Here is a 57,671-nt window from a genome sequence, read left to right as displayed (position 1 = left end):
TTATAAGTACTTTTACTATTAAATTCCTTATACCAATGTTATTTTAGTAAGTAAGTATAAACAGAATAATCATTGGCTTTGTCCTGTTGAAAGTAATAACCAGGCCGTTACTTTACCTCTGTTTAACAACTTAATCCATTAAAGGCGGTTATAAATTTGGAGAAGCGGGATGTCAAAGTTATCAATCAACTCAATGACCTTACAGAAGGTCATGTATTATATTTCTTCGAAGATATAAATGCTTATATAAATAATATTATTGATTTTGTTATCTCTGGATTGGATCATAACCAATATTCCTTAATCATTGAGAATGATCGGATTGTTCCATTGATAGAAAAAAAACTTGCTGTGCTATTGAATGAAAGTCAAATTAGCAAAGTTAAATTCATCAATAATTATGACTTCTACTTTGCAAACGGAGATTTTGCATGCAATTCTATTTTTGATTATCTTCCTAGACTTTATAAGGGTTATAATGAACAAGAATTTCGTGTACGTAGCTGGGCCCATATAGAATGGGGAGATATTAGTTATATACATAACAAATTAACAGAGTCTGAAAAGGAAGCTGAAATAATAGTCAGTAGAAAGGGAATTCTGTCTGTTTGTGCCTATGATTCAGATAGAATGAGCGAGGAGCTTAAAACAAACCTTCAATGTCACCATAACTTTCTTATAAGGAATTAGAAAAATTATACAGTTCCCCACTCTTTTTTCGGAATGAAGCTGTTTTTTTACCTTCTTATAATATCCTGCCAAAAGTAATCCCATAAAAAAGTTGCTGTGAGGCAGCAACTTTGCAGAAATGAAATTACTAACACTTATGGTTATTCTTCTTCATCTTCATCAATATCCATTTCTATATCTATCTCTTTAGAAAATAGCTTAACAAAGTCATTTGTATTTAAATAATGGTTAGAAAAAAAAGAAATTAAACATATATCATACCCTTTTACTCCAAAGGTAGATGTATCATCCATATGAAAAGTAATGCTTTCCTCTTTATAAAAGCAGGGTCCGAATCTTATGTTATCTTGGTTTGAAACAATAAAATGATGGTAAGGGATGAGATATTCATTAACTAGATGTTTAAACTGCTTTGAATCTGTAACCTTAACAGTAAAAAATAATATATCAAAATAAACCTCTGTAAAATCCTTGAGGCCTTCATCATAAGTCATCCTACGAGCACGTTGTTGAGGGATAAATATATGGGAATATTCTAAATCCAAACATAAGGAAATGGAGCTTTCCTAAAGAGAATGGAAATCCCTCAGAGCTTGTAATTTCCTATTGTTTTAAAGGCATAAATGAAGCAGGATTTAAGTTCTCAGATTCAATTACAATAGCTGTTAATCCTTTTTCCACTAAACTGCCATTTTGTGTCAGAACAAAAAAGAAGCATTAATCCTTACTGAAATTAATGCCCCCGTTCGTTGAAAAAGACAAATGAAGTTTATTCAATAATCACACCCGATTGTGGAATTGTTCACCTACTTTTTTGTTCAACTCTTTTTGAACCCTTGCGGAAAAATAAGAAAAACAAGGTACAAGAAGGCTCCTGTTGCAACTGCTGCCCAACTAATAGATTCCCAATAAATTCCATCATTTTTGATTATGCTAGTAATTACAATCCCCATAAGAATACCTAAACCAGTTAAAAGGTATGACTTCCGATTTAAATCCGTCGGCCCTTTACTATCTTGTATTACTTTTTCTTTCAATCCGTCATCACTCCTTAATAAGTCATCGATTGTGATATTAAGTAAGTCACTTAAATTGATAATCACTTCAATACTGGGATAGTTTTTATTATTTTCCCACTTTGAAACTGACTGGCGACTAACATATAATTTTTCAGCCAGATAATCTTGTGACCAACCTCTTTTCTCTCTTTCTCTTTTTAACTTATCTCCAAAGATCATGTTGTTCATCGTCCTTTCTCATTCCATTATTATTGGCATAAACTGCTAAAGTAAAGATAGTTATAGGTGCATTAAGGTGCAACCTGTAGTTGCACCTGTGTTTTTCCACAATCTTTCCCGATTGAGAACACAAGTTAAGGAATATTCTTCAACTATCCTGCCAGGTTTTCTACCATAAGAATTTTAGGATTACTGCCCATTATTTCCTAAAGAGGACGACATGTAATTACTGAATAGCGACATAAAAAACAGCTACATTTTGTAACTGTTGACAAGGAATCTTAGATTTAACCTTAGAAGCTTCATTAGAATTCTGTAAAATGTCCAACAAATAGACTATTTTAAGTTTCCTATATTAATCCAAAGAAATTAGTCTTAAACAAAGTAAAGAGTATTATTAGAATGAGAATTAACTCACTGACCGTTACTTTATATGTATTAGGATTTTCAGCATACTTTCGTTCCATAATTGCTCTAACAATCTCAGCAGAGAAAAGATAAACGATTAAAATGAACCATGGTTGAAGAAACCAATACCAACTTGTTTCGTCTCTGATTATAAATATAGCATGGACTGACAAAAGACAAATGATTGTCAAAGTTCTAATTGTCCAATCAATTCTTTTATGTTTAGCATTAATGTGGTTATAAGAAAAAAATTTCTTCCTATCAACTTTTAACAACTTTGATATCAACATTTCAAATAAAGATAATATTAATGGAATAATAATTAATAAAAATAATAATAGCAATCCAGAAGAAAAATTCAGACCGAACACATTTACCCCCTAAAAATCCTGTTTTTTAAAAACTTTAACAATTTCCCTAACTGATTATATGTCTTAATATAAATACAAGAAGTAAGACTATCACTATTTCGAAAAAAAATCGTTATAGTAATATCCTTAGAAATTACTTACTTTAATAAATTTTGTATCACAAATGAATTATCCTTAAAAATATATTATCGGAGTAACTACTTAGGTCCTTTTTATTAGATGCTAACAAAGACTGATTGCCAATGACAAACACTTAACCCAATCCTTTTTTAGTATGACACTATAGTAATTTTCTAATTAAAGCTCTGAGGCTCTTTAACCCACTTTGCGTTTCTTAACACATCCATTATTTTTTTATTTCATTTTGACCAATAACATTTATAACTAGTCTTTCACTACTTTTACGGCTTTTTTTCATTACTAATATGAAAAATATAAAATACAAATGCTAGTAAAATTTATTGCTTTCTCCATCCCTTTTTATCCATTAATTTACTTAGAAGAGCATTTTTATTAGTAGCGTAAAATATAAAATTTTGTTTTTTCATTTTTATGTAAGTTCGATCAGTTGTCCCGTATGCTGTCCCTATTCTAATGGCATTTGTATCTTCTCCTGCATAAGGTTCATCTTCAATAACTTCTAGTATATCCTCATTAAGTATGGTCTCATCAGTTAGCTGCCACTTCGTATCTGTTTTGTTCATATCTATTCTAATTGTACATTTATCGCAATCCTCCTAAAAATTTATACGTGTGTAAAGGGAAAAGGTTCCATTAATAAAACAAAACCTGAGATTGAAATATATATTATCAAAACTAATATCTTACATCCTCCTTATCTCACAACACTGCCGGGTTTGTGACTTAAGAAAGTAATACAAAAAAAGGAGTAGAAATACACCTACTCCTTTAGCTTGATTATTCGACATTCATTATTATTAAACGTTATATAAACCACCATCAATAGTATAGGAAGATGAAGTAACGTAAGAAGATTCATCTGATAGTAAAAATGCAATTACATTTGCCACTTCTTCAGGTTCACCATATCGTTTCATCGGAACAGCATCATTATATGCATGTTTTGCAGCTTCAGCATCTTCTGAAACATTGGATTCAATATTACGCATCATTTGAGTATTAATGACACCTGGGTTAACAGTATTCACACGGACATTATAGGTTGCTGCTTCTAGGGCTGCTACTTTATTAATACCCACTACAGCATGTTTGGATGAATTATATAATACCATACTTGGTGCTCCAGTAAACCCAGCTACAGATGATGTATTAACAATAGAACCAGCATTCTGTTGTTTCATCACAGGCAAAACATGTTTAAGACCAAATAACACACCTTTAACATTAATACCATAGACAAAATCAAAATCTTTTTCTGTTATTTCTTCAATTAGTTTAGCTGGTCCTTCAACTCCTGCATTATTAACAAAACCATCAATTCGACCAAATTTAGCAATTGTTTGGTCTACATAATTTTTAACATTCTCTTCATTCGATACGTCAGTTTGTACAACTAAACTATTATTTTCCGTTAATTGAAGCTCTGCTTGTACCGATTCAATTGCTTCTTTGTTTAAATCAACTAGTACTACCTTTGCCCCACCATTCGCTACTTTTTTCACTACTTCTTTCCCTATACCGCCTGCTGCTCCTGTTACAATAATAACTTTGTCTTTAAAATTCATGTTTAAATCCCCTTTTTATATATTTTGAATTGCGATATCTCAAATTGATAATAACATAGGTTATTTTAAATAACCAATAATTCAACTCAGATATTTATCATTATCAAAATTCATAATGTTAATTATTGATGTTTGTGTTTTCTTTTTCGAGTTAATGTGTTGAATCTACATAAAGATTTTTTTACCTTTGAATATTAAAAGATCCAAGAAATAAAAAACTAGGATTGTTACATAAGAAAAGGAGCTGCCGCAGCAGCTCCTTTTAAATATCACCAATATTTCCTTTTTTCACAGGTCTTATAAAAACTCCTAATTTGACTATAAGTTTAAACATCCAATAAAAGATAAATAAAAGCCCAAACGAGATAACTGAAAACAGCATTCCACCATGATAAACTGGAATATCTGCAGGAAAACCAAAATAATAATCTCCAAAGCTATTTTCAAATCGATAACCTAGGCTGGGACTACAGCAAAAATTATAGTTGATATAAAACTAACTATTGATAATTTTACTTTTTTAGCATTAAATTTATTTTATTATAGCAAAAATACCCATTATTAACATAATTTTATATTAAACTATATTCCTACCATTTTCTATTTAATACAAGTCTTCCCCCCCCTCTTATTCCAGATAAAATCCCTTGAATTAAACCACTAAATGCAGTCTTATTATATGGTTTCTAATACATATGTACTGGTCCTATTTTATTATTTTTTCAAAAAATTGATTGACAGCATATAGAATTTAACAAAGAATGAAATGGTAGAGTAATCCATATAATAAATATTCATGCATAATGAACAAAGGGTGATTAAGTCATTGAGAAACATATTTACTATTTACAAAAATGATTGGATACGAATTTTCCAAGCTCCTGTTGCTTTATTTTTAATCATTGCATTAATGATATTGCCTTCCCTCTATGCTTGGTTTAACTTGAAGGCTTCTTGGGATCCATATTCCAACACAAGCGGAATTAAGATTGCTATAACCAATGAGGATGAAGGGGCTGTTATTCGTGATAAGGAAGTTCATATTGGGGATGAGATTGTTGCAACCTTAAAAGCGAATGATAAGCTTGGCTGGACATTTGTCAGCAAAAAAGAAGCTGATGAAGGGGTCAAAAAAGGTACTTATTACGCAAGTCTCTATATACCGGAAGACTTTTCTGAGAAAATAGGTACGGTGTTAGAGGATAAACAAATAAAACCTGAAATTGAATATACGGTCAACGAGAAATTGAATGCCATTGCTCCAAAAATGACTTCCAGCGGTGCTTCCACTATTGTACAGTCTGTAAAGGAAAGCTTCGTGGAAACAGTCAGCGAATCTGTTCTGACTATCTTTAATGATGCGGGAATTAAATTAGAAGAAGAGCTACCTACTATTCGTAATATCGAAAGTAAAATCTTCACACTAGAGGGTGATATTCCTCAAATGGATGCTTTATCTGAGAAGATTTTAAATCTAGAGGAAAAAATTCCTGAAATAGATGAACAAGCGCAAAAACTTTTAGCGTTAGAATCAGCTATTCCACAATTAAATGAAGCATCTGAAAATATTTTGTTATTAGAAGAAAAACTACCAGAACTTGAAAAAGTAGGCGAAGGTATTCTTCTGCTTCAGGAAAAAGCTCCTGAAATCGAAAAAGTTGCAGGAAAAGTAACTGAATTAGAAACTCATTTTTCCGAAATTAGTGATACTGTTTCAAAAGCTGTCACTAATGTCGAAAAGATGCAAGAATTTATTACAACTGCAAGTGGCTCTTTAGAAGAAATAGAACAAGGCATTACTAATGGGCAACAAATAGCAGAAGTTCTTCCTGATTTTATGGAAGAAAATCAGGAAGCTTTTAATACAATAGGACCTGTGTATAAACAAAACCTGCTCTTATATCAAAAAACAGCGGATGCTGTACATCAGTATGCATCTTTAGTTAAAAGTGGTTCACTATCTGATCAAGAAATAACAGAAAAAGCGTCCCTATTAAAGGCACAAGTACAAACAAGTATAGACAGCCTAAATCGTTCCATTGTTTTATTTACGACATTAAACACTGCTACTACAAATGGGCAGTCAACACTACAACAAGAAATAACGGACTTGCAATCTTTGCAAACAAATTTTAATAAAGAAAAAGAATTACTTGGTACTATCCAAGAAAATAAAGAAGCAACAGAGTTGTTAACATTATCTCAAGAAGCTATTAATCTGAGCACTACAATGCTTAATCGTTATGATACGCAAACAGCACCTAGCATTAATAATGCCCTAGATGCACTGAAAGAAGCGACACAAAATGCTGGGGAAGATTTAAAAAGTGCTCAAGAGAACTTACCGAAACTTAAAGAAATTTTAGTTACTACAAAAGATTCACTCACTCTTGCACAGGAAAATTTATCAAAACTTCAAAACAATCTACCTGCAATTGAAAAAGAGGTTAAAGAAGTTTCTAGCATCATTCAAGATAATATTGATGATGTTTTAGAAGGAATAGATAAAGCCGCAGACTTCTATACAGACACATTTCCATCCTTAGAAGAGAAAGTGCATGTAGCAGCGGACTTTGTGCGTAATGACCTTCCTGAAGCAGAAAAACAACTTTCTAAGGTTGCGTCCATCATTAGAAATGATTTGCCGGGATTGGAAGATTCTGTTCATAAGGTTGCAAATCTAGTTCGAGATGAATTACCAGGCCTAAAGGACACCCTTACTAATACAGCAGATTCTATTCGGGATTTTGAAGATAATTATGATCTTGGTGAAATTATCTCTCTGTTAAAAAATGATATTAATGAAGAAAGTGATTTTATGGCAAACCCAGTTGTTTTAGATGAACATTCTCTATTTCCAATACCTAACTACGGGTCTGCCAATTCACCATTCTACACAACACTAAGTTTATGGGTTGGAGGATTATTACTGATTTCCTTGCTGCGTGTGGATGTCAGAGATCCAGAAGGAATTTATACTTCTAATCAAATCTATTTTGGTAGAGGTTTAACTTTTCTAACGATTGGATTATTCCAAAGTCTGATTGTTACATTAGGAGATATATTCATCTTAAAAGCCTATGTAGCCAATCCAACCGCTTTTGTATTGTCCAGTATTCTTATCAGCATGGTTTTCATGACTATTGTGTATACATTAGTTTCGGTTTTCGGTAATATCGGAAAAGGAATCGCCATCATCTTCCTTGTATTACAACTATCAGGTGCAGGTGGAACATTCCCGATTCAAGTTGCTCCACCATTCTTCCAAGCCATAAATCCTTTCTTGCCATTTACGTATGCAATTAACTTATTACGTGAAACAGTTGGTGGAATGGTAAATGAAACAGTTTTTCATACTGTAAGCATGTTGCTCCTGTTTGGTGTGGTTGCAATAATAATTGCCGTTTTCCTGAAAAAACCACTTGCTAATGCTACGAAAAAAACGGCAGAAAAAGCTAGATCAAGCGAAATTATTCACTAATGGAAAAGTGATGTGTAGAAAAAGAATGAAGGCTGTATTTTAAACCTGTAGTCGAAACACTTTAAATTTGTGTTTCATCTGCAGGTTTTTTCAGCTTATATAGGATAATATACGCAGTTTTGCGCCCCCTTATGGTATAGTTGGTTCGGGATATCTACCATCTTTGACTTTCCTGCAAATTACAAGTGTGGGAAATAGCCAAAAGTATAGCTCTCTTTTTTAAGTATTATGATTAAATAATTTCACTCTTTTTAGTTTCTATATACACTAATTCCTTAAATACACAGTTACACGCAAATAAATAAATGAGCTTACACTTAAGAAAAGCGTTAATCACTCTTAGAATGAATTTAAATATTATAAAAACAGACTAATCCCTCTTTCAATAAAAATTAAACCCACACCAAGTAACCTGGCATGAGTTTCAATAAACTACTATCATATATATTCAATTTCTTAACAGTCACCCTAGAATCCTCTTTATCCTTATCTCAATAATTACTTGAAGTATTCCATAATAACTTATTCTGAGTATGAATTTACCGGCAGCCCTAATCCTAAATTCCCTCGTAATGTATTACTTTCATACGCCGTTCGATAGATTCCTCTAGCTTGCAGTTCAGGAATGACATAGGTAACAAAGTCTGTTAGTGAATCTGGCAAAAGCGCAGGCATGATATTGAATCCATCAGCAGCACCGTCTCTAACCCATTCTTCCATCTTATCAGCAATTTGAGTTGGGGTTCCAATGGCTATATGATGTCCCCGCGAACCTGCTACCCACTGATAAGTCTGACGTAATGTCCAGTTTTCTTCTTTTGCTTTCTTTAGTATCATTTCATGCTTGCTTTGGATAGCATTAACAGTCTCTGGAAGTTTGATATCTGTAAATTCTGTATCGAGCGGAATGCCTGCAAAGTCTATGTCGCCGAAGTATCTGCCTAAAATAGCAAGTCCAGCTTTAGGTATGATCAACTCTTGCAATGCTTCATATTTTTCTTGGGCTTCTGCTTCCGTCGCTCCTACTATAGGCATTAATCCTGGCATAATACTTACATCGCTTTTCTTTCGGTTGAAAATCTCCATTTGACCTTTTAGGTCATTGTAAAAGGTAATTGCATCCTCTTTATTTGCTTGAGCAGTAAAGACAATCTCCGCATATTTAGCTGCGAATCGCTGACCATCACCTGATGACCCTGCTTGTACAATGACTGGATGACCTTGAGGCGATCTTGATACATTTAGCGGCCCTCTAACAGAGAAGAATTCACCTTGATGGTTGATTTGATGAAACTTGCTTGTCTCAATAAACTGTCCTGATTCTTTATCAATCACTAATGTGTCTTCTTCCCACGAATCCCATAGCTTCTTGGATACTTCCATAAACTCTGTTGCTCTTCTATAGCGGGCACTGTGTTCTAAATGCTCTGTCTTATTGAAGTTTTCTGCAGTGGAAGCTAGTGATGTCGTAACAACATTCCAACCTGCACGTCCTGCGCTTATATGATCCAATGATGCAAACTTTCGAGCAACATGAAAAGGTTCTTCATATGTAGTGGATGCTGTTGCAACTAAGCCTATACGGCTAGTTACGGACGCTAAATAGGCTAACAACGTCATTGGCTCAAATCTAGTTAGAATGTTTGGATGTGAGTTTTCATCAACAGACAAGCTATCTGCTAAAAATAATAGGTCAAATAACCCTTTTTCTGCAGTCTGTGCGATATCTTTAAAATATGTTAGATTCATAGATGCATTCGGTACAGCATGTGGATGTCTCCATGAAGCAACATGGTGACCTGTTCCAGCTAGAAACAAACCTAATTTCACCTTTTTTGGTTGTTCGTTCATGTTGATTTTCCTCCTTTGCTTTTTAACCCTTTTGACAAAAATAAAATCCTTCTTCTATCTGCAGAAGAAAGATCATAACTAGAAGAACAGTACTTCGCAAACATAAATTCGTCGTTTACGCTTGCGAAGCATTTACTTTTATTCAAAAACCGTCCTGTTCAAAACAGTTAGCCGACATCATTATTTCTTATTCAATACATTTACTGCTAGATTAGCAAAATACTCAGACGCAACTTTAATCGCGTCTTCCTTTAAATCAAATTGTGGATGATGCCATTCCTGCGGTCCATCTACACCCATCCAAACAAAAAAGCCTGGAATGTATGTTTGATAAAACGCAAAGTCCTCTCCACCGGCACTAGGCACAGCATCGACAACATTATAGCCAGCTTCGACAGCAGTAGCGCGAACAATTCCCTCCAAGTTGGCATCATTATTAACTACTGGTAAATAATCATCCCAAATAAACTCAACAGAACCGCCATTTCCTTGAGCAATCGATTCTGCTAAGTTTTTCATTAGACCAGGAATCGCTGCTCGTGCTTCAGGCTGGAATGTCCGAACTGTCCCTTCAAGCATTACAACGTCAGGAATGACATTCCATGTGTTTCCTCCATGGATACTTGTAATACTAATGACCGCATTATCAAACAAATTCAGTCTTCTAGCAATAATAGTTTGGACAGAGGTTACATATTGACTAGCAATAACAATAGGATCAATCGCGTTATGAGGAATACCCGCATGCCCGCCTACACCATGGAAATTAATCTTAAATTTATCGACACTTGCCATTAATCCCCCTGATTTTACACCAATAGTACCTACTGGCAAATCCGGTTTATTATGCATTCCAAAAATAGAAGAAACTCCTTCTAATGCTCCTTTTTCGACAGCAAGCTTCGCGCCTTGGGCAACTTCCTCTGCTGCTTGGAAAATAAATCTCACTGTTCCGTGCAGGTTATCCTTCTGCTCATTCAAAAGAATCGCCGCTCCTAATATGGAAACAGTATGGAAATCATGACCACATGCATGCATTTTTCCGTCTGTTTTCGATTTAAACGGTACCTTTGTTTCTTCTTTAATTGGCAAGGCATCAATGTCTGAGCGGATTGCAATAGTCGGTCCAGCAAACGCACCCTTAACTTCCGCCACAACACCTGTTTCTAAATCAAGAGGTAGAATGGATATATTGTGTTCTTGTAACCACTTTTTAATATGAGCAGTTGTATTAAATTCTTCAAAAGCAAGCTCTGGATTTTCATGTAAATATCTTCTTTTTCCAATTAAGTCTTCTAATAGTTCATGAGACATTTTCATGATTATTATTCATCTCTTTCCAGTGTTTTTAAAAATTGTTTCGTTCGTGGATTTTTTGGATTATGGAATAATTCCTTTGGATCATTTTCCTCGACAATATTTCCGTCTGCCATGAAGATGACACGGTTTGCTACTTCTTCAGCAAATTTCATTTCATGTGTAACGATAATCATTGTCGTGTTTTGCTTAGCAATATTTTTAATAACTTGAAGTACTTCAGAAACCCATTCAGGGTCAAGGGCAGATGTTGGTTCATCAAACAGAATGGCATTCGGGTTTACAGCAAGCGCACGGGCAATCCCGACACGCTGCTGCTGACCGCCAGATAATGTAGACGGATATTGATGGAATTTATCCTCAAGCCCTACCTTTATTAACAGCTCTTTACCAATTTTCTCTGCCTCTTGCTTATTCATTTTCTTGGCAACAATTAGTGCTTCCGTTACATTTTGCAAAGCTGTTTTATTTTTAAACAAATTATAGTTTTGGAAAACCATCGCTGTTTCCTGTCGCAAATTATGGACGTCTTTTCGTCCCATTTTAGCTACATCTACATTTGTTTCTCCAATATGGATAGTGCCTTCATCTGGTACTTCTAATAAATTTAAGCAGCGTAGTAATGTTGATTTCCCTGATCCAGACGGTCCAATAATGGCCAATACATCGCCACGATCGACGTGTAAATCAACACCATTTAAAACGGTATTTTTACCGAAACTCTTTTTCAAGTTTTTTACAGATATCATAGTAAGACTCCTTTAACTGATATACGGTTTTTCCATTCGCTTTTCGATTACTTGTTGGATTAAAGTAACTATTATAATTAGAATCCAATAAAGCAATGCCAATGCTAAGTATGTTTCAAAGAATTTTAAGGAGCTTGCTGCTAATATCTTTCCTTGTGCAAATAATTCAACGATACCTAATGTAAAAGCTAGGGAAGTCTCTTTAATTAGACCAATAAAAACGTTGCTGCTCGCTGGAATCGCATTACGAGTTGCTTGTGGTAATACGACCCTGCGCAAAGCTTGTGCCCTCGTCATTCCAACAGATAAACAAGCCTCTACTTGCCCTTTATCGACAGAGTTTAATGCTGCTCGGAAAATTTCCGCTAAAAACGCCGATTGCTTTAAGCTGAGTCCCAAAATAGCTGCTGTAACTGCGGTCATTCCAGTTAGAGCTGGGAAGATTTGCGGCAATCCGTAATAGATTAAAAACAGCTGTACTAATGTTGGAATTGCACGGAAAAATGAAATATAAATGGTTGCAAGCTGCTTTAAAACAGGTATATTCGACCTAGTAATCAAAGCAAGTATTAAGCCGCCAATAACAGAAAAGAACATGGATATGACAGCAAGAAATAAGGTGAATGGTATTAATTTCAATAGCGCCGGAAAAATTTCTATAAAGTAACCAAAATCGAGTTCAAGATTCATTTTGTTCCTCCAAATTATTCCTTAACTGTGATGTCTTCACCGGCAAAGTATTTTTTAGATAGTTCTGCTAATGTTCCATCCTCACGTAATTTCTTAATTTCTGCATTAAATGCTTCTGCTAATTTCTCACCATCTTCTGTTTTTGCGAATGGGAAAGAAACATCTTCGTACACAAATGGGTCACCAACAAACTTCAATGGTAGATCGCCTTTATCAATCTCAGCAATTAAAGATGATTTTGAGTTAACATAGCCATCGACACGATTGTTGATTGCGTCATTCATTGCGCCATCGCGTGTTTCATAAGTTTTTGCGATAATTTCAGGATCAAAATTTTCTAGATTTACAACATTATTAGAGCCTAAAACGCCAGAAACTGTTTTCCCTTTTAAATCATCTAAACTATCAAAATCATTGTCCTTGTTTGTAACAATTGTAGCCCCAGCATAAGCATATGGCTCAGAGAAATTATATTTTGCTTTTCTTTCTTCCGTTACAGCAACGAAGTTTGCAACAGTATCAATTTTCCCTGTTTCTAATTGTCCCATTAAACCTGCGAAGTCCGTTTTAACCCACTCCACATCATAGCCTAAGTTTGCAGCAATCTTTTCAAATACTTCTACGTCAAATCCAATTAATTTACCATCTTCTTCATAGCCGTTCGGATAACTTTGTGCCGTTGATCCTGCACGAAGAACTTTCTTTTTGCTATCCCCTGATTCTTCATTTCCACTTCCGCAAGCTGCTAATAACAACATAACTGCCATAGTAATAACTACAAGTAATTTCTTTTTCATGATGTCTCCTACCTTTTCTTATATGTTTTTGCTAATAATAGTTTTTCTAAATAGATTGTTACATGTCCTTTACCTAAATCGGACTCTCCAACCTTTTCATAGCCACGCTTTAGATACATGTCTGCAAGCCAAGGATGCTCCTTTGCTGTGCCTAATGAAACAGAAGGACAATGAAGCGTGTCTCGCAAGTAATCATTTTCAATGAAATCTAAGAGTTTTGATGCATAACCCTTGCGTTTAAACTCAGGAGCAACAGCAACCCACCAAATATGCGGTATTTCATATGGCCCATGATGGCTGCTCCATGGCATACGGATAGAAGCAGTCGCTACCATCTCGTCGCCATCCTTCATATAAAAACATATATTTTCATTGACATTTTTTTCTACTAGCTGCTCATCAGCAGTGGCTGCTGCAAAATTAATGCCAAGCTCACGGATGGAAGCATAACCGCGTAGTGATAAATCTAGTAATGCTTTGATATCCTTATTAGTAGCTTGATGAAAGGTCAAATTACTCAACTAATAACCCTCCATTCTTAATAGATTGAATAACCTCATCTACCTTTTGGCTTGCAAGACCAGTATACTGACTTGGATCTAGCAGCTGATTAATCTGTTCTTTCGACAGCACCGAGCCTACTTTCTCATTTGCTGACAGAAGTTCTTTAAATGGGACTTTTTGTTCGACTGACTCCATAGAGATTTGATACACAAGGTGATGAGCAGTTTGCTTCCCAACCTTTTCAGATAATGCAAACATGACACGTTCTGACAGGACAAGACCACCTTGCATTTCCAAGTTTCTCATCATATTTTCAGGTTTTACTACTAATCCTTCAAGAACAGTGATTGTGCTTTTCAACTGAGAAGAAAGATATAAGCAAATTTCAGGTAAAGCAATCCATTCACTTCTCCAGCTCATTGCATCTCGCTCATGCTCCATCACTAATGATTCATGGAGCAATGCAACACTATGCAAAATAGGTTTCGTTAAGCTTGCGATACCTTCAAAAATAGCCGGGTTGCGTTTATGAGGCATTGTAGTTGAGCCAACATTTCCTGTTTTAAATGGCTCCTCTACCTCATCAATTTCTGTACGCATTAAATTATAAAATTCATTCCCTAACTTCCCTAGAGATCCACTTATCAAACCAAGTACAGAACCATATTCAGAAACTCTATCACGAGAGGAATGCCAACAAATATCTGGGGTATCCAATTCTAGAATTTCTAATGCTCTTGCTTCTACTTTAGGACCAATACTGCCTAATGCTGCGTAGGTTCCGACCCCTCCTGCTAGCACACCAGTAAAGACTCTCGTTTCAACAGCCTGTAATCTTTCTAAATGACGTTCAAACTCACTTAATACTACTGCCATCTTAAAGCCGAACGTTGTTGGTAATCCTTGCATTCCGTGTGTTCTTCCAGGCATTGGCGTATCTTTATAGGTAGAAGCTAATCCAATTAAAAGCTCCGCTACTTTCTTAATATCTCGTTTAAGTATGTGATTTGCTTCTTTCAACTGAAGAATCATACCTGTGTCCGTTACATCCTGAGTAGTTACTCCATAATGAACAAATTCACCATACTCACCAGAAAGTGATTGCAAGTGATTAACAGTTGCCATTAATGAATGTTTTAGCTTCGCAGCCTCTGCTGCTATTTTGTCAATTTCGAAGTTTTCTATTTTTGCAGCATCTTTTATTACACTTCCCGCTTTTTCGGGAATAACTCGTAGTTCACTTTCCGCCAACGCTAATCCAGCTTCAACATCAAGAATTTTCTGTAATCTATTTTCATCATTCCATACAGCACGCATTTCCTCTGTACTAAAGTTATTTTGCAACATTTTTAAGTCTAAAACATGTGAACCCATTTTTGTTAACACTCCCATGTTGAAATCCAGAATATACTAGTTAGTCCTTTAACTCATAAAATATATAATTCCTATGTTTATAGTGTGAATTATAACATAGTGTTTTTAACTTGCAACAATTTATTTAAAATTGAAAATGTACATATAAATTGGAAACGATTTAAAATGGAAACAGTTTCTAATTAACTACTAGAAACTGCCAATCTGTTAGTTTATAACCTAAAACAAGCAAGTTCCTAAAGCCGTTACCAACCCAAGCATAGTTGCCTATTAGTTAATTCTATAGGTTATAATATCTTGCTTTATCAAATCATCTATTAAAATCTTTTTATATTTTTCCAAGCTTCTATTATAAAAGGAAAAATTCATTATTTATCTTCTACAACTTAGCCTATCATGAAAATAATTATGTTACAATTTAAACATCTGATAATTCAGATACTTTTGATAAAAAAATGTAGGAGGTAGGTATTATGACTAATAAAAAAAATATTTACGTAAAAATCTATCGAGGGATTACGATTAAGTAATCTAACTACTTAGCGTTTTCCCAAATTCTGATAGGGGAAAATAATTTGAACCAAACATTGCTAATCATCGATGCCCAGCAAGAAATAATTGATGGCAATCAAGAAGAAGGAGTAGTTTTTAATAAAGAACAACTGATTAAAAATATAAATTTATTAATCAAAAAGGCGGCAGAAGCAAATGTCTCCGTATTATTTGTAAGAGATTCAGAAGTTGCAGGAGGTGTAGGGAGCGGATTTCAAGTTCACAATGAAATTAATATGCCTTCTGATCCAATCTTCTTTGATAAGACTGCAACGAATCCCTTTCATGGGACAAATCTTTTGAAGCATCTGAAATCACAAAACATAAAACATATCGTTATTGCTGGTTGTAAAACACAGCATTGCATAGATACAGCCGTTAGAACAGCCACTGTCAATGGCTTTGACGTTACATTAGTAGGCGACGCCCATTCAACAACAGACAATGATTTTTTACGTGCAGAACAAATTATAAATCACCATAATGATACTCTTCATGGCCATTACAATGTTGATCACTTTTCAATTGTCAGGAATTCAGTGGAAGACTTGTATACACCATCACATGATTCTTACAGAGAATAGTAAAACGAGTTTAAGTGCAGAAGCATGTTTATCTAAAACAATTGAAAAGCGAGGAATATAATAATGGCTTTGGAAATGAGAAAAGAATGTGAACGCTGTACTTCTTTATTAGCGGAAAGCTCAATTGCTTATATTTGTGTTCACGAATGTACATTTTGCGAACCTTGTACAGAAAATATGAAACAAATTTGCCCAAACTGTGGCGGAGAACTAGTTAGAAGACCTAGAAAACAATTAAATAGATAATCATCTTTCCTGGATAAGCAGAGATTTTTCTCTGCTTATTTTTTGAACATAAACTGATTCTTATTTTTTATTAGTCGTGTATATGGGAGCCTTTCTAGCTTTTGGTACATTGTACTACTCTCCCCTCTTTGAATCATGTTGCACTAATAACATACACGGCTACACCTTTTTAGATTACCCTCGCTTGATTAAGTTCATTTCTATCCTCCTTTTCAATAACTAAAACTTTCAAGTTCTTAAAATTCTAAATTATTCCAGTATGTGGTATCTTTATTTTAAATAATTAGAGAAAGGAAAAAACAATGGAAATCAAATCATTAACTTTACACTCAAATAATTTAGTAGAAACAAAGATGTTCTATACTAAAACGCTTGGTTTTACTTTAGTTGATGAGGATGACAATAATTTTCAAATAATGGTAGGCTCAAGCAAATTAACGTTTACTAATCAGAGTGCTTCGAATAACCCATTTTATCATTTTGCATTTAATATTCCCGCTAATAAATTTAGTGAAGCGAAACAATGGACTAAGGAGAGATTAAATTTATTAACTGAAAATGGAGAAGATGAAGTTGATTTCTCTCATCTACCTGCCCATGCATTTTATTTCTATGATCCTTCTGGTAATATAGTTGAATTTATTGCAAGATATGGGATAAACTCCAATAGTAACCTTCCATTTACTCCAGAAAGTATCCTTAATATTTCTGAAATTGGTCTTGTCGTTGAAGATGTAATGCAAACTGGCCAAAAAATGATTAATAACGGGATTTTTGAACGAGATAATAATTCAATTAGTGATAAATATTTAAACTTTATGGGGAAAAAACATAAAGGGATATTTGTTATATTAGCTCAACCAGATAGAAAATGGCTTTTTTCAGAAAAATATTCGGCTATTTTCCCACTGGAAATAGTATTAGATAATAATAAACTATTAATAGTTAATACAAAGAATGAATTTCTAATAAAAGAATAACGCTTCATATTAATACGATATTAAGGAAGTAGTTTGTTGCATCAAAATGGTCTTCTAAATCTAACTTGAGTTAGCTAAAAACCCCCATAAATATTAGAGATTAAATTATTAATAATACGGGAGGGACAGAATGAAAAAACCACCTCTTTTTATTGCAGCTACTATCGTATTGTTTTTAATTGGCTGCAATAAAACTAATCATTCCAATGCTGATTTTCAAGGAGTCATTCTTGCAGTAGGTGATCAAAGTTTCATTGTAGGAGAAGAAGATGTTAATCCTGAAGCTTCCTATGAATCGTATGAGGTTTTAATCGATGATAGTACAGTATTTAATGGTGATATTTCTAGTATGAAGCAGTTAAAGGATGAATTTGTAGAAGATAAAAAATTTGATGTTTGTTTATGGGTAAAAGAAAAAGTCGAAAATAATCATATCAATAATAAAGTAGTAACCAAATTAAGGATAAATAAATAATGCACAAATAAATTGGAAACAATCAGCGCAAACAGCCTGATTGTCTTCTCTGCTTAAATATATCTTCTTGACGTGCGTTTCTTTTATCCAATTCTTTCATCATGCCTTAGCCATTTTTTTTATTCTCAAAGGATTTTTGGAACAGCGATTTAAGGATAGCAGTTAATAGCCACCCTCTTTTAATTTAAGAAAATGTACTTTCACTAATCATATAGGAACCGATTCCTATATAAAAATTTGTACTAACAAAAACCAAAAAACAGCTCCTTTAACAAGGTAATATATTTCGGAAAAATAAATAATGACAAAATTCGACACCCTTTGTATACTCACATTAAACGGGGCAAACCTAATGAAAATTAGGGGCGCAAAGCTATAGGGACTAAGGTGATGCCAAGCTATGTCAGCCAGCTGCCGTTCACAATAAATAAGGAGTGAATGAGAAATGAAAAAGTTAGCAATTGGTGTTTTGGCAACGTCCTTGATTTTTTCTCAAGGGTTACAAACTGAGGCAAAGAAAAGTACAGTTGTCGATAAAGATAAAAACGGGATAGCAGATGACTGGCAAAAGAAATACAAGCTTGGGAATGGAAAAGCAGCAGCTAAAAAAGATCCTGATAAAGATGGATTATCTAACGTGCTCGAATACCAGCTTAACTCAAATCCAATTAAAAAGGATACTGATGGGGATAAGATTTCTGACAGCAACGAAGATAAGGATAAAGATGGACTTATAAACGGTCTAGAAGTTAAATGGAAGCTCAATCCGTTAAAAGCAGATACAGATAATGATGGAATCATTGATTCACAAGAAGATGAAGATGGTGACAATCTCACAAACAAAGAGGAAATCTACGTGGGTACTAGCTTAACATTAGTAGATACAGACAAAGATGGACTTAATGACGGAAATGAAGATACAGATAAGGATAAATTAACTAATAGCATTGAATTTGACCTTGGATATAATCCTAAAGATAAAGACAGTGACAATGACGGAATCAAAGATGCTGATGAAGACTTAGATAAAGATGGTATACGCAACAGTTATGAATTGGACGAGCTAAAAGTTGTGTTATTGAATGAAAACGACAAAGAGTTTAAGATTCAATTCAAGCTTGGCAAAAAATCTAAGTTAATGGTAAAGGATAATATCGGCATTCCAAATGCAAATACTTTCTTCTCACAATTTACGACTGGTTTGACACATACTGCAACTGATGAAGAACTTATTAATAAAATTAAAGAAATAACAGGATTACAATCCTTTATTAAAATCAGTATTAAAGCAGAATTTGCAAACGGACAAGAGCTGAAGGTAGAGCAAGAATATGCAGCGGTTGACACTAGCGGTGATGCTTCTACAGACAGCTCAATCGATGAGACAGAGGATTTAGATTAATAATAAAAAAGGCATATGCTGATATTCCAGTATATGCCTTTTTGTTTATAGCAAGTGAGTATCCTGTAATACTAGTCTAAGGCTGATAAATTAAATTCAAAAGTTAAGATATTGTTAATTTACTGTATATACTATTGTATAAAATTCCTAAACTGTTACACTTTTGCTTATAAATTCAGATTGAAAAGAGAGAGCAAATGAAGAATAGCAAACATTATAAGGGATTTAAATCTCTTTTAGAAATCCTATTGGTTTCTAGTAAACTTGGATTTACTTCTTTTGGGGGACCTATTGCTCACCTTGGCTACTTTCATAATGAATATATCCGTAAAAGAAAATGGATGGATGAAAAAAGTTATGCTGACTTAGTAGCTTTATGTCAGTTCTTACCCGGACCAGCTAGCAGTCAAGTTGGAATTGGCATTGGTGTTTTACGGGGAGGCATTCTTGGAGGTATTGTTTCGTTTATTGGTTTTACACTTCCCTCTGTTTTAGCATTAATAATTTTTGCTTTATTTCTCCGAGGAAGGTTTGTGGGTGAAGCTGACTGGATACATGGTCTAAAAATTGTCGCAGTCGCAGTTGTTGCTCAAGCTATATTAGGAATGGCAAAAAGTTTAACCCCAGATATAAAGAGAAAAACAATTGCTTTACTTTCATTAGTTGGAACTCTAATCTGGCAATCTGTATTTACTCAAATAGGCGTTATACTCCTATCAGCGATTATCGGCTTTCTTTTATATAGAAGCCAACCAGATAACGACTATAAAACAAAACTACAGTTTTCCATTTCTAAATGGCTCTCTATTTGTTGTTTGATTGTTTTTTTTAGTTTACTGTTTCTTTTACCTTTGTTAAGAGAAATAACCTCATCGAATTGGATAGCCATATTTGATAGTTTTTACCGTTCAGGATCATTAGTCTTTGGTGGTGGACATGTTGTTTTGCCATTACTTCAAAATGAACTTATCCCTGCTGGTTGGTTAAATAAAGGTGAATTTTTAGCAGGATATGGTGCTGCCCAAGCTGTTCCTGGTCCATTATTTACTTTTGCTGCATATCTCGGGACTGTTATATATGGATGGCAAGGTGGTTTATTCGCTACATTTGCAATTTTCCTGCCGGGTTTCTTGCTCATAGTGGGTTTCTTACCATTTTGGGATTTATTACGGCGTAATCCAAAAATAAACGGCGCCCTAATGGGTGTAAATGCCGCAGTTGTGGGGATTTTAATTGCAGCCTTTTATGATCCAATATGGACTAGCTCCATACTTTCTCCCCCTGATTTTGCTTTGGCAGCAATATTGTTTAGTCTGCTAGTATATTGGAAAGTTCCTCCATGGGTAATAGTTATTACTGGAGCAATCGGCGGCTCTCTTATTGTATAACTATTGCTCACTAAGTGCTGCTATAAAAAGCTAATCCTTCACTGTTGTAAGGATTAGCTCTAACATTTATTGAGTTGTTATATTGTCTAGATAAAGCGATGTTTGACCACTACTGTTAGATGAACTTGTAAACTGGACACCCACCTCTTTAATGTCATTGATATTAGAGATAGTAGTTAAATCAAGTGTTAGAGACGTATCAGAAGATATTTTTGTTGCTCCACTATCAAACCATTTCCAGCCTCCACCCGTTTTAACATATAGTTTTGCAGTTATTCCATTGCCGACATTTCCCCAGTTTGCATGTTTAACAGTAGCTTTCAACTTAGATTTCCCACTAAAGTTCAAACTTTGAGATAGGGATAAATAATGGGTGGAATTTGAAGATAGTTGGACATCAGCTTTTAATGACTGTTTGCCTCCTGCTGCCCATTCTGTTGTAGGCCAAGGTCCACCCGCGATATTTGATCCAGTCCAGTTTTGATTACCGCTTTCAAAATCATACAATATATTATTTGTTCCTGCTGAGCTACCGAATACTCCGCTTAGTTTTGAAGTGGCTTTTAACCCATTTGCCCCATTAACAACCGTATTACCCCAATCAGTTAAACTGTTACCCGACCAATCGTTGCTTAAATCCAGATAGCTCCAATCTGTGCTATTTCCTTTCCAAGACCATGCAAGCCAACCGACATTTTTTTGCTTTGAATAACTCATGATGGTTGCTTCATCTACATCTCCATTTGTATGTTTTTGTCCGAACTCTCCTATTATTAAAGCTAATCCTTGGTTTAAGACACCATCAATATTTGACTTAACAGTTGCTGCATCCCCACCAGCGTACTCATACATATGTATGGAGAACATTGTATTTTTCAATGGATCCGCATTAAATACCTCTTTTCCATAATTATGAATGGAAGCTGGGTATTGTCCCCATCCAGCAGAATCAATTATTAGAGTATGATTTAAGCCTGCATTCCGTAACTTTGGAATAGCTTGTTTATAACCAGCTGCCCATGCCGCACCATCCCAAGTACCATACCATTCATTCGCAATGTTTATTATCACTTTATCTTCTTTGCCTATCAATGTGTCTTTTAAGCTGATCCAATAATCGACTGCACGATTTAAAGATTCCACATCGTCTTTTCCTGTTGCGTCATGAACTTCCAGAATTGCAATCAGTTTATTTTTTTCTGCCAATGACAAAAGGCTTTTAACAGTATTAATATCATCTTTGGTGTATTGTCCACCATCAGATAAAACAATTCTTACTGTGTTTGCTCCAGTTGCTGCTATTGCTGGAATAGCAGCTGCTGAATCTTCTTTAAACCAAGAATGAGCATGATTTACACCTCTCATAATAAACGGTTTACCCGTAGCATCATATAAAGTGGTACCGCTTACATAAAATCCCGAAGCAGCACTTGCTTTTGAATCAGTAATAAACAAAGCAGAAGTAACTAACAGTAAAATTAGAATAAAACTTGATAATTTTTTCACAACCAATCCCCCAATATTTTAAAATTTTTATTTTAACTCTTTCTTTTTTTACATATACCTCCTTTCTATAAAAAAGTAAGAGTTAAAAGCATAAGAGTAGAGTAAAGTAATTTAATCTATTTATTAATTTATCGATTAAGTAATTATAAAGTAATAATAACATTAATTCATAATTAAACAATATATTTCCATCATTTTATCCCAAATGAATAATAAGACCTAAAGAGTCTGAAGGCTATCCATTTAGGCGTTTAGATCTGTGTAATATAAAAATTATATGAATCTTATAACTGGTGTTTTTCTTACTATGCAGCTAATCAACTAAATTACTTACTTTGTTAATTAATTTACTTAAACCAGCCTGTCATTTTATCTCATAAAAAAATCATTCCCCATCATTAAAGGAATACTCTACTTTTTTTATCCGATATTACAAGAATGCTGCCATTTTCCTGATAAAAAGAACTGCAAATAAATGCAGCTCTTTTAAAGATTCAGAATGAGGTTAATTTATTTAAGCCGCTTCCCTTCAACAGCTAACATATACATCATTAATGATTCAGCATCCCTAACCATCCATTCTCGATATTCATTTTCTGCCCTTAGGTAATCTTTTTCCGTTATGAAACCGTCTCTTACCATTTGAATTCCTCTGCTTGAAGCAGTATCTGCCCAAATTCCAATGCGAGTTTGGAATTCAGGATGAGGTTTCGTTGTTAGTTCGTGTTGGGGAGTTACGGTAATTTCTCCAATTCCTATTTTCTGAAACATATTGGGGAGATTATCGGCAATCGAATTGTCCATACCTGCTTCCGAACGCCATTTCAAATAGGCAGAGTAGAAGGCAAGCATACTTGAGGGCGGCTGTGGCTGCCAATTAATTTTCTCATGATTGTAATCCACAATGATTAGACGACCTCCTATTTTAGTAGCAGAAGTCAGTTTTTTTAATGCTTTTAATGGTTCCGATAACCAAATTAAAACCCTTGATGCAGTAACGATGTCAAATTCTTGATCATAGGGGAGATTATAGATATCACCTGTTTCAAAGAACAATCCTGGTGTTTCGCCATAAGCTTGACGGGCTTTTTTTATTAGATTCGGATTGCTATCGATCCCTACCACGCGACCATTAGGACCCACTTCTTCTGCAATTCCATATGTTATTGATCCTGTGCCACAGCCCACATCGAGAATTGTCATACCTTCAGTCAGTACTTCCTTAAGCCTTTTGTGAGAGTTTGCTAACGTTCTAGAATCTAGAACATTAGTTAACTTTCCTGATAACACAGCCCTATTTCGCGCCATCTTTGTATCCATATAACTTCCCCTTCCCACCAACTAAATGTTAATTCCACTGCTTTTATTTTATCAATTATTATTAAGTACTCTAATAAATTATAAGTGCCAATTTAATTCCAGAATGGAATGGATGAGGTTTCACAAGAAATTTAAGCTTATTCTTTTAAGTAAAACAGCAGTGCATTTTTTCACAAGTGTCTGTTTTTTACTTTCATCATTAAAAGGAATAATCCCTAATTACATAAAAAACAGCCACATAATAGTAGCTGTCTCCATGTAAAATTCATATTGGTTTTAAATTTACTTTTGATAACAACAATGATAAATGAAAATAAATATTTGATGCAATGATTCCTATTATTGAAAATATAATGGCATCTTTAATAAGGAAAGAGTGAGACCCTATAATTAAAAATAGAACACCAGCAAGAATAACAGCTACTGAATACATTCCCAAAACGAGAAAATATCTTACCTTTTTTGATTCTATTACTATGTTTTCCATGCCAACATTTATAAGTAGTGATACCGGTATTCCTATAAAGTAATAAAATGGACCAAAAGAAACCAAAATCAGGTGCATAGTAAATACAAGAATATAATACTGCAAATAAAACAACAGATAGTGTGGCTGTTAAGAACCTTTTCATTACTACACTCTCCATGAATCAAAACTATTACAATAAAACAGTTGGTAAAATAAGCACAACTATTGTACCAGACTTATCAATCTATTGTAAGTGGTTGTTATGTTCCTTGTTCTACTATTATATACTTCATTTATGACATTAGGATGGCCCTCTTCACTTATTACAGCCAGATAGTTCTATAATAAGGGCAACACCAACACCTTAAGAGATGACAATATGTATATGAATGCACCTTAGCAATACATAAATTACCCCCACCACATTGCACAAACAAATAATGACCACATTGATACAAAGGTTCCTACTGTTCCAAAAACAAAAATGTATAAAAGACTGTATTTTTTTTCAACTTTTTTTAATTTTATCATCCAAAATCCTATTACGGGAGTAACTAAGCATATACTTATGCTAATTACAGTAATTATAGTTAAGTAATAAATGCTATCTGTCGTATTAATTATCCCCTCAAGAAAATAGGCTAGTGATTGTCCATATACTCCTAATGCTGTTGCAGTAATTATTAACAGCCATAAAACTAAGTGACTCTTTTGCATTAAACTTTTCCCCTTGTGTAATTTTTATATAAAAGTATAATATTACACTAATGATAACATAAGTATTAGCGATTAGGGATGTTTTATATATATTTTTTACTCAATCTCATTTATAACATGAAAAAACCACCAAATAAGGTGGTTAGTGAATTTTTTTACTTAACTAAAAAACGAAAATAAAGTGCTAATACGTAATTACCTAAAATAAATATCGCATATATTTTAAACGTAAATGCAAAGAACCCTTTTTTCTTAAAATTTAATAACAGATAAAGAATTGATATTATTAATACAAGTATGTATGTAGGTGCTAAAACTAACTTTGAATATAGATCCGGAGTAGTCATTTTTTTCTCTTCATCCTAATATTTCAGTAAATTCCCTTTTGTTTGTATGTGTGTTTATTATATCTCTAAACTGCTTCGTTTAGATACTTAAATTTATTGACATTCTTATTGCACTAATCTCCCTCAATTATAAACACCTTAACTCTTAAAACTTAGGCCTCATGGGAAATCCTCTTCTTCTTCACAAAAATAAAATAGGTGTACCAGGATCATGGAACACCTTTAAGAAGGTCTGTTAATGAAGGCTTCACCTAATATAGGATATTATCCCTTTTTCATTATGGATACGCCACTTATCCAATTCTTGCTGATTTTTTGTTGTGAAGAATTACGCTTACGCTAACCATTCATTGCAGCTTCAGAAAAGACATAAAAAAACAAGGCATTAATCCTTCTTGGATTAGTGCCCCGCTACCTTAAAAAATCAACTTTTATTTTATAGGCATAGTGTATGTCACAGAAATATCATTGCTTTCTTGTATTTTCATAAATATCTCATGAAGAATTTCTAATGCTCTTTCATTAGATTCATACTTCCCTAAAGCTTTATTCCATTCATTTGAACTGCCTACTATTTTTTTTCCTTCTACAGTAACCTCTTTTACACTTATCAAACTTTGTTTATCTTGAGAAAAAATCCATAACATAGTAAAACCATCCCTTTCATTTACACAGCATTTGCTGTATTTTTAAATACGTATGAGAATTTTTAAAGTTTCACTATTAAACTATCCTACACAGATTGTTTCACAAGGACAGGCCCCTGCCTTTTCAAAAGCATAGTCACTCTTTTATAATCTTCTCTAATCATTATAGGGTTTAGCCATAATCACCTCAGCCTCCTTTTATACCAATTTTTAACATTTAGAATACATCGTTTTAGTTGGTAAAAATTACAATAATTTGATAAAATTACTCATAGGTGATTAAATGACTGTTCTAAGGAAGGAAAAACAAAATAATTTTGTATCCATTATAATTAGTGCATGCATTTATTGCTGTAATTGTAGTGTTGTATATTTCTAGACATCATCCTAATACATTTAGTTTAGATAAAGTGGTAATTTGCTATTTAATAGTTATTGCCGGAAGCATTGTAGCCTTTATTTTATCTTTTAAAAACAGGATAAACTCTGCCCTGTTTGTTGTTAGCATAGTATCAAGTCCTGTTTTAATTGTGATAATGTCAATCATTACATTTCTTTTAGCATTGGCAAATGGAATTTCAGAACCGTAATAGTATTAAAAAGGTGATTAGACTGTACTGTAACCCATTTTTTAGGTATCTAAGGAGGTGTAAAAAAATATGAGTGAACAGACTCAGGAAATTAGAAAAGGTTTTAACCCAATTGCACTTACTGTTATTTTACTTGTTTTAGCATTTATAGTGTTCTCTGTTTTTCGATACTTTCCCAATGTACATATGCTGGTTAGTATAACCCTATATTTTATAATCGACATTGGGTTTATAGTAGCAATGATATTAGGAATAAAAACGAAAGATAAGCCAATCATGGTTTTCAGTATTATTTCTAATTCCATCTTTTTTGTACTGTTATCTTTGTTTACTTTTTTGCTGTTAGTAGCATATGGGATAGGAGGACCATAAAAGTCTCTACTTGGAGGCTTTTTTGTGCTTATTTATGGGTAAATCCTTACAAACAATTTCACTTATAAGTAAGCTCCTTTACCAACAAGAATATAATCCAGCTTATTATAAAAAAATCCAGCTATTCACAGCTGGATTTATTGGAATTGGTATTATTTAAGTACATTTCTTCACAAGGTTCTCTGTATTAATATTAACTTTTATACTTTTTTATAGTAAACTTTCTTCTAATGTTTTCATTTCATAGAAGTATCCTTGTTTGTTCATAAGCTCTTGATAGGAACCGGATTCTATAATATTTCCTTGGTCCATTACAATAATTAGATCCATTCTGTCTAATCCTTGCAGCCTATGACTGATTAGTATTAAAGTATCCTCTTTTGCATATTCGAAAAGTCGCTGATAAATACTTTGTTCTGTCAGTGCATCTAATGATGAAGTGGGCTCATCTAATAACCACAGATGTCCTTTCTTTAGGAAAGCTCTAGCAATGGCTAATCGCTGTTTTTCTCCTCCTGAAAGATTTTCACCGTTTTCTAATACTTGCTGATCTAATGAAAATTGTTCAAGATTTACGTTAGTTAAGGCAGCTTTCAACTGATCATCTGTAAGTTCAGCTCCAGCTAATTTTAGATTTTCTCGGATGGTACCATAAAAGAAATGATTTTCCTGCAACACTACCTTTGCTTGTTCCCAGATTGCTTCGCCTGCAATACTTGCTGTATCTTGTTTATCCCAGAATACTTTACCGTTTTGAACTTGTAGTAACTTTAAGGCAATTTGCAGTAATGTGGATTTTCCAGAACCACTTGCACCTACAATTGCTACTTTCGATTTAGATGGTATCGTTAATGAAAGATTAGGGATTGTTGTCCGCCAATCGCCTTGGTGTGTAAACTGGATTTCTTTAAAGTGTAGTGATGGGGCATTATCCGGTAATTTAAATATAGTCGCCTTAGTCTCATTAACCTGTATGTCTGGGTCTTCTACTACATCATATAAACGCTTGGAAGCATCACTGCTTTCTTGCATATAGATTGGAAAGACGGCCATTGGTGCTGCAGGCTCAAAGACAGTAAGGGAAACCATGACTAGCATTGCCAAAAATATCCCTTCTAATGTACCATTCGTAACTAAATATGCTCCAAAGCCTAAGACAAACCAGCTGACTACAAAGGTAATAAATCCATTAAAAGATTGACTGGATATTTTATTTATATTTTCAGCTTTTTGTTGAGCAATATAGGCTTCTGATTGACTTATTAAATGATTTTGTTTTGTTTGTAATTGTTGAAATAACTTTAAATCACGAAAGCCAAACATCATTTCTGTAATATATGTGGATAATTCACCACGTTCATTTCTAACTTTGCCATTAATCTTCACTTGTCTTAAGGTAAATAGCGCTGGAATAAGGACGGTGGTCAATAAAAATCCAATTAAAAGGATTACAGCAATCTCCATTGAATAGAAGCTAGCAAAGAAAATGGTACTAATAAAAACAAGTAATAACACCATTGGTGGGTAAAAAACTCTCAGAAAGAAATTTTGTAAACTTTCTACGTCTCCAACTACACGTGCTAGTAAATCTCCACTTCTATACTTTTGAAAAACATTTGGAACAAGTGGAGTTAATTTTTCAAAAAAAGCCACTCGCAAATTACTTAAAATGGTAAATGTTGCTCTGTGGGAATAAAGACGCTCTCCGTATTTTGCCCCTGCTTTAACTAGACCTAATAATTTTACAGTTGATGTTAATACAATTAATGTATAAAAGGGAGGGGTTAAGGCCGATTTAGAAATAAGATAACCACTTGCTGCAAATAAACCTACACTACTAATTCCAGCAATAAAGCCACAGATAACCGCAATAACGATATCTTTTTTCTCTATTAAAACTAGTTTAATTACTTTTAGCAAAGCGCTCATTGTTTAGCCCCCCCTTTTTGAATGGTAACAATTTTTTTATATGCTGGGATATTCTCAACCAAGTATTCATGCGTACCAGTTGCTTGTAACTGCCCATTCTCTAGATAGAGAATCTGATCTGCATTTTTAATGGTATGCAATCGATGTGCTACCGTTATAACAGTCGCCTTTTCACTTAGCATTTCAATCGATTGCTGCAAGATACTTTCCGTAGCAAGATCAAGTCCTCGTGTTGGCTCATCAAGTAAAACTATATTCGGTTTTTTCAGAAAGGCTCTGGCAATGGATACCCTTTGTTTCTCGCCGCTAGATAATCCCCTGCCTGCTTCCCCTATTTCTGTTTGAAACCCTTTTTCTAAAGATTTTATAAGTGGTAAAAGCCCAGCCAATCTTGCAGCCTCTTCTATAGCTGTTTCGTCTACCTTATCTGTAATCCCCATTGATATATTTTCAGCTATCGTACCAGAAAAAATATAAGGGTGCTGTGAAATGTAAGAGATCTGATTTAACCAGGAAGCTTCTGTATAGTTAGTCAGCTCTCTACTATTAATTTTAACTGACCCATGATCTGGAGTTATCATTCCTGCCAATATGTTAAGTAAAGTAGATTTCCCTGTTCCACTTGCACCAACTATGGCAATCTTTTGTTTTGGCAAGAACGTAGCAGTGACCGGCTTTAATTGAAAGTCCCCAACAGGATAGGTATATCCTACTTGATCAAGGAATATAGTTGGAGGAACATCCTGCTTTGGCAGCTCTTCTTTTCCCCATAACAACAAGTTTTCTTGTTCCTCAAATTCTTCTAATACTTTTTTCGTCGCTCCCATACTTGCTCTGCCATTATGGAATGTTGTTCCTAGTTCTTTTAATGAAGTAAAAAACTCAGGAACTAATATAAGAATTAAAAAGGCCGTGAAGAATGACATGTTTTCATAAATAATCATCTGTATAGCCAATTCCAGTGCAACAATTCCTATACTTAGCATAGAGATAAGTTCCAGTGCAAAGGATTGTGTAAAAGCTATCTTTAATATATCAAGAGTTGTATCACGAAAACTTAAGCTACTCTTTTCTAATTCGTCTTTTTGACGCTTTGTTTGGTCGAATAACTTTAACGTAACAAGCCCTTTTAATGCATCTAAAAAGTTACCAGAAAAAGAAGCTAGTTTTTCTAACTTCTCTTCTGATTTTTTTTGCGTTTTAATTCCGATGATAATCATATAGATCGGAATAAAAGGAGCGGAAACTAATAGTATTAAACCTGAATTGATATGTTGTGTAAAAATGATTATTAGCACTAAAATCGGTACAAAGGTGCTCTGCATCACTTGCGGAATAAATTGACTATAAAAGCTATCCATCTCATCCACACCATCAAGCAGCATACTAACCTTTTTACCTGTTTGCCCTTTTTCTGCTAACTGAATAGAGCTACCAGCATATTTCGTTAATAATTCTTTACGCGTAGCATTCTTTACATCGCTCGCAATGGAAACACCGATACGTTTACTTAGATAATCAGAACTAGATCTAATCAATAGTATGAATAATAATAGGATTAACCATGGTATAACTGCTGAAAAGGTTTGACGATTCAAGAAGACACCATCCACTATATTCGTCATTGCGAAAGCCTGTGTAATAACGGCTATACCAAGTATTAATGTTAATCCCATTAAAAGAAAAATTCTTTTTTTATATAACCAGATGGTCTGCTTTAATTTTTGCATAATCAATTCAGCCCTTTGTTCAATCTCATTATTTTTTACCCTTCGCGTAATCTGCATCAAATAAGAACAGACGCATTAACAAAATCAGGGAAGGAACTAATAATAGCAGTCCAGCTATAAATGCAACAATAAGTGCAATTCCCATCGAAGGATTTGTAACACTATTTTCTATACTGATTTGCGGATATAGTAAATATGGAAACTTGGCCATGCCGTATCCAAAAAAGGCAAAAAGAAATTGCAGCATAATCGCTATAAAAGCAACACCATAATACTTGCCAATATACAATAGACTAATCGCAATTAAGAAAAATGCCATCGATAGACCAAAAACCCACCATAAATCAATCATATTTTCGTAATTTTGCTGATTGCGCTGACTTAAAGCTATCATGGTTGTAAGTGCCATAATAATGGTTGGTGTTGCCCAAAAAAGTGCCCATTTTCTTACTAAATGAAGTGCCGGTATATCATTTGCTCTTGATGCATAGTACGTTATAAAGCTCGCACTAATAAACAGGACAGAGACAATAGCCAAACCAACAATGCTCCAAGCCAATGGACTAGTAAATAACTCAAAGTATTTTAATGATACGTGTCCATTTTGTTCTGTAATGAATCCGCCCTCAGAAATCGTTAAGGCAACCGATAGAGAGGCTGGGATAAATAGCCCTGTTGCACCATATAGAAACATATAAATATTACTTTGTTTTGACCCATAATTTTCAAAAGCATAAAAGGAACCGCGAATAGCTATCAAAATGATGGCAAAACTTGCGGGTACAAGTAATGCTGATCCATAGTAATAGGCTGTTGATGGAAAGAATCCAACAATACCAACAAAAAAGAATACTAAAAATACATTTGTTACCTCCCAAACTGGAGATAAATAACGTGAAATAATTTTATTGATAATGTGATCTTGTTTCGTAACTTTTGCATAGTAAGCGAAAAAGCCTGCACCGAAATCTATGGATGCCACTATTAGATATCCATATAAAAATATCCATAATACACTAATCCCAATTACTTCATAGCTCATTTTTTATCCCCCTTATTAAGTTCAGGGTAGTATTTCTCTAATTCGAGTTCCACAGGCTTATCTTTAAATAATTTCCTTAAAGTAAGGACAAATAGGGTTCCAAGCACTAAGTATAGTGCTAAAAATAAGAAAAACATGTGAACAATATAGGGAGATTTAGTTGCTGCCTCTTCCACTGTCATATATCCTCTTAAAATCCATGGCTGTCTGCCCAGCTCTGCAAATACCCAGCCAAATTCGACTGCTAACATCGCAAGTGGGCCTCCTAAAGCGAGTAACCATAATACAAACTTGTTATGGACATCCCATCGTTTAAATCTACTTAACACTAGATATAGGAATGAAATTCCTAATAAGAAAAAGCCAATCATAACCATCAAATCAAACAAATAGTGAATGATTAATGGTGGTCGCTCACCTTCTGGGGTTTCCTCAAGACCTAGTACCTCACTCGTAAAATCACCATGAGCTAAAAAGCTTAGAAAACCTGGGACTCGAATAGCTCCAACGACTTCATTGTCTTCATTTAACCATCCAAACAGAACTAGATCGGCATTTCCCTCTGTTTCAAAGTGCCACTCTGCAGCTGCTAATTTTTCTGACTGGTGCTTAGCTAGATACTTTGCTGATAAATCTCCACCTAATGCAGTTAGCATAGAGAACACAAACATAGAAATAACAGTCATTTTTAATGCTTTCTTATGATATTCTGCAGCACCTTTCTTTTTTAATAGTGCAAACGCAGCAATGGTAGCTAAAATTGCAGCAACTGTTAAATATGAACCTCCTAAGACGTGAAAAACTCTTGTTGGAGTTGACGGGTTTAACATTGCTTGCAATGGATTTACAGCAGTAAACTCACCATTCACCATTGTAAATCCGTCTGGTGAATTCATAAATGAATTCACTGTACTAATGAATACTGCGGACATACCTGCACCGATGATGACAGGTAAAGATAATAACCAGTGTGTATATTTCCCTTTAAATCGGTCCCAAGTATATAAATAAATCCCCAGGAAAATTGCTTCAAAGAAAAATGCAAAGACTTCCATAAACAGCGGCAATGCAATTACATTACCTGCAAGCTCCATAAAGTTAGGCCATACTAAAGATAGCTGTAAGGCTATAGCCGTCCCTGTAACCACACCTATAGCTACAGATATTACAAAACCACGGGACCAGCGTTTAGCTAATAATTCATAATGTTTGTCTTTCTTTTTAATTCCAATAAATTCAGCTAAAGAAATAAATAATGGTACTCCTACACCTAATGTAGCAAAAACAATATGAAAAATTAGAGTCATAGCAGTAATTAATCTGCTTACCGTAACTGTATCAAACTCCATTTTCACCCTCCTCAAAATGTAATTTTATGTGAAATAATGAACAAGTTATTGCATACTTTGTTACTCTTTGCACAATAAAATGTATCATTCCTTCATTTTCATTTAAAAAACCACATATCCACCTTTTTAATTCATCGTAGTATATGTATTTCTTTTTCTATTTCCACTATATTTATAATGTTAACATGGATTTCTATAAAAATTTATGTCCATTTTTCGAAGGATTTTTTTCCCAAATGACAATATTTAAATAACATATTATTTCGAATTATTAATTTAAAGTTCTGATAGAGAATAATGTTGATGTTCCTTTTTTAACTATCGGGGTAGTTAGTGGAAGAAGGGTTAATTAATTTCTATAATGAATTAGAGATAAAAAAGCAAGAAAATAGTGATGTAATCAATAGAGGATTATGTTAATAGAAAGGTGCCAGGAGATGAAAAAATCAATACAAAGTAGATTCATTGGAGTGTTTACATATAATGACGATTTAAAAGTATATGAGGCAAATGAAGGGAAAATACATTGGAAATTAGATATAAGAAATGAATTGGTTGATGTAGATGAGATGTTGAAAAAAGCAGAAAAACTTTTTTCATGTATAGAAGAATTTGATAAAAATGCAAAAGTATCCATAGCAGAGAAATTGATTGATTATAAAAATGATTTTTGGCCCGAGTATGATGAGGATGATGAAAATTTAAATTGGGATGCTGTAGATGCAGGGGAATATGATATAACAAAAGAAAATTTTCAGGAAGCAATTACCCTTTATGACATCGAAATTAGAGCAAATGAAATTTACTGTGAATATGATGATGGAGATTTATTTGTTGGGCATAGAATACATGCTTACTTTGATAATAATTATGTGTTATTAAGGGCTGATGTATAGAAATAATTTTATTTTTTAAATTTTTTTGTGACAAACACTAAAGTCTTGGTCTTTTCTATTAAAATAAACATCAAAAATGACCTTTATCAGAGCCAATTTAATAGATTTTACCAATAATCCTTTTAAACAAACAAAAAGCATGAGAATAAGTCTCATGCTTCCTTAATTTTATAGCTCTTCCCCATTTGTTGCAATTACATTTTTGTACCAGTCAAATGATTTTTTCTTGCTGCGTTCTAATGTTCCGCTGCCGTCGTCATGCTTGTCAACGTAAATAAAACCGTAGCGTTTAGACATTTCGCCTGTTGATGCACTTACTAAATCGATACAGCCCCATGGTGTATAACCCATTAGCTCTACTCCATCTTGAACTGCCTCTCCCATTGCTTTTATATGTTCACGCAAGTAGTCAATGCGGTAATCATCGTTAATCGTTCCGTCTGCTTCTACTTTATCATAAGCACCTAAACCATTTTCGACAACGAATAAAGGTTTTTCATAACGATCATATAGTTGGTTTAGAGAAATTCTTAATCCAGTTGGATCAATTTCCCAGCCCCAATCACTTGCTTTCAAGAAGGAATTTTTTATTCCGCCTAGGATGTTACCTTGGCCCACTTCTTCTGGTTTCTTGTCTTTCTTTTCTGTACGAGACATATAGTAGCTGAGTGCAACATAGTCAACTGTATGCTCCTTAACTAGCTCTAAGTCGCCTTCTTTAATATCTAGTTCAATTCCATGTTCTTTAAAATAGCGCTTAATGAATGCTGGATAATGACCACGCACTTGCACATCTCCACAGAAGTAGTTGAAGATTTGTTCTTCTTGCAATGCGAATAGAACGTTCTCTGGGTTTGAATCTACAGAGTAAGTTGGCAGGTAAACAAGCATGCAGCCAATTTGTGCACCTGGAATGATTTCATGACAAAGCTGAACCGCTCTTGCACTTGCTACAAATTGATGGTGATATGCTTGGAATGTTAGCTGGTAGCGGTCTTCTTCACTTTGAATCGCAAATCCTAAACCAAGGATTGGCATATGTAGACTGCTGTTAATTTCATTGAATGTCATCCAGTATTTTACTTTATCTTTGTAACGGTTGAATAGTACTGTTACATATCTCTCAAAGAATGTTACTAACTCACGGCTTCTCCAACCACCGTATTCTTTTACTAGATGAATTGGCAATTCATAGTGAGAAATTGTCACAACTGGCTCAATATTGTATTTTAATAGCTCATCAAACACTCGATCATAGAATGCTAAGCCTTCTTCGTTTGGCGTAAGTTCATTGCCATTAGGAAAGATTCTGGACCAAGCGATGGACATACGGAAAGTTTTGAATCCCATTTCAGCGAAAAGGGCAATATCCTCTTTGTAACGGTGGTAAAAGTCAATTGCTTCATGGTTTGGGTACGTATATTTCTCTGTGTCTAGTTCAAAATCAAAGCCTGGATCTGAAAGCACTTTTAATCGAACTTTCCCGCCTGGAAGCACGTCTGGTGTGTTTAAGCCTTTTCCACCTTCATTTGAGGCACCTTCTAATTGGTTTGCTGCAGTTGCTCCTCCCCAAAGAAATCCTTCTGGGAACTTAAATGTTGATGTCATGTTTGTTTCCTCCTTTATATGAAGGAGAGAATAGTGTATCACTCTCTCCTTATTCACATTGCTTAAACGATAACCGTTAATAGTTTTTCGGATTGGACAATATTTTCTTCACTTGTTCCAACGACTTCTACATACTCACTTGTATTAGTGACAATCACTGGCGTTGTTACTGGATAACCAGCTTCTTTAATTTTCTCAATATCAAACTCTACTAACAGATCGCCTTGCTTTACTACATCATCTTGCTTAACATGCGGTGTATAGTATTGACCATTCAATTGAACAGTATTGATGCCTATATGAATTAATATTTCTGCTCCATCTGTTGAAGTAATACCTATCGCATGACCTGTCGGGAAAACGGTCGTAATCGTTCCATTTACTGGTGAAATAGCTTTTCCAACTGTTGGCTCAATCGCTATTCCTTTCCCCATTGCTTCTGAAGCAAATACAACATCGTCTACTTCTGATAATGGCAGTACCGTTCCTGTTAATGGGCTAGAAATTACTTCTTGTTTTATAAGTGGTTGTGCTTTTTCTTCTACTTTTTCTGCTTCTTTTTCAACTGGTTCATTCGATGCTTCTTCGTTCTTCTTTTTATCTTCAAATCCAAGCACTAGTACTAATACTAAAGCAATTACAAATGCAATGATCATTGGAATAATAAATGACACAATTGGTGTGTAAGCTGGAATTGTTAAGAAAGCTGGAAACGCAAAGGACATAGCTTTATTACCAAGAGCGCCACTTATTCCTCCTCCGATTGCACCAGCAATGGCAACGAAAGGAATTGTTCGTTTATTACGCAGCAGCAGTCCATAGATAATTGGCTCTGTTACACCTGCTAATGCTGCTGGTAAAAAAGTAGAACCAGCAACAGTTTTTACCTTCTTGTCTTTTGACTTTAAGAATATCCCCACTGCTAATCCCATTTGGGCAAACACAGCGGCGGAAAGCATAGCCATTAATGGATCATATCCTTCTGCTAAATTCTGCAGGATAAGCGGCACAAGGCCCCAGTGTAGTCCAAGTATTGTTAAGAAAGTCCAGCCTGCACCCATAACGGCACCTGCTAACCAACCACTCTTCGAACTTAAGAAGCTGATACCATCACCAATCCAGTTTCCTACATACACCCCAAATGGACCGAATGCCAGCACAGTTAATGGCACAATAATCATTAATGAAAGCATCGGCACCAAGAATAGCTGCAAGTCTTTATGAATAATTTTCTTTAAGAATTTATCTAGTAGTGCATAAATACAAATAGCAATAAACACAGGGAATACAGTAGACGAATAATCCATTAGTACAACTGGAATTCCAAGGAAACTAGAAACATTACTTGTCTCTGTCATTAACCCCGTAAAGTTAGGCTCAAGTAATGCAGCCCCAATTGTTCCACCAACATAAGGATTTGCGCCAAGCTTAGTAGAAATTGTAATCCCTAAAAGAATCGGAAGGAAATAGAATACTGCATTTCCAGCCGCAGACAGAATAAAGTATGTCCCGCTTGTCTCTGATAATAACCCAGTCATTGTTAAGACTGTTAAGATTGCTTTTAACATACCTGCACCGGCAAGCGCTCCGATTAATGGGGAGAAACTTCGTGATATTACTTCAAAAATTTGCGCCCCAATGCCTTGTTTCGGTGCATTTTCAGATGTTTGCTCCGAACTGCCAATATTAGCGATCTTGTTTATTTCTTTATATACTTCCGGAACATGACTTCCAACAACCACTTGAAACTGTCCGCCACTTTCTACAACACTAAGCACCCCGTCTAAGTTTTGCAGTGCTTCTTTATTCGCCTTGCTGCTATCGTTTAATTTAAAACGTAAGCGTGTTGCACAGTGAACAAGGCTTGAGATATTTTCTTCTTTTCCGACTAAATCAACTATGTCGTTAGCAAGTTTATTGTAGCTCATTTTCTTTTCTCCTTTTTATTTAATACACTTATATTCATTTCCCTGTTGACGTGAAATTTTCCAACAAAAAAAACCTAAATCAAAACATCTCTGTTTGATTTAGGTTTTGCCCGCAAGGTTACAACCCTATTTGTCATTATTGCTTTTGACAACTCGTTCTATATGGATCGTTAAATAGATCATTTCTTCATCTGTTAACACATAAGTATACATGCTTTCGATAAATTTCTTTATTTTCAGCGCACATTTATGTGCTTCCGGGTATTTCATCTGAATTACTTGATATAAATCATCATCTGTAGAGCTGTTATAGTGATTTCCTTTCACTAAACGCTGCGCAAAAAACTTGAGATGGGTAATAAATCGATAGAAATGCAGGGAATTCTCATTGAAATCAATTTTAAAGTGATACCTGACAAGTGTTAAAATTTCCTGCATAATCTTTGTCATATCATGAACAACTGGCATCTCTTCATTCAATTCAGCGTTGATGAAGTGAAGTGCCAAGAAGCCTGCTTCATCTTCTGGCAATATTACACCAAATTGATCACAAATCATATTCAATGCTTCTAATCCTACCTCATACTCATCTCTATACAGCTGTCTGATTTCCCATAGTAATCCGTTTTTTATAGGAAGGTGGTTCTTAAATCGATCCACTGCATAATAAATATGGTCCGTTAAATGAATATAAATGCTTTCGTTTAATTTCTTACCAAGCTTCATCTTCGCATATGCAATAATCTTCTCCGATAATTGCATATATTCAATCGGCATATCAGCAATCAAGGTTTTGAATTTCGTCATTATATCTTCGTTTTCTAAAGTGAAAATCTTATCGATTTGTTCTTCATCTATAAGATCACCAGCCCGCTTTTGAAAAGCTATTCCACGACCAATGATGATAATTTCTTGATTATCTTTTACAGAGATAACTGCATTATTGTTTAATATTTTCTCGATGTTCACTTTATTACCCTCCGATATATAGAGAAAAAGGCAAAACCCACCCTTTAAAAATAAGGTAATCGGTTTTGCCTGATTTAACAGTTACAATCCGTTCTGTATACGCTTCCTACATCTTATCAAATAATAATAAAAATAGCAAGTTAATTTTTATCAAGGGTACTTTAGCTCATTATTTTCCATATTAAAGAATGACTTTCCTAGCCTGTAAGAAGGCTTGGTTATTCTGAATCGTAACGTCTACATCGTAGTAACCACTTTCAAAAGAAGAGCATTTATAATCACCTGAACATCCTGTTACAAAGAATGGAGTATTAGGAAAATTGGAATGGATATTGGTTAGCTTGGAATAAAAAACATGGGCGTGATGTGTAAAGATCCCGAGGATTCTATTTCTAACATTAGCAGGAATGGCATTAAAAAAACGGTCCGTTTCTTGTCGGCTCACCACATGATCTGAGCTGACAGTATTATAAATTCCTGGTACATAAAGCGGCCAATGAGTATCGATAATATAGTAATGATTGTTATCCAGATTATTTAGGAGGTCAATGCTGTCTTGGCTGAATGTTCCCGTACCATTATCGAGCCAAACATGCTGCACTAACCCTTGAGTCCTTGGAATACTCACTCTGCCTGTTAACGGATTAAAATATTGCAGAAATAAACTTCTGCTGTCATTCCTGCTAGTATCTTCCCAGTTTCCTATCGACGTTCGGTAATATATATTTTTAGGTCCCAGATTATGGTCAACAATATTTTTAAACTGCTGATAATAACTTCGCGCTTCTGCTGTTGTAAAAGCTCCTAAAGCATGGGCGTTGTCTCCACCAAAAATGACATATCTTTTGTTCCCAGTGCTTAAAACGCGGGGGAGGAAGTTATTAAAAATACTTTGGCTATTTAAATAGCCTACATGACTATCGCCAATAACTGCTATGTTGACATTATATCCGGATGAAGCCTGTAAATTAGACTGTGTTAATGTACTAGGGTTAGAGACAGAATTACCCCTTCTTTTCTTATTCATTTTCATCACACTCTTTTTCATTATCTTCCTATATGATATTCAGTAATTTATAGTGTGCTTGTACACTTTTAAATACCTTCCCACAGCAAAATATATTCTGTGTGATATAAAGAAATATTTTTCAATATAGTTGATAATTTTGAAAGATTACTAATACTTTCATCCTTTGTAAAAGTGTTATCAAAATGATGGAGTGTATATTCGTCTAAATTACGAGCTATAGCTATTAACTGATTCGTTATGTCTGCTAATGTTTTAAAAGAAGAAGCAGTTATTATACAGATTCCTGCTAAAGCAATTCCTTTTTCTGTTGCTATCTTATTATGGAATTTATTTAAAAAATTTAAGTCATTTACAGCTAATTGCTCGAATTCTTTACTATCCGGATAAAATACTGGGATAGTACTGATTAGTTCCGTTTGACGAGGATGAGCCTCTCCTACATAACACAAAAAATCATCGTGAATATAAATAATGTCTATTATTTTATTTTTTGGTGTATGTAAAACTTTGATTTCATGAAAGTCAGTCATAAGCGTAAGCTCCTGTCTTTATTTAATCTTAACAGCATAACAAGGATGAACTATTTTAATGCTAGTCTATAAATCCTTTGCAAAGCTTTCCATGATTATGCCACTAATAACACTTGTTATAAAGTTCTAGAAACAATTCTCCCATTCAAAAAAGCACGGGTTTCCCCGTGCTTAAAAGTGTATTAAGATTAAAGTACTCCTGCAGCGGAAATCAATATCCCAGGCTACACTCTCACATGAACGGGTGTAGTCCCATTTTCCACACCTAACTGATTCAGCCATCTGCGATAAGCTATCGTTAGGGCATCTGATTTAAGATGCAGTTCTGCTTGTAAATCCAACGGAAGCAGTTCTGGCTTTTGGCTTTGTACAATATCTAAATCTTGATAAAAGATAGTGTCTTGGAACTCAACAAATGGTTCGTCAGGCATATCTAAATCATAGTTTCTTGTTAACAGCATATATGCTTGTGATTGTTCATTATCTACTTGATTAACAATCAGTAAAATAGTTAATGCATCGTCTGAGCCTTCTGATGTCTTCGTAAAACGAGCTGTTGTTGGATTTAAGATTTCGTATACATAATCTGCATAGCCACCCTTTGAACGTCCGTCAGGATTTGGCTGATAAACAGGAATTTTGCTTGTAATATAGCGATTATCGATAAATTCTACTTTATAATCTACTACTTCCGCATGTTCCTCGTCTCCTAGTAAACCTTCATGTACGAACATAAGATGTGAAACATCAAGAAAGTTCTCAATAATTCTTGGTGCATTTGCTCCTACATCATAAGGACCACAGATGACAGTACGATGATTCTCCATGTTGAATTCTGGATAAGAAATAAGCGGAGCTGGATTGTCACCTAAATTAACCCAGATTAGACCAAGATATTCTTCACAATGATATACAGTTGCTTTTGCCTTCTTTGGAATAGCTCTTCCATTTGGAAGGGCTGGAATCTTTACACAGGCTCCAACACAATCATATTCCCACGCATGGTAAGCGCACACTAAATTTCCGTTTTTCACCTTTCCAAGCGAAAGGGCAGCGCCGCGGTGGATACATAAATCCTTAAAGGCATGAACTCCCTTTTCATTGCGGAAAATAGCGACTCTTTCTCCAAGTACAAATACTTGTTTTGGATCTTCTAATAATTCCTCTGCTTTACATACTGGATGCCATTCATTCCATAATCTATCTTGTTGCATTGTGTAAGACTCTCCTCTTTTTCTAGTTTACGTTCATGGAAACATCATTAACTTTTACTTTATCGTCTTTTTTCTGTGGAAGCACTAGGTTCAGAACTAATGCAGCAATCGCTCCGATAGCTGTTCCAGATGATACAAAATAAGTAACGATTTCTGGCAATCCAGCTAACACATCTGCAGGCATTAATACAGCGAATAATGCAAGCATAATCGGCACACCGATAACAAGCATATTTCTTTCTGTAAATGCTTCATCTTTAATAACTTTAAAACCATTCATCATGATAACAACACATAAAATCGCAAACACACCATTAATTACTACACTTGGGATACAGGCAATTAAGCTTGTAAGCTTTGGCATCATGCCAAGCAGCACTAAGATTACTCCACCAACAATAATTGGTTTACGGCTTTTCACCCCAGTTATCGCGATAATACCTGCATTAGAAGAATAACCTGTTACAGGTGTCCCCCCAAAGAAGGAACCAACGAAACAGCCTAACCCTTCCCCAAGAGCGCCGCCATTTAATCGCTTTTCATCCAGCTCTTCTCCAGTTACTTTACTGACAGTAAACCATGTTCCAGTAGTTTCAATAGTGACAATAAAGTAAACAACGACCATTACTAGAATGGCATGCAGATTAAACTCTGGCATACCGAAAGAAAATAGACCTGGCATTTGGAACCATGCTGCTTGCTTTAACGAATCAAAATGAACTAATCCAAAGAATGACGCAACAATAGAGCCAATAATAAGTGCTAAAACAACTGATACAATTTTAATATATCTCCATTTGGATTTAGCTTTTTCTCCGACATACATACAGAAGATAAGAACAGCCGCAGTAATGGTAGCTACTAGAATATTCTCTCCAAAGCTGCCTTCTGCTGTATAAATGGAGTTGATGGCACTCGGCATTAACGAAAGGCCAACAACCACTATAACCGTTCCTGCAACGATTGGCGGTATGATTTTTCTGACAACCTTGCTATAAACCTTGAGCGGATAACCTAATAAAGCAACAATTAATGCACCAGGAATTAAACTGCCAATCATGGCACCGATACCTGACGTTGTGCCAATCGCTGCTAATGCACTTAATGGGACAAAAGACGGCCCTTGCATAACTGGAAGCCTCATGGCAAATCCTGCTTGAATAATCGTGGCAATTCCGCATGCGATAAACGTCATTTGAATCAATAAGGCACTATCTGATACGGAAAAAGAAAGTAACCCGGCCAAAATAATTGGCGGAATAAATAAATCCATTGCTAATACTTGCTGTAAACCTAGAAAAATCGACTTGCCAACGGAAATTTTTTCTTTTTGTTCCGTGATAGTCTCCTTCATCTCTTTTTCCATTTCCCCATTCCCCCTATAGGTTATTAGACATTCATATAATCAAAAGTTTCTACCAGCAAAAAAGCTCGAAATACATACTTTTCCAGACAACAGAAAAGCATGTACTTCGAGCTTCATAGTTCAAAGTATCAAAAGAATAGACCTATATTCATAAGCCATTCTTTTAGCTTTTCATAGTCAGTTTATTTACGGTAAACAGGTAGAAACTTGTAGGCCATATCCCCACGATTATATGAAAAACACTATTTAATTTTGGTTTGTTACTACAATACCACGAAATTTATTAAGTTCAAGATATTTTTCAAAAATAATTTTTCTTGTTTCTTTAAATCTAGCAAAGCGATATGATTTTCTGTAGACTAGCTACTAATCATCCATTACAATGTTTATATTAACATAAAACACGAACAATAGGAAGGTGTTTATTATTAATTATACGTATATTTTTCACGGCACTGCATTCACTAGTTATTCTCCTAAAAAAGTAAATATCTTGAAAAACCACCTCTTCTTTGTAAATGCTGAAGGCTTAATCGAAAAGATTGTTAGCCCTGAAGAAGAGGATTATGCTTCCCTTTTAACTGCACACAAAGAAGATGCCAACTTTCGGCAATTAGATGAAGGCCAATATTTTTTACCTGGTTTTGTCGACTTACATGTTCACGCTCCGCAGTGGGCACAATCAGGGACTGCCCTTGATCTCCCGCTATATGATTGGCTGCATACGTATACTTTCCCCCTTGAAGCAAAATATGCAGATTTATCATTTGCTGAGTCAGTATATGAAGATTTAGTTAGCACCTTACTCGCCAATGGAACTACAACTGTGCTTTATTTCGCGACAGTTCACAAAGAAGCAAGCTTATTATTAGCAGAGATTTGTGCAAAAAAAGGACAACGAGGCCTTGTAGGAAAAGTAGTGATGGATGATCCAGAACAAAATCCTCTCTATTACCGTGATGCTGATACAGAAACAGCTCTTAAAGATACAGAGGAGTTTATCCTTGCCGTACAGGAATTAGCCAAAGATGTGAAGCAAGGCGTCTACCCTGTTGTTACACCTCGCTTTATACCAAGCTGTTCAGACGAAGCGTTGAAAGGACTAGGTGATTTGGCTGCTAAATATGACACTCATATACAGTCCCATTGCAGTGAAAGTGATTGGGCACACCAATATGTAAAAGATAGATTGCAAAAAAAGGACGCCTTTGCACTTAATGATTTTGGATTGCTAGGCGAAAAATCAGTTATGGCTCACTGCAATTTCCTTGATGACAACGATGCTGCATTGTTTGCAAGCACCGGCACTGCCATTAGTCATTGTCCATTATCGAACGCATATTTCGCCAACAGTGTCTTACCTTTAAAACGATTTCAAGCAATGGGAATTGATATTGGCCTTGGAACCGATATTTCAGCAGGCGCAACGCCAAGTATTTATGACAATGCAAAGCAAGCAGTCGTCTCGTCTCGCATGCTAGAAGATGGTGTCAGCACTGCACTTTCTGCAGAAGAGCGCGGTGTGCCAGATTCTCGCATTTCCATTCATGAAGCCTTTTATTTAGCTACAGCTGGCGGTGGTGAAAGCTTAAGCCTGCCTATTGGAAAAATAGCAGAAAACTATTCGTGGGACGTTCAAATTATTGATACAAAAGCGCCCGCAGCTAAGCTTCCTATTTTTAATTCAGAGGAAGAATTAGATGATATTTTCCAAAAAATACTATACCTTGTTCGTCCAGAAAACATTAAAGAAGTGTGGGTCCAAGGAGAGAAGGTTCATTCACGTTAGTAATAGAATTAGCAAAACACGAACATTCATTATCACTTGCCTGTGTTATGGGATGAGACTTCACCCTGTAAAAATAAAAAAAGAAGACAACTCTTTAATAATAGAGAGTTTGTCTTCCGTTTGAAAGGACTCTTCATAGGGTCCTTTTAAGCTTATAATCTACTTCCATCAGCTAGATTTTTTTGCGAAATTTTCTGCATAAATCTTATTTAACGCCTGTTCTGCAAGATCTGCAAAGTAATAAGCCGCCGGCAATATCGCTTCTTCATTCAGTGTATATTTTGGATGATGGAGACCATATTCACCAGATACGCCGATATTAACAAAAGCACCACGAATTAATTGCTGGTAAAAGGAAAAATCCTCTCCTCCTGATGTTGGTTCAACTTCGACTACTTTATAGCCATTTGTTTTTGCAATATGGCTCGCAAAGTTGGTCCATTCTGGGTCATTATTAACAGATGGCGGGCCAGCATGCCAGATTAGTTCCCCTTTTGCGCCATATGTTTCTGTTATTCCTTTAATGACTCGCTCGATTTTTTTTCGTATCGTTTCGCGAATATCTTCCTTAAATGTCCTTACAGTGCCTTCTAAGTAAACTGTCTCAGGAATTACATTCCAAGTGTTGCCGCCGCGGATTTGTGTGACGCTGATAACGGCTGTTTCACTCGGCTTCGTTTCTCTGCTTATAACTGCTTGTAATCTTGAAATAATTTCTGAGGCAATTACGATAGGATCAATACCTTCATGTGGTCTTGCAGCATGACTGCCTTTTCCCTTTATGTTAATTTCGAACCGGTCAACTCCCGCTGTTAACACGCCTTCCTTTACACCAAGGACACCGACCTCACTAAGCGGGTCATTGTGTAGGCCAAATATTGCCTCCACTGCGTTCAAACCGCCTGAATTTATAATAGATTTGGCACCATGGCCAGTTTCTTCAGCCGGCTGGAAGATAATTCTGACTGTTCCCCGCAATCTGTCCTGCCTGTTTTTCAGCAAATAAGCGGCTCCAATTATAACAGCTGTATGGAAATCATGGCCGCACGCATGCATAACACCAGGAATAGTAGATTGGAATGAGCTAACAGCTTCCTCATTAATTGGCAAAGCATCAATATCAGCCCTGATAGCAACAACCGGCCCATCAGACTTTCCTTTAACTTCGCCAATGATACCTGTTTGCAATGGTACATCCAGCACGGAAATTCCTGCGTTTTCCAGCCATTTCTTTATCTTCTTGGAAGTTTCTATTTCTTGGTTAGAAAGTTCAGGTTCAGCATGAAGATTCCTGCGAACATCAATTAAATGACTTTCCAGTTCATTCTTATTATCGCTCACTATATTTAATCCCAATTTTCATCCTCCCTTTCCGATAAGCTGCTTTTAAGATTCCTCCAGAAATTGCTTAAGTGATTTAACTAACCCGCCGCTCCCAAATTTGACATACTTGCTGTCTGTTTGGAATTGCTCTTGTTCCCACAAATATTCTAAGTAAGCAATAACATGAATCCGTCTGCTGATGATATTATGAATTCCGTGTGAATAAAACCATTCATCAATTGTATGGTAAATCCCTTTATTTATTTTGTATTTTTCATTGCACCATTGAAAGAACCGAACTTCGGGAAAATGAAGATATTCACAATGAGCAAATGCTTCCCTTTTCTTGATTCGAAATACTTTTTTTGAGACGACAAGCCCATAATCCAGCAGCATGTGAATTCCTTCCTCCCCTGTAAGTTTATTTTTGATTAATTGGCTGTTTTTCGTATTGGCTATGCTTGTATGCTAAACCTAAATTCTCGCGGAGCGTTGTACCAGTATACTCCTTATTGTAATAGCCCTTGCTTTCCAAAATTGGCAGGATGTGTTCAATCCAATCAGACAAACCGCTGCCAAGCACTGGGGCACCGTATATGAAGCCATCTGCAGCACCACCGTCAATCCAAGCAATCAGCTGGTCTGCCACTTGCTCATATGTTCCAAAAAAAGCGCTTTTCGGGGTTGTTACTTGCAGGGCAACCTCTCTTAATGATAGGCCATTTTCCTTCGCCAGTTTTTTGATGCCGTCTGTTGTAGAACGGAAGCTGTTTGCACCGACATCCCCAATTTCAGGAAAAGGCTCATCAAGAGGAAAGGCACTGAAATCGAAATGGTCAAAGAATCTTCCTAAGTAATTTAATGCTTCTTCTATGGATACAAGATTTTGAATAGCTGCATATTTTTCTTCCGCCTCTTCAATAGTTCTGCCTGCAATCGGGTGGATGCCAGGGAAGATTTTGATGTCATCCTTGCTTCTGCCAAGCTGCTCTGCCCGATTTTTCACGTCATCATAAAAAGCCTTAGCTTGTTCAAATGAATTCGAATTAGTAAAAACAGCATCAGCGTCCTTTGCAGCAAGGTATTTCCCTGCTTCAGATGAGCCAGCTTGAAAAATAACCGGCTGACCTTGCTTTGAACGTTCGATATTTAATGGACCTTTGACAGAGAAATGCTTGCCGGTATGATTTAAGGTATGCAATTTTTCTGGATTGAAAAACTGTCCCGTTGAGCGGTCTCTTACAAATGCGTCATCGTCCCACGAATCCCACAAGCCTTTGGCCACTTGCAAGTACTCTTCGGCAATTTCGTATCTTAACGCATGGTGAGGATGATCTGCTTTACTGTAATTTTCTGCTGATCCTTCTAATGGAGAAGTAACAACATTCCAGCCTGCTCTGCCGCCGCTCAGCTTATCTAACGAAGCAAACTGGCGAGCAATCGTGAATGGTTCACTATAAGAAGTAGATACTGTCCCGACTAAACCGATATTTTTAGTAATGGTGGCAAGCGCAGATAAAATCGTCAACGGCTCAAATCGGTTCAAGAAATGAGGAATCGATTTTTCATTAATATAAAGACCATCAGCAACAAAAGCGAACGTGAACCCAGCTTCTTCTGCCTGCTTAATGATAGATTGATAATATTCGATATTTACACTAGCGTCTGCAGGAACAGATTCATCTTTCCATGCGTTCATATGTCCTCCAGGGCCGTGCAGCATAACACCAAATTGAATTTGTTTTTTCTTTGTCATCATTCTCATCCTCCATTAGCTTTTTTTAAATACCAACAAATCTTGTAGGAATAGTTTTGATTATCATAAACCAAAAATTTGAAAATGTATAATTAGTATTTTTAAAGTCATGCTTTAATTTTATTAATACAGGTAACTAGACGGTTCTCAATTCCAAAAATTAGTATTTTTAAAGTCATTTATTAGTTTTTTTAATTTAACAAATCTTCTGTCAGATGTTAGCATAAGCACTAATCCTACAATACAAAGTTAAATAGTAGGAATTAAACTACACGCTACAGGGGGTATTACTTTGAAAAAAACAAAGTACAAATGGCTGTCATTATTACTTGTTGTATTCGTAATGGCTGGTTGCAGCAACAATACTGGCACAACAAGCAGTTCTGACAAAACGGACAATGAAGTTCAAGATGGAGGAACGTTGAATATCGCTTTTCAAAGTGAGCCTACCACACTTGATCCGCAAATCACCGGTAACTCTTCCGTAAAGGATGCAACAAGGAGTATCTATGAAAAGCTCGTTATTCTTGATGACAGCGGCAATGTTGTCCCAGATTTAGCCGAAAAAATTGATGTAAGTGAAAATAAGAAAGTATATACATTCCAGTTGCGTAAAGGCGTAAAGTTTCATAATGGCCAAGAAATGTCGGCAGATGATGTAGAAGCGTCTATTAATAGATGGATTAAGCTTTCTTCTCTCGGCAAAACAAACTTTATTGGAGCAATCGTTAAAAAAACAGGCGATTATACAGTGGAGCTCCATTTAAAAACACCTAATGTAAATACGCTTGCACTGCTCGCCGATCCAATTCCCGCAGCCGTTATTATGCCTAAAGAAATTATTGAAAATGCGCCAGATGAAGGGGCAACAGAATATATAGGAACAGGACCATACAAAGTGAAGGAATGGAAACAAAATCAATATTTAGTTTTAGAAAAATTTGCTGACTACTCTTCAGATGGCAGAGAACTAAAAAAAGAACCACATCTAGATGAAATTAAAATCAGTTTTATTACCGATGAATCTACAAGAATCTCTGGATTGACGACTGGACAATTTGATATTGCATTAGGAATATCCAGTGATAATGCACAGCAAGTCGAAGGGGCACAGACTGCTACCCTTGAATCAGCGCCTGGCGGTTTCTTAGGTCTTTTTTATAATTCACAAGAAGGATTTTTCAAAGACTTAAACGCAAGAAAAGCAGTCAATGCGGTCATAAATGCTGAAGACATCCTGTCCAGCTCTTATGGAAGTTCTGATTTCTATGAGTTAACTTCTTCTATTGTTAATAAGCAATTCCCGAACTATTACAGTGAAGCTGGCAGTTCAGAATATAATCAGCATGATCAAGATAAAGCAAAGCAATATTTGAAAGAAGCTGGCTATAAAGGCGAAGAAATCAAGATTTTGACTTCCCGTGACTATCAGGATCAATATAATACCGCTGTGGTTGTCCAACAGGAATTAGAGGATATTGGTGTCAATGTAAAACTGGAAGTATATGATTGGGCAACATTCGGTGAAAAATTAACGGATACAAGTAGCTGGGATCTTTACCCTGTTGATTGGGCTGCACGCTCCACGATTTTCCAAGGCTTTTGGACTTCATATGGTGCGCCTGTTGAAGAATCAACTAAATATTTAGAAGCTATTAAGGCTGCTGACAATGTGGAGGACGCCAGACCTGCGATTGATGCTGCCCAAAAGTATGTGTGGGATACACTGCCATTTACTTTAATTGGACATAAAGTTGCCTTAAATGCTGTTACCAATAAAGTAGACGGCTATGAGTTCAATCTTGGACCTGTCTTTTATAATATCAGTCTAAAAAACAATTAATACAACTTAAGAAGCAAGACTTGTGCTTACTTACTCCTGTCTTGCTTCTTCCATTTTAATTATCAATTTTGAAAGGAAGATTTCATGGGCGGATATATTATAAGACGGCTTTTGTCACTCATTCCCGTACTGTTAGTCGTTGCTGTCGTTGTTTTTCTAATCATCCATATAACGCCAGGTAACCCTGCCATGATTATTTTAGGAGAAGGTGCAACTCCTGAGCAAATAGCAGAACTTAATCAAAAACTCGGTCTTGATAAACCGTTGTTGGCTCAATTTTTCATTTGGCTCACTAATATCGCACAAGGTGATCTTGGCACTTCTTATTTTCTCGGAAAGCCAGTTCTTACAGCATTTTTGGAAAATGCCGGTCCGACGCTTTCTCTCGCTGTTCTTTCCCAACTTATCGGTGTCAGCATCGCCCTTTTATTTGGGATAACTGCAGCTAAAAACCAAGGACGGGTTAAAGATGATTTGATTTCCGGAACTAGTTTAATCGGAATTTCGATACCTAGCTTTCTATTAGGCTCATTTCTGATTATGATTTTTGCGGTTCAGCTGAAAATCCTGCCAGTATCAGGCTATGCTCCTTTAAGTCAAGGAATCTGGGAGCATCTAAAGTATCTTATTTTGCCTTCGATAACTCTTGGAACGATTCAAGCCGCACTTATTACGAGAATGACAAGGTCCTCCCTTCTTGATACTTTATCGGAAAATTTCATCAAGACAGCAAAGGCGAAAGGTGTCAGTGAAAAGGCCATTTTGTTAAAGCATACTCTGAGGGTCGCCTTTCTCCCGATTTTAACTGTGATTGGCGAATCCTTCGCAGGGCTTGTCACTGGAGCTGCTGTTACCGAATCACTATTTAATATTCCCGGTCTTGGCCAGCTGATTGTCTCGTCCATTAATCGCCGTGATTATGCAGTCATACAAGGAGCTGTGTTGATGATAACAGTTGTCTATGTACTGATGAACCTGCTCGTTGATTTGTTATATGCCGTAATTGATCCACGGGTTCGGAATTCTTATCAAGTCTAAGAAAGGAGAAAAACATGTCAGAAAGCACGAAAGTACTAGTTAATAAGCCATTAACCAGCAGAAAAACAGTCAAAAAAAAGAGCCGGTTTTTTTCCAACAGATTGCTGCTTACGGGAAGTATTCTGCTAACTATAACTACTCTAATAGGAGTGTTCGCCTCTTTTGTTTCTCCGTACGAGATTTTAGAAATCGACCCAAAAAACCGTTTAGCTGCACCGTCTAATGCCCATTGGTTTGGGACCGATAATTTTGGAAGAGATGTGTTCAGCAGGACGATGTACGGTGTTCGAATCTCCTTAATGATTGGAGTAACTGTAACCTTAATCGCTTCTGGTATTGGTCTGACTGTCGGGCTGCTAGCTTCCTATTACAAGCTGCTCGATCATATTTTTATGCGGATATGTGACGGGTTGTTTGCTTTTCCGTCTATTCTGCTGGCGATTGCGATTATGTCTGCCCTTGGACCAAAATCAATTAATGTTATCATCGCCCTTGTTCTTGTCTTCATCCCTTCTATAGCAAGGATTGTCAGGGCCGCTGCCTTAGTTGTGAAGGAAAAGGTTTTTATTGAGGCATTACAAGCACAAGGAGCGAGTTCATTGCGAATTCTCTTTTTGCATATTGCTCCAAATATCCTTGCTCCGCTCATTGTACAAGTGACATTTGTCTTTGCTGTCACTATTTTAACGGAAGCATCACTCAGCTTTCTTGGTGCTGGTATTCCTGCTCCCCTGCCAAGCCTCGGCAATATGCTTTATGATGGGAAGCTTGCTATATACAATGCTTGGTGGATGACCGTATTTCCCGGCCTGTTCATCATACTAATCGTGCTTGGACTCAACCTGTTCGGTGATGGCTTACGAGATCATCTTGATCCAAAAAGCAAACAAACTGTGAGGAGGAGGAAAAGAAAATGAGCCAGGTGCTGCCATTGCTTAAAATCGAGGACTTGCAAGTGGACTTTGCCACACATCAAGGAGAGGTCTCGGCTATTGACGGTGTTTCATTCGAACTGGAGGAAGGTGAAATATTAGGTGTTGTCGGGGAATCCGGCTGCGGAAAAAGCGTGACAGCAGAAGCCATACTCCAGCTGCTCGATGAAGACAGCACCTTTTATAATGGAAAGATTATGTTTAACGGGGAAAACCTTTTGGAGTATGACAAGAAAAAGATGGAGAAGCTGCGCGGCAATGATATTGCGATGATATTTCAAGATCCCATGTCCTCACTGAATCCTGTAATGCCTATCGGCAAGCAAATCGCAGAATCAATTCGGATTCATCAATCTGCCACAAAAAAAGAGGCATACCAAAAAGCTGTCGAACTGCTGAAGCTCACTGGAATCCCTTCCCCTGAACAAAGGGCAAAGGAATACCCTCATGAACTTTCCGGCGGGATGCGGCAGCGGGTTATGATTGCCATGGCGTTATCATGCCAGCCTAAGCTGTTGATTGCTGATGAGCCGACAACTGCATTGGATGTAACTATTCAGGCACAAATTCTCGAATTAATTACTTCTTTTCAGAAACAGCTGAATATGGGGATTATCCTCATAACCCACGACTTTGGTGTGATTGCCAATATGTGTACAAAAGTCGCTGTGATGTATTTAGGGCAGGTAATTGAAGAAACAGATGTGCAGACTCTTTTCAAACAGCCCTTTCATCCTTATACAATTGGTTTAATGAAGTCTGTGCCTCAAATTGAGGGTGAACGAGTTGATTATTTACACAGCATTGCGGGCACTGTTCCTTCCCTGTTTCAAATTCCAAAAGGCTGCCGGTTCGCACCGCGATGCAAGTATGCAACAAGCAGATGCGAAAGTAAAATGCCTCTTTTAGAAACAGTCGCAAAAAACCACCGTGTCCGCTGCTGGCATTATGATGAGGTAAAGAAAGGAGACACACTGTATGCAGACTGAGCAAACCTTAAACAGAGGAAAACCGATCCTTCAAGTGAAAAATTTGCAGAAATATTATCCTGTGAGAACTTCGTTAGGAAAAACAAAAGCCTTTATTAAAGCAGTCGAAGACCTTTCTTTTGACATTTACGAGGGTGAAACGTTCGGATTAGTAGGTGAGTCAGGCTGTGGAAAAAGCACTGCAGGAAGAACGCTCTTAAAGCTTGTCGAGCCGACAAATGGCGAGGTGCTTTATCGGAATAAAGATATTTTCAAGCTGAAAAAATCCGCTTTAAAATATGTGCGCAAAGAGCTGCAAATGATTTTTCAGGATCCTCACACCTCATTGGATCCACGAAAAAAAGTCGGCTATTCTATTGAGGAATCACTGGCGATTCATAAGATAGGAGCAAAGCAGGAACGAAAGAACCTAGCATTAGAGATATTAAAAAAGGTGGGATTTAGTGAAGAACATTACAGTCGGTATCCACATGAATTCTCCGGCGGCCAAAGACAGCGTATTGGTATTGCCCGGTCGCTAGTCCTTGAGCCAAAGTTAATCATTTGTGATGAGCCAGTTTCCGCCTTAGATGTTTCTATCCAGGCACAAATTGTTAATCTGTTAAAAAGCCTGCAAAAAGAGCTGAACTTGTCCTATTTATTTATCTCTCATGATCTTAGTGTTGTCAGACATATCGCAGATAAAGTTGGAGTTATGTACTTAGGCAACCTTGTCGAACAAGCTCCTACAGAGGAATTATTTACAGACCCATTGCACCCATATACTAAATCATTAATTTCAGCAGTCCCACTGTTAAATCCAGAGAGCAAACGAGAAAAAATGGTGATAAAGGGAGAGATCCCCTCCCCTCTTAATCCGCCGTCAGGCTGTGTATTTCACACTAGATGCCCAGTCGCCTTCGATCGCTGCAAAACAGAAGTACCGAAAAATATACAGGTACAAACGGAACGGACTGTGAAATGTCATTTGTACGAAGGATAAATAATGAAGTTAATATGGATATAATATTTTAAATATAAGTTGACAGGTAGGAATTGTGTGTTTTATAATCATCTTAATTTAGAAAATTAAAAATTCGGCAAGCTGATCGGAACACCGAAGGCGTAACCCTTTATTGCAATTACTGCATATATAGGATTACGCCCTTTTTTTATACTTTCAATAATATTAAGGGGTATTGAACATGAAAAAATTGATTATTTTTGCATTTATTGGCCTGTTGGCACAATTGATTGATGGATCATTAGGAATGGCTTACGGAGTTACATCGTCGTCGCTCTTGCTTACTTTCGGAATCGCACCTGCTGTTGCTTCTGCATCTGTTCACTTAGCGGAAGTCGTCACTACAGCTGCTTCTGGGGCATCGCATATTAAGTTTGGCAATGTCGATAAGCAAACAGTCTATCGTTTGATTATTCCAGGCTCAATCGGGGCTTTCTTAGGGGCAACTTTTTTAAGCAATCTGCCAGGTGACTTAGCAAAACCTTATATCTCCTTGTTCCTATTATTACTAGGACTATATGTGTTAGTACGTTTCTTATTTAACTTCCGTCCCTCTGAAGAAAAAAAGAGCTTATCACTAAGCCGCAAGCAATCCATTCCGCTAGGACTAATCGCTGGGTTTGCAGATGCGACAGGCGGCGGCGGCTGGGGTCCGATAGCAACACCAGTTTTGCTATCAAAGAAGGGAATCAGCCCGCGTAAAGTGGTTGGAACTGTTGATACAAGTGAGTTCGCCATTGCAGTATCTGCAACATTAGGATTTTTCATTTCCTTAGGCTGGGAACAGGTTAACTGGCTGTGGGTAGGTGCCTTGATGATCGGCGGCATAATCGCCGCACCAATCGCAGCATGGCTTGTCCGCAAGCTGCATGCCCAGCTGATGGGTGTTCTGGTTGGTGGATTTATCATATTGGTAAATGCTCGCACACTCTTGACTTCATGGATTACTAATGAAGCTGCCTATCCATATATATATGCTGCCATTATTGTAGTGTGGGTAATATCTATCATTTATGCTGTAAACAAAGTTAAAGCTTATAAGAAACAAAGCAATACTAATATTTCTGCATAAAAAGGAAACAGCCATCCCTTGTATCGTCATATGATTCAAGGGATGTTATTTTATTGTCATGCGCTATTCAAAAAATGATAAATCAACCTATTCGTTTAGCACTTCACTCCTTATAAAGCAGAATTATGTTAACGTTAACATTTTCTGCATGAAAAATAGTCTTAGTTTCTTTTTAAAATATCTGCTGCATTGGACTGTGAAAGAAATCCAAGCTGTTTCCATGCGTTTTCTGTTGACCATGGTTTATGAGGATTTTCTGAAACACCATAGTAGGTACCATATCTTACTGTTGACTCAAGGGCCAAGTCAAAAAGCTGGACCGCATCTTCATGGGTTAGCAAGGTTCTGTGCAAACGATCATTTTCTTCTACAGCTTGAATTTCGTCTGGATGTACACTTCCAATTCGTAAATTAATTACCGAAAGATTATTTTCAGGCTGATGTGTAAGAATATGGCCAATATTTTCGGAAGCAAGCTTTAGAACGCCGTATAGTCCATTCGAGTAAGGATAATCCGCTGTTGTAATTTCCCTTCCTAACCTTGAAAAACCATCTTTCTCATAATAATCTGTCGTATGATTGCTGCTCGCATAGACTACCTTAGGAATTCCTAACGTAATTGCAGCATGCATAACATAAAACGAAGCCATAAAGTGAATTTTCGTCATATCATTAAACTCATCTACATTCTTTAAGTCATTATGAGATTTAATCGTTAGTAAATTAATCAATGCATCTGAATCTTTGGGAATGCTGTGAAGGAGCGATTCGTAATCTGTTGCATTTACCTCTACGAAATCAACTGCATGTTCAGGTGCCTTTTTATCAAGTATGACAATCTTGTATTTGCTGCGCAGACCTTGATATAAAATCGACCCAATTGTCCCAGCACCGCCAATAATGGTAACTTTCTTTTTCATTATTCTCCTCCATTAAATTAAGCCTAGTAATATTTACTACTTCTATATAAAAAGATATCCATCAGGCAGAATAATAAACATTGTGAATACAAAAAAGAGAAGTAATTTGCTAGTGCAATCACTTCTCTCTTACTCCTCTAAAACTATTAGCTATCCAATACAACATACTCAAAGTAAGCAAAATCTGCATAAGAGCTCGCTTTTCGGTCCATATCATGGACAGCAATCCCGACAAAGTTCCCGGTAAATCCTCCAGATAGGAACATCACATCTTGGGCTGCTCCGATTTCCTGCCAAGCAGAGATATGTTCCATACGATAATAAAAATTAGCAACAGGTCCATTCACTTCCACCTTAAGCTCTACCTCTCCTTGTTCAAGCTTTACAATCACTGGATTTAAAGTAAATTCGCCATCTGCGCATTTCATTAAGCGAATGACGAGGCCGTGTGTTTCATCAAATGTTAAGTAGGCATACAAATAATTAGTATCGTTGAGATACAAGAGTAAACCTGCCATTTGGTTATATGTTTTTGGAGTGTAGTCTAACTTTGTTTCAGCGCTAAAATGAAAATCCTTTTGGCGGACGGCGAGTATATGATGCTCAAATAAGGATTGAATCGAGTCACCAGAGGACATTCGTAAATACCCATTACGGCTCTTTACATCGCACCATGTTTCATCTGCCAAAATCCGCAGTGTATTCCATTCTTTATCGAGATTACCGTTAAAATCATCTTTAAAATCGGTATTTTTTCTTTGTTCTACTTCATTTAGAGTAACGATTTCTGTTTCTAACAACGGACCATTGCCGCCGTCTGCTAATCGCAGCCAGCCGTCTTTTGTCCAATAAACCTCCTGGATGGCAGTTTCGCGTCCCAATATAGCGGCATTTCCTTGCAGGGGCCGCGTACATAAATAGATCATATACCATTCTCCTGTTGGCGTTTGAACGATGCTGCCATGACCTGAACACTGCAAGGGGGAGTCTGGTTTATCCCTTGCTGTCAGCATCGGATAATGAGGATCCACCTCATATGGACCTGTAATTTCCTTCGATCTGCATACTGTCACAGCATGGCCTGACCCTGTACCCCCTTCTGCGGTAATTAAATAGTAATAATCACCATGATGGTAAAGATGAGGCGCTTCTGTTTTAGCCAATTCTGTGCCATCAAAAATTTTATAAACAGGTCCTATTAATGCTTGATTCTCACTATCATATTCTTGCATCACAATTCCTGCTGATTTATTTCCGGTTGTCATGCGATAATCCCAAATTTCATTTAACAACCACTTCCGTCCATCTGCATCATGGTATAAGGATGGATCAAAACCGCTGCTGTTTAAATATACTGGCTTCGACCAAGGCCCTTCAATACTTGGGGCAGTAATTAAATAATTGTGAGAATCTTTAAATGGCCGCTTCGTACTTTTCACATCTGTATAGAGGAGATAAAATAATCCCTTATCATAACTAATTTGCGGAGCCCAGATACTTCCGTTTTGGGGGTTTCCCCGTAAATCGACTTGATAGGTTAAAATATCTGTCTTATGCTCCCAATTGACTAAATCCTTTGATTGATAGATACGTACTCCCGGCAGCCATTCAAATGAAGAAACAGCAATATAATAAGTATCCTCGACCTTCAGGACATTAGGGTCTGGATTAAACCCGGGCAATATTGGATTTTTGACTTTTGATCGATACATAATCTGCTCCTTCTCCATTCTTTATTTTTCTAAATAAACATAAGCTTGCAGCTATAAAAAAGAGAAAAGCTAATGGGAAAGCAATAAATTGGGTTCCAATTAAAGTTGTCAGACCGGCTGCCAAATAAAGAAAAGCTGCCCACTTAGGATACCTGTTTTTCCAGATGCATACTGTCGCTGGTAAAGTTAAACTAAGCACAATCAATACGGTAACGCCAAACCATACAGCCAGTGCTTTCACTGCTGTGAAACTCTCAGACAGATAGTTCGTTGAAACATCCTCCTGCAGAATTGGAAAGACTGTGTCTGCAAAAGTTTTTTCCTCCATGGTCGTAATGGTTAAGGAAAAACCGCCCAAAAGAATGACACAAAGAATAACACCTGCCAAGCCAATGATTACTTCCCATTTTCGCTTCATTCTTCAAACCCTTTCTATTCCATAAAATTAATCCAATCCAACATGACTAACTCTTTTTTAGAATAATAGATATTTTTATATTCTTTAAACATAACCGTTTTTCGGTTGTGATGATTATCCCAATCATCCCATCTCGTTGGATGAATATGTGCGCCGATACGACAATTGGCAAAAGTAGTTTTTGCAAACGAACGCCACGGTCTTCCTAAAAACACATTTGCAACGTCTTCTTCCCCTGTTAAATAACAGTGTTCAAAATGGAACCCCTTCTTGCCTTCAGGAGTGGAGGCTGCCGTTATAAAGCCTTCGGCGTTATTCGGCCTTCTTAGTGATTTAATTTCACAGCTTTGAAATACCGCTGCACCACCGCCAAAGATAAAATCGACTGTACCCTCGATATAACAATCGCTAAAATGACAGCTGTGCTCATCTAAAGATGTTTTGATTTCAGGAGTGGAGAATAATTGTCCGTTCTTTTGCAGGGGCGGCAATGGCCCGAGACAAATCGTGTCCT

Annotated in this window: 52 protein-coding genes and 2 riboswitches (1 of these 54 running past the window's edge); of the genes, 18 read left to right on the top strand and 34 right to left on the bottom strand. The window is 36.0% G+C overall.

Annotated features, from left to right (window positions below; translation table 11 throughout):
- The first annotated feature begins 156 nt into the window (after positions 1-156).
- A complete protein-coding gene (locus tag ACLIJJ_RS17870; protein ID WP_233314919.1) occupies positions 157-690 on the top strand; it encodes an MEDS domain-containing protein in 534 nt (177 codons plus the stop codon).
- Positions 691-830: 140 nt separating this feature from the next.
- Here ACLIJJ_RS17870 and ACLIJJ_RS17865 read toward each other — a convergent pair whose 3' ends face one another.
- The 5 genes from ACLIJJ_RS17865 to ACLIJJ_RS17845 all read right to left on the bottom strand — a co-directional run bounded on the left by ACLIJJ_RS17865 (position 831) and on the right by ACLIJJ_RS17845 (position 4,413).
- Positions 831-1,235: a hypothetical protein gene (locus ACLIJJ_RS17865; protein WP_411411415.1), complete on the bottom strand. Its 405-nt coding sequence runs from the start codon at positions 1,233-1,235 to the stop codon at positions 831-833.
- A gap of 273 nt (positions 1,236-1,508) precedes the next feature.
- A complete protein-coding gene (locus ACLIJJ_RS17860; RefSeq protein ID WP_411411434.1) occupies positions 1,509-1,928 on the bottom strand; it encodes a helix-turn-helix domain-containing protein in 420 nt (139 codons plus the stop codon).
- Between the two features lie 350 nt (positions 1,929-2,278).
- Positions 2,279-2,626, bottom strand: a complete 348-nt coding sequence (locus ACLIJJ_RS17855) for a DUF4181 domain-containing protein (protein WP_411411433.1) — start codon at positions 2,624-2,626, stop codon at positions 2,279-2,281.
- Between the two features lie 539 nt (positions 2,627-3,165).
- Complete coding sequence (locus ACLIJJ_RS17850) at positions 3,166-3,411, bottom strand: SunI/YnzG family protein (protein ID WP_411411414.1); 246 nt, start codon at positions 3,409-3,411, stop codon at positions 3,166-3,168.
- 234 nt (positions 3,412-3,645) lie between these two features.
- Complete coding sequence (locus ACLIJJ_RS17845; protein WP_341081514.1) at positions 3,646-4,413, bottom strand: SDR family NAD(P)-dependent oxidoreductase; 768 nt, start codon at positions 4,411-4,413, stop codon at positions 3,646-3,648.
- A gap of 826 nt (positions 4,414-5,239) precedes the next feature.
- Between ACLIJJ_RS17845 and ACLIJJ_RS17840 the strand changes: the two genes are divergently transcribed.
- The gene (locus ACLIJJ_RS17840) at positions 5,240-7,894 is read left to right on the top strand and encodes a YhgE/Pip family protein (protein ID WP_411411413.1); all 2,655 of its coding nucleotides are present in this window, start codon (positions 5,240-5,242) and stop codon (positions 7,892-7,894) included.
- A gap of 522 nt (positions 7,895-8,416) precedes the next feature.
- Here ACLIJJ_RS17840 and ACLIJJ_RS17835 read toward each other — a convergent pair.
- The 7 genes from ACLIJJ_RS17835 to purB form a co-directional block, all read right to left on the bottom strand.
- Positions 8,417-9,745, bottom strand: a complete 1,329-nt coding sequence (locus tag ACLIJJ_RS17835; RefSeq protein ID WP_411229646.1) for an LLM class flavin-dependent oxidoreductase — start codon at positions 9,743-9,745, stop codon at positions 8,417-8,419.
- A gap of 180 nt (positions 9,746-9,925) precedes the next feature.
- Entirely contained in the window at positions 9,926-11,059 is a 1,134-nt protein-coding gene (locus tag ACLIJJ_RS17830; RefSeq protein ID WP_411411412.1) for an amidohydrolase, read from the bottom strand.
- Between the two features lie 11 nt (positions 11,060-11,070).
- Positions 11,071-11,811, bottom strand: a complete 741-nt coding sequence (locus tag ACLIJJ_RS17825) for an amino acid ABC transporter ATP-binding protein (RefSeq protein ID WP_411229644.1) — start codon at positions 11,809-11,811, stop codon at positions 11,071-11,073.
- 12 nt (positions 11,812-11,823) lie between these two features.
- A complete protein-coding gene (locus ACLIJJ_RS17820) occupies positions 11,824-12,501 on the bottom strand; it encodes an amino acid ABC transporter permease (RefSeq protein WP_233314911.1) in 678 nt (225 codons plus the stop codon).
- A gap of 14 nt (positions 12,502-12,515) precedes the next feature.
- Positions 12,516-13,301 carry a transporter substrate-binding domain-containing protein gene (locus tag ACLIJJ_RS17815; protein ID WP_233315618.1) on the bottom strand — a complete coding sequence of 262 codons (786 nt, stop codon included), beginning with the start codon at positions 13,299-13,301 and terminating at the stop codon, positions 12,516-12,518.
- A 5-nt stretch (positions 13,302-13,306) separates the two neighbouring features.
- Positions 13,307-13,819 (bottom strand): GNAT family N-acetyltransferase, encoded by a 513-nt coding sequence (locus ACLIJJ_RS17810; protein WP_282581469.1) that lies wholly within the window; start codon positions 13,817-13,819, stop codon positions 13,307-13,309.
- Entirely contained in the window at positions 13,812-15,176 is a 1,365-nt protein-coding gene (gene purB, locus ACLIJJ_RS17805; protein ID WP_411411411.1) for an adenylosuccinate lyase, read from the bottom strand. The genes ACLIJJ_RS17810 and purB overlap by 8 nt, the downstream gene beginning before the upstream one ends.
- Positions 15,177-15,751: 575 nt before the next feature.
- On the opposite strand from purB, the gene ACLIJJ_RS17800 reads away from it, so the two are divergent.
- From ACLIJJ_RS17800 to ACLIJJ_RS17775, 6 genes are all read left to right on the top strand, one after another.
- Entirely contained in the window at positions 15,752-16,312 is a 561-nt protein-coding gene (locus ACLIJJ_RS17800; RefSeq protein WP_233314909.1) for a cysteine hydrolase family protein, read from the top strand.
- A gap of 63 nt (positions 16,313-16,375) precedes the next feature.
- Positions 16,376-16,558 carry a DUF1272 domain-containing protein gene (locus ACLIJJ_RS17795; protein WP_233314908.1) on the top strand — a complete coding sequence of 61 codons (183 nt, stop codon included), beginning with the start codon at positions 16,376-16,378 and terminating at the stop codon, positions 16,556-16,558.
- Positions 16,559-16,860: 302 nt separating this feature from the next.
- Positions 16,861-17,538 (top strand): VOC family protein, encoded by a 678-nt coding sequence (locus tag ACLIJJ_RS17790; protein WP_411411410.1) that lies wholly within the window; start codon positions 16,861-16,863, stop codon positions 17,536-17,538.
- Between the two features lie 130 nt (positions 17,539-17,668).
- Positions 17,669-18,013, top strand: coding sequence for a hypothetical protein (locus ACLIJJ_RS17785; RefSeq protein WP_411411409.1), 345 nt, complete (start codon positions 17,669-17,671; stop codon positions 18,011-18,013).
- 332 nt (positions 18,014-18,345) lie between these two features.
- A riboswitch (cyclic di-GMP riboswitch) is annotated at positions 18,346-18,432 on the top strand.
- Positions 18,433-18,458: 26 nt separating this feature from the next.
- On the top strand, positions 18,459-19,415 hold the full coding sequence (locus ACLIJJ_RS17780) for a hypothetical protein (protein WP_411229632.1): 957 nt from the start codon (positions 18,459-18,461) through the stop codon (positions 19,413-19,415).
- A 197-nt stretch (positions 19,416-19,612) separates the two neighbouring features.
- On the top strand, positions 19,613-20,803 hold the full coding sequence (locus tag ACLIJJ_RS17775; protein WP_411411408.1) for a chromate transporter: 1,191 nt from the start codon (positions 19,613-19,615) through the stop codon (positions 20,801-20,803).
- Between the two features lie 66 nt (positions 20,804-20,869).
- Here the strand turns inward: ACLIJJ_RS17775 and ACLIJJ_RS17770 are convergent, their stop codons facing one another.
- From ACLIJJ_RS17770 to ACLIJJ_RS17755, 4 genes are all read right to left on the bottom strand, one after another.
- A complete protein-coding gene (locus tag ACLIJJ_RS17770; RefSeq protein WP_411411407.1) occupies positions 20,870-22,309 on the bottom strand; it encodes a glycoside hydrolase family 5 protein in 1,440 nt (479 codons plus the stop codon).
- Positions 22,310-22,819: 510 nt separating this feature from the next.
- Positions 22,820-23,629, bottom strand: coding sequence for a class I SAM-dependent methyltransferase (locus ACLIJJ_RS17765; RefSeq protein ID WP_411411406.1), 810 nt, complete (start codon positions 23,627-23,629; stop codon positions 22,820-22,822).
- Positions 23,630-24,509: 880 nt separating this feature from the next.
- The gene (locus ACLIJJ_RS17760) at positions 24,510-24,815 is read right to left on the bottom strand and encodes a hypothetical protein (RefSeq protein ID WP_233314902.1); all 306 of its coding nucleotides are present in this window, start codon (positions 24,813-24,815) and stop codon (positions 24,510-24,512) included.
- 778 nt (positions 24,816-25,593) lie between these two features.
- A complete protein-coding gene (locus ACLIJJ_RS17755) occupies positions 25,594-25,809 on the bottom strand; it encodes a hypothetical protein (RefSeq protein WP_411411405.1) in 216 nt (71 codons plus the stop codon).
- 335 nt (positions 25,810-26,144) lie between these two features.
- Between ACLIJJ_RS17755 and ACLIJJ_RS17750 the strand changes: the two genes are divergently transcribed.
- Together ACLIJJ_RS17750 and ACLIJJ_RS17745 are read left to right on the top strand one after the other, a co-directional pair.
- Complete coding sequence (locus ACLIJJ_RS17750) at positions 26,145-26,399, top strand: hypothetical protein (RefSeq protein ID WP_411411404.1); 255 nt, start codon at positions 26,145-26,147, stop codon at positions 26,397-26,399.
- Between the two features lie 69 nt (positions 26,400-26,468).
- A complete protein-coding gene (locus ACLIJJ_RS17745) occupies positions 26,469-26,771 on the top strand; it encodes a hypothetical protein (protein WP_251646711.1) in 303 nt (100 codons plus the stop codon).
- A gap of 210 nt (positions 26,772-26,981) precedes the next feature.
- Here ACLIJJ_RS17745 and cydC read toward each other — a convergent pair whose 3' ends face one another.
- From cydC to ACLIJJ_RS17725, 4 genes are read right to left on the bottom strand one after another with little or no spacing between them, the layout of a single operon-like run.
- The gene (gene cydC / locus ACLIJJ_RS17740) at positions 26,982-28,700 is read right to left on the bottom strand and encodes a thiol reductant ABC exporter subunit CydC (protein WP_411411403.1); all 1,719 of its coding nucleotides are present in this window, start codon (positions 28,698-28,700) and stop codon (positions 26,982-26,984) included.
- Positions 28,697-30,430 (bottom strand): thiol reductant ABC exporter subunit CydD, encoded by a 1,734-nt coding sequence (cydD, locus tag ACLIJJ_RS17735; RefSeq protein WP_411411402.1) that lies wholly within the window; start codon positions 30,428-30,430, stop codon positions 28,697-28,699. The genes cydC and cydD overlap by 4 nt, the downstream gene beginning before the upstream one ends.
- Positions 30,431-30,458: 28 nt before the next feature.
- On the bottom strand, positions 30,459-31,472 hold the full coding sequence (locus tag ACLIJJ_RS17730) for a cytochrome d ubiquinol oxidase subunit II (protein WP_127739823.1): 1,014 nt from the start codon (positions 31,470-31,472) through the stop codon (positions 30,459-30,461).
- The gene (locus tag ACLIJJ_RS17725; protein WP_233314897.1) at positions 31,469-32,821 is read right to left on the bottom strand and encodes a cytochrome ubiquinol oxidase subunit I; all 1,353 of its coding nucleotides are present in this window, start codon (positions 32,819-32,821) and stop codon (positions 31,469-31,471) included. Before ACLIJJ_RS17725 ends, ACLIJJ_RS17730 begins: the two co-directional genes overlap by 4 nt.
- A 437-nt stretch (positions 32,822-33,258) precedes the next feature.
- On the opposite strand from ACLIJJ_RS17725, the gene ACLIJJ_RS17720 reads away from it, so the two are divergent.
- Positions 33,259-33,717, top strand: coding sequence for a DUF2262 domain-containing protein (locus ACLIJJ_RS17720; protein WP_251646717.1), 459 nt, complete (start codon positions 33,259-33,261; stop codon positions 33,715-33,717).
- Positions 33,718-33,885: 168 nt separating this feature from the next.
- On the opposite strand, the gene ACLIJJ_RS17715 is transcribed toward ACLIJJ_RS17720, so the two are convergent.
- The 7 genes from ACLIJJ_RS17715 to ACLIJJ_RS17685 form a co-directional block, all read right to left on the bottom strand.
- Entirely contained in the window at positions 33,886-35,325 is a 1,440-nt protein-coding gene (locus tag ACLIJJ_RS17715) for a glycoside hydrolase family 1 protein (RefSeq protein WP_411411401.1), read from the bottom strand.
- A 62-nt stretch (positions 35,326-35,387) separates the two neighbouring features.
- Positions 35,388-37,253: a beta-glucoside-specific PTS transporter subunit IIABC gene (locus tag ACLIJJ_RS17710; RefSeq protein ID WP_341079640.1), complete on the bottom strand. Its 1,866-nt coding sequence runs from the start codon at positions 37,251-37,253 to the stop codon at positions 35,388-35,390.
- 126 nt (positions 37,254-37,379) lie between these two features.
- Positions 37,380-38,222: a BglG family transcription antiterminator LicT gene (licT, locus tag ACLIJJ_RS17705; protein ID WP_237943160.1), complete on the bottom strand. Its 843-nt coding sequence runs from the start codon at positions 38,220-38,222 to the stop codon at positions 37,380-37,382.
- A gap of 181 nt (positions 38,223-38,403) precedes the next feature.
- The gene (locus ACLIJJ_RS17700) at positions 38,404-39,249 is read right to left on the bottom strand and encodes a hypothetical protein (protein ID WP_233314892.1); all 846 of its coding nucleotides are present in this window, start codon (positions 39,247-39,249) and stop codon (positions 38,404-38,406) included.
- 68 nt (positions 39,250-39,317) lie between these two features.
- Positions 39,318-39,782 (bottom strand): hypothetical protein, encoded by a 465-nt coding sequence (locus tag ACLIJJ_RS17695; protein WP_237943162.1) that lies wholly within the window; start codon positions 39,780-39,782, stop codon positions 39,318-39,320.
- 224 nt (positions 39,783-40,006) lie between these two features.
- Complete coding sequence (locus tag ACLIJJ_RS17690; RefSeq protein WP_233314890.1) at positions 40,007-40,996, bottom strand: aromatic ring-hydroxylating dioxygenase subunit alpha; 990 nt, start codon at positions 40,994-40,996, stop codon at positions 40,007-40,009.
- Between the two features lie 22 nt (positions 40,997-41,018).
- On the bottom strand, positions 41,019-42,362 hold the full coding sequence (locus ACLIJJ_RS17685; protein ID WP_233314889.1) for a nucleobase:cation symporter-2 family protein: 1,344 nt from the start codon (positions 42,360-42,362) through the stop codon (positions 41,019-41,021).
- Positions 42,363-42,516: 154 nt separating this feature from the next.
- A riboswitch (purine riboswitch) is annotated at positions 42,517-42,618 on the bottom strand.
- Positions 42,619-42,786: 168 nt separating this feature from the next.
- Here ACLIJJ_RS17685 and guaD point away from each other — a divergent pair.
- Positions 42,787-44,151, top strand: a complete 1,365-nt coding sequence (guaD, locus tag ACLIJJ_RS17680; protein ID WP_411411432.1) for a guanine deaminase — start codon at positions 42,787-42,789, stop codon at positions 44,149-44,151.
- Between the two features lie 168 nt (positions 44,152-44,319).
- On the opposite strand, the gene ACLIJJ_RS17675 is transcribed toward guaD, so the two are convergent.
- Genes ACLIJJ_RS17675 through ACLIJJ_RS17665 form a run of 3 tightly spaced genes read right to left on the bottom strand, consistent with a single transcriptional unit; the run spans position 44,320 to position 47,230 of the window.
- Positions 44,320-45,492 (bottom strand): amidohydrolase, encoded by a 1,173-nt coding sequence (locus tag ACLIJJ_RS17675; RefSeq protein WP_411411431.1) that lies wholly within the window; start codon positions 45,490-45,492, stop codon positions 44,320-44,322.
- Positions 45,493-45,537: 45 nt separating this feature from the next.
- The gene (locus ACLIJJ_RS17670) at positions 45,538-45,870 is read right to left on the bottom strand and encodes a hypothetical protein (RefSeq protein WP_233314887.1); all 333 of its coding nucleotides are present in this window, start codon (positions 45,868-45,870) and stop codon (positions 45,538-45,540) included.
- Positions 45,871-45,895: 25 nt separating this feature from the next.
- Positions 45,896-47,230: an LLM class flavin-dependent oxidoreductase gene (locus ACLIJJ_RS17665; protein ID WP_411229674.1), complete on the bottom strand. Its 1,335-nt coding sequence runs from the start codon at positions 47,228-47,230 to the stop codon at positions 45,896-45,898.
- 292 nt (positions 47,231-47,522) lie between these two features.
- On the opposite strand from ACLIJJ_RS17665, the gene ACLIJJ_RS17660 reads away from it, so the two are divergent.
- The 6 genes from ACLIJJ_RS17660 (at position 47,523) to ACLIJJ_RS17635 (ending at position 54,107) form a co-directional block, all read left to right on the top strand.
- Positions 47,523-49,073, top strand: a complete 1,551-nt coding sequence (locus ACLIJJ_RS17660; protein WP_411229623.1) for an ABC transporter substrate-binding protein — start codon at positions 47,523-47,525, stop codon at positions 49,071-49,073.
- A gap of 84 nt (positions 49,074-49,157) precedes the next feature.
- Complete coding sequence (locus tag ACLIJJ_RS17655; RefSeq protein ID WP_233314885.1) at positions 49,158-50,111, top strand: ABC transporter permease; 954 nt, start codon at positions 49,158-49,160, stop codon at positions 50,109-50,111.
- Positions 50,112-50,125: 14 nt separating this feature from the next.
- Positions 50,126-51,028, top strand: coding sequence for an ABC transporter permease (locus ACLIJJ_RS17650; protein WP_233314884.1), 903 nt, complete (start codon positions 50,126-50,128; stop codon positions 51,026-51,028).
- Positions 51,025-52,032, top strand: a complete 1,008-nt coding sequence (locus tag ACLIJJ_RS17645) for an ABC transporter ATP-binding protein (protein WP_237943171.1) — start codon at positions 51,025-51,027, stop codon at positions 52,030-52,032. The genes ACLIJJ_RS17650 and ACLIJJ_RS17645 overlap by 4 nt, the downstream gene beginning before the upstream one ends.
- Complete coding sequence (locus tag ACLIJJ_RS17640) at positions 52,022-53,014, top strand: ABC transporter ATP-binding protein (RefSeq protein ID WP_251646732.1); 993 nt, start codon at positions 52,022-52,024, stop codon at positions 53,012-53,014. Before ACLIJJ_RS17645 ends, ACLIJJ_RS17640 begins: the two co-directional genes overlap by 11 nt.
- 202 nt (positions 53,015-53,216) lie before the next feature.
- Entirely contained in the window at positions 53,217-54,107 is an 891-nt protein-coding gene (locus ACLIJJ_RS17635) for a sulfite exporter TauE/SafE family protein (protein WP_233314881.1), read from the top strand.
- A 161-nt stretch (positions 54,108-54,268) separates the two neighbouring features.
- Here ACLIJJ_RS17635 and ACLIJJ_RS17630 read toward each other — a convergent pair whose 3' ends face one another.
- The 4 genes from ACLIJJ_RS17630 to ACLIJJ_RS17615 all read right to left on the bottom strand — a co-directional run.
- The gene (locus ACLIJJ_RS17630) at positions 54,269-55,027 is read right to left on the bottom strand and encodes an NAD-dependent epimerase/dehydratase family protein (RefSeq protein ID WP_411229622.1); all 759 of its coding nucleotides are present in this window, start codon (positions 55,025-55,027) and stop codon (positions 54,269-54,271) included.
- A gap of 146 nt (positions 55,028-55,173) precedes the next feature.
- Positions 55,174-56,739 carry a glycoside hydrolase family 43 protein gene (locus tag ACLIJJ_RS17625; RefSeq protein WP_237943177.1) on the bottom strand — a complete coding sequence of 522 codons (1,566 nt, stop codon included), beginning with the start codon at positions 56,737-56,739 and terminating at the stop codon, positions 55,174-55,176.
- Entirely contained in the window at positions 56,696-57,157 is a 462-nt protein-coding gene (locus ACLIJJ_RS17620) for a hypothetical protein (RefSeq protein WP_237943180.1), read from the bottom strand. Before ACLIJJ_RS17620 ends, ACLIJJ_RS17625 begins: the two co-directional genes overlap by 44 nt.
- 14 nt (positions 57,158-57,171) lie before the next feature.
- A protein-coding gene (locus tag ACLIJJ_RS17615; RefSeq protein ID WP_251646736.1) for a pectinesterase family protein crosses the window boundary here: on the bottom strand, positions 57,172-57,671 show its 3' portion. 424 nt of this gene lie beyond the right edge of the window; only the last 500 of its 924 coding nucleotides appear in the window; its start codon lies beyond the right edge, outside the window — the gene reads right to left on this strand; the stop codon is at positions 57,172-57,174.

Origin of the sequence: Niallia laureatilytica (genome assembly GCF_046613985.1) — a bacterium.
In the GTDB taxonomy this organism is placed as follows: Bacteria; Bacillota; Bacilli; order Bacillales; family Cytobacillaceae; genus Niallia.
The sequence above is the reverse complement of the archived record's forward strand: the minus strand, read 5'-3'. Positions and strand labels throughout refer to the sequence as shown.

What these genes read in the sequence shown, in the direction of transcription:
- ACLIJJ_RS17860 (WP_411411434.1), bottom strand. Translation starts at nt 1,928, where the DNA reads ATGATCTTTGGAGATAAGTTAAAAAGAGAAAGAGAGAAAAGAGGTTGG.
- ACLIJJ_RS17855 (WP_411411433.1), bottom strand. Translation starts at nt 2,626, where the DNA reads ATGTTGATATCAAAGTTGTTAAAAGTTGATAGGAAGAAATTTTTTTCT.
- ACLIJJ_RS17850 (WP_411411414.1), bottom strand. Translation starts at nt 3,411, where the DNA reads ATGAACAAAACAGATACGAAGTGGCAGCTAACTGATGAGACCATACTT.
- ACLIJJ_RS17845 (WP_341081514.1), bottom strand. Translation starts at nt 4,413, where the DNA reads ATGAATTTTAAAGACAAAGTTATTATTGTAACAGGAGCAGCAGGCGGT.
- ACLIJJ_RS17835 (WP_411229646.1), bottom strand. Translation starts at nt 9,745, where the DNA reads ATGAACGAACAACCAAAAAAGGTGAAATTAGGTTTGTTTCTAGCTGGA.
- ACLIJJ_RS17830 (WP_411411412.1), bottom strand. Translation starts at nt 11,059, where the DNA reads ATGTCTCATGAACTATTAGAAGACTTAATTGGAAAAAGAAGATATTTA.
- ACLIJJ_RS17825 (WP_411229644.1), bottom strand. Translation starts at nt 11,811, where the DNA reads ATGATATCTGTAAAAAACTTGAAAAAGAGTTTCGGTAAAAATACCGTT.
- ACLIJJ_RS17820 (WP_233314911.1), bottom strand. Translation starts at nt 12,501, where the DNA reads ATGAATCTTGAACTCGATTTTGGTTACTTTATAGAAATTTTTCCGGCG.
- purB (WP_411411411.1), bottom strand. Translation starts at nt 15,176, where the DNA reads ATGGGTTCACATGTTTTAGACTTAAAAATGTTGCAAAATAACTTTAGT.
- ACLIJJ_RS17795 (WP_233314908.1), top strand. Translation starts at nt 16,376, where the DNA reads ATGGCTTTGGAAATGAGAAAAGAATGTGAACGCTGTACTTCTTTATTA.
- ACLIJJ_RS17790 (WP_411411410.1), top strand. Translation starts at nt 16,861, where the DNA reads ATGGAAATCAAATCATTAACTTTACACTCAAATAATTTAGTAGAAACA.
- ACLIJJ_RS17785 (WP_411411409.1), top strand. Translation starts at nt 17,669, where the DNA reads ATGAAAAAACCACCTCTTTTTATTGCAGCTACTATCGTATTGTTTTTA.
- ACLIJJ_RS17780 (WP_411229632.1), top strand. Translation starts at nt 18,459, where the DNA reads ATGAAAAAGTTAGCAATTGGTGTTTTGGCAACGTCCTTGATTTTTTCT.
- ACLIJJ_RS17775 (WP_411411408.1), top strand. Translation starts at nt 19,613, where the DNA reads ATGAAGAATAGCAAACATTATAAGGGATTTAAATCTCTTTTAGAAATC.
- ACLIJJ_RS17765 (WP_411411406.1), bottom strand. Translation starts at nt 23,629, where the DNA reads ATGGATACAAAGATGGCGCGAAATAGGGCTGTGTTATCAGGAAAGTTA.
- ACLIJJ_RS17760 (WP_233314902.1), bottom strand. Translation starts at nt 24,815, where the DNA reads ATGCAAAAGAGTCACTTAGTTTTATGGCTGTTAATAATTACTGCAACA.
- ACLIJJ_RS17755 (WP_411411405.1), bottom strand. Translation starts at nt 25,809, where the DNA reads ATGTTATGGATTTTTTCTCAAGATAAACAAAGTTTGATAAGTGTAAAA.
- ACLIJJ_RS17745 (WP_251646711.1), top strand. Translation starts at nt 26,469, where the DNA reads ATGAGTGAACAGACTCAGGAAATTAGAAAAGGTTTTAACCCAATTGCA.
- cydC (WP_411411403.1), bottom strand. Translation starts at nt 28,700, where the DNA reads ATGAGCGCTTTGCTAAAAGTAATTAAACTAGTTTTAATAGAGAAAAAA.
- cydD (WP_411411402.1), bottom strand. Translation starts at nt 30,430, where the DNA reads ATGCAAAAATTAAAGCAGACCATCTGGTTATATAAAAAAAGAATTTTT.
- ACLIJJ_RS17730 (WP_127739823.1), bottom strand. Translation starts at nt 31,472, where the DNA reads ATGAGCTATGAAGTAATTGGGATTAGTGTATTATGGATATTTTTATAT.
- ACLIJJ_RS17725 (WP_233314897.1), bottom strand. Translation starts at nt 32,821, where the DNA reads ATGGAGTTTGATACAGTTACGGTAAGCAGATTAATTACTGCTATGACT.
- ACLIJJ_RS17720 (WP_251646717.1), top strand. Translation starts at nt 33,259, where the DNA reads ATGAAAAAATCAATACAAAGTAGATTCATTGGAGTGTTTACATATAAT.
- ACLIJJ_RS17715 (WP_411411401.1), bottom strand. Translation starts at nt 35,325, where the DNA reads ATGACATCAACATTTAAGTTCCCAGAAGGATTTCTTTGGGGAGGAGCA.
- ACLIJJ_RS17710 (WP_341079640.1), bottom strand. Translation starts at nt 37,253, where the DNA reads ATGAGCTACAATAAACTTGCTAACGACATAGTTGATTTAGTCGGAAAA.
- ACLIJJ_RS17700 (WP_233314892.1), bottom strand. Translation starts at nt 39,249, where the DNA reads ATGAATAAGAAAAGAAGGGGTAATTCTGTCTCTAACCCTAGTACATTA.
- ACLIJJ_RS17695 (WP_237943162.1), bottom strand. Translation starts at nt 39,782, where the DNA reads ATGACTGACTTTCATGAAATCAAAGTTTTACATACACCAAAAAATAAA.
- ACLIJJ_RS17690 (WP_233314890.1), bottom strand. Translation starts at nt 40,996, where the DNA reads ATGCAACAAGATAGATTATGGAATGAATGGCATCCAGTATGTAAAGCA.
- ACLIJJ_RS17685 (WP_233314889.1), bottom strand. Translation starts at nt 42,362, where the DNA reads ATGGAAAAAGAGATGAAGGAGACTATCACGGAACAAAAAGAAAAAATT.
- ACLIJJ_RS17670 (WP_233314887.1), bottom strand. Translation starts at nt 45,870, where the DNA reads ATGCTGCTGGATTATGGGCTTGTCGTCTCAAAAAAAGTATTTCGAATC.
- ACLIJJ_RS17665 (WP_411229674.1), bottom strand. Translation starts at nt 47,230, where the DNA reads ATGACAAAGAAAAAACAAATTCAATTTGGTGTTATGCTGCACGGCCCT.
- ACLIJJ_RS17655 (WP_233314885.1), top strand. Translation starts at nt 49,158, where the DNA reads ATGGGCGGATATATTATAAGACGGCTTTTGTCACTCATTCCCGTACTG.
- ACLIJJ_RS17650 (WP_233314884.1), top strand. Translation starts at nt 50,126, where the DNA reads ATGTCAGAAAGCACGAAAGTACTAGTTAATAAGCCATTAACCAGCAGA.
- ACLIJJ_RS17645 (WP_237943171.1), top strand. Translation starts at nt 51,025, where the DNA reads ATGAGCCAGGTGCTGCCATTGCTTAAAATCGAGGACTTGCAAGTGGAC.
- ACLIJJ_RS17640 (WP_251646732.1), top strand. Translation starts at nt 52,022, where the DNA reads ATGCAGACTGAGCAAACCTTAAACAGAGGAAAACCGATCCTTCAAGTG.
- ACLIJJ_RS17635 (WP_233314881.1), top strand. Translation starts at nt 53,217, where the DNA reads ATGAAAAAATTGATTATTTTTGCATTTATTGGCCTGTTGGCACAATTG.
- ACLIJJ_RS17630 (WP_411229622.1), bottom strand. Translation starts at nt 55,027, where the DNA reads ATGAAAAAGAAAGTTACCATTATTGGCGGTGCTGGGACAATTGGGTCG.
- ACLIJJ_RS17625 (WP_237943177.1), bottom strand. Translation starts at nt 56,739, where the DNA reads ATGTATCGATCAAAAGTCAAAAATCCAATATTGCCCGGGTTTAATCCA.
- ACLIJJ_RS17620 (WP_237943180.1), bottom strand. Translation starts at nt 57,157, where the DNA reads ATGAAGCGAAAATGGGAAGTAATCATTGGCTTGGCAGGTGTTATTCTT.